Source organism: Desulfoluna sp. HI9BLuna (genome assembly GCF_056829775.1).
The window spans coordinates 3,420,729-3,477,433 of record NZ_CP186555.1; the positions used below are offsets into that span (position 1 = coordinate 3,420,729).

Below are 56,705 nucleotides of genomic sequence, written 5' to 3' on the forward strand. Positions count from 1 at the left end.
CTGTTCGGGCCGGATGATCCGTATGTCGTCTTTTGTCTTTTTTGCCATGGCCTTTATGTCAGCACCACTGGGCCGTAATCGCAAGGGAAATTGTGCCTACCGGTTACGTCAGGATAAAGGTCACCAGAATGGGCACGGCAATGGTCAGAACCACGCCGCTGAACAGGGCGAGAATGGCGAAGTCCTTGCCGGAATTCAGGGTGATGATGGGAAGGGTGGTGTCCATGGCCGTGGCCCCTGCCGAGGCAATGGGGGCGGTTTTGCCGAACCACGCCACGAGAAGGGGGGCAGCCAGCAGGGTGAAGATCTCCCGCAGGATGTTGGAGAGCAGGGCAATGGTGCCCAGGGTCTCCCCGCGCATCTCGGTGATGTAAATGGAGGAGAGGCTGTAGTAGCCCAGGCCCGATCCGATGGCCATGGCGTCTTTGACGGAGACGTCTGTCAGAAAGACGGAGGCCCCGGCAGCCCCGGCCAGGGAGCCGACGATGATGGCGCTAGGGATCAGAAAGATGCGGACGTTGCTCTTTTTCAGCACGGAGAAGGTGGTGGCGTCGCCCCCGATGCCGATGCCCACAAAAAAGATGAGGGCATAAAGGACCCAGAGGGTGAGGTCCGATTGGGTGACCCAGGCGGGAAGCTCGGCAAAGAGCCCGGCCAGGACCCCGGCGATAAAGCAGCAGAGGATGGTGAGGCTACCCTTCATGGGGCACCTCCTTGTCGGCTGATTCGGATGCGGCATGTGCAAAGGTGTCTGCAAAGAAAAAGCGGTAGGCCAGGGCGCAGCACAGGACGCTGCCGAAAACCGCCCCTGAGGTGAGGACCACGGCTTTCACGCCGATCATGTGGATGCTGCTTACCACGGTCTCGTTCAATCCCACGGAGATCCCCAGGACAAAGAGAAGGAGAAAGATGACCGCCATGACGATGCGGTCCAGGATGGGAAAAAGAGCTTTTTTCCGGCGCAGCAGGTAGCCGATGAGCATGCCTGCTGCCATGATGACGAGAATTTCAACCATAACCCACTCCAAAAATCATGCGAGGAACCACACTACCTGTCGGTGGCCTTCTCTGCGACTATTACACCGGGCGGCGCCTGCTGAAATCACGCCGTCACCGCATCTGCGGATATAGAAGAAGCTCCGGGGAATGTCAATCAAATAGCTTGATTTCAAGGTGGATCCTGCCCGAACCGGTTCGGAGCGTTTCTCTGACATGTATCACATTGCTAAGTTCTGTTTTTTTATGTCGTGTCATTTATTGGCCTGAAATTCCTTACTCGATGGTGTACGCTGTTTTTTCATAAACACATGGGATTGACAAAACTCCGTTGGGGACAGGGCCGCTTTATGCGGTCCCGGCCAGTCTTCTCTGGGTGATATTAAGTGTATGAAAAGAAGGAGGCTTTGACCGTGGGAGAGCCGTCGCAAACCAGCCAGATACCCCTGAACCATATTCTCGATACCATCTCAAATGCTGTTTTTTTGATGAATAAGAAAAAGGAGTTTTTTTGCCTGAATACGAGTGCGTATTACTTGATTTCAGGCTCTGCCGGTTACAATTCCCATGAAAAAGCCGGTGATTTTCTCTCAAAGCTTGGTGTGGATGATGCCATTGCAGAAGGGGAAGATAAAAACGCCACAGCCATGCTGGGTGACTTGACGTATGAGGTCTCCGTAATCCCCATGGCGTCCAAGGGCCATCCCGACAGGGTGGTGGTCCTGGTTGAGGATGTCAGCCAGGCGGGTGAATTATCCCGGCAGTTTGAAGCGTGTCAGCGGGAGACATCCCTGCTCAAGCAAATTCTTGAAACCGCTTATGACGGGCTGGTGGTCACCGATGCCCATGGGCACATCACCATGATGTCCAATGCCTACAAAGGCTTTCTGGGAGTCAGAGACCAGGAGGTTGTGGGCAAACACGTCACCGAGGTGGTGGAGAACACGCGTCTTCATATTGTCGCCAGGACAGGGGTGGCAGAACTCAACGATATCCAGAGGATACAGGGCAACCATATGGTCGCCTCCCGCATTCCTTATACGGTGGACGGCAAGCTTGCCGGGGTTGTGGGCAAGGTGATCTTCCAGGATGTGGATGAGCTGGGCGAGATCAATAAGAAGCTCAAGACCATGGAAAAAGAGTTGAACCGGTATCGAAATGAGATCTCCAAGCTTCATAAGGCACGGTATTGCATGGATGTGATCTTCACGCGTAACGCACGCATGGAGTCATTGAAGAATCATGCCCGCGTCATCGCCCAATCAGACTCCAACGTTTTGATTCTCGGGGAGAGCGGAACGGGCAAAGAACTCTTCGCCCATGCCATCCATCAGGAGTCCCCCCGATCTTTTCAGCCCTTTATCAGGGTCAACTGCGCTGCCATTCCTGAAAACCTTCTGGAGTCGGAGCTCTTCGGTCATGAAAAGGGGGCCTTCACCGGAGCGGCAAGTACGAAACTGGGCAAGTTCGAGTTGGCCAACAACGGCACCATTTTTTTGGATGAGATCGGTGACATGCCGCTTCAGATGCAGGCCAAGATCCTGCGAGTGCTCCAGGAAGGGGAAGTGGAGCACATCGGTGCAAGTCGGCCCAAACAGGTGGACGTGCGCGTGATTGCCGCCACCAACAAAAATCTTTCCGAGATGGTGGAGAAGAAGACGTTTCGGGAAGATCTCCTCTACCGCCTCAACGTGTTCACCTTAACCATCCCTCCTTTGAAAAGGCGGCGGGAAGATATTGAGCTCATCGCGGGCCATGTCATCTGCGCCCTGAACCGAAAGATGAAACGGGGGGTTAAAGGGGTCTCCCCAAAGGCGAGCTGCCTTCTACAGGCCTATTCGTGGCCGGGGAATATCCGGGAGCTGAAGAATGTTGTGGAGCGAGCCTACCATATTATGGAGGGAGAAGAGTTGATTCAGCCGTGGCACCTGCCCCATTTTTTGAGGGGCGGTAACATCAACGCCAGCCAGGAGCCGCTCAAGTACATCCTGGAAAACATGGAACGGAAGGTCATCACCGAGCGCCTGATTCTCCACAGCGGCAATAAAACCAAGACCGCTGCCGATCTCGGCATCTCCAGAGTGGCTCTCCACAAAAAACTTGAGAAGTACAGCATGAAGTGAGCAGGGGGTGTAAACCTTGGTTTACACTCCGGGAGATCGGCTTGTATGTGTAAATGTAAGTTAACACGCATTTCAGAAATGGGATGATATCGTAAACTTATCTTTACGGTGATGTTCTCGGGTGTGAACGTCGATACTGGCACTGAATGTCTGTAAGGTCCTTGAATCGCACGATTTGTGTTTTTCTAAGGGGCTTTTTCAGGTGGCATGCTTCCTGCTTTATGGTTCGCAGGAGGTAACAATATGACGTCTTTCCGATCAACCACATGGGTTCCACGCTACTTTGCACACGAGGCTTCGTGGCTTCAGTTTCTTTTTAAGGGCGCTCTCGTTCTGATCTTTGCCCAGCAGATTTACTATCCTCAGCCTAACAAATACCTGCATCTCGCCCTGGTGTTTGTCTATATGGTCTTCAGAGATCTGCTCTCGCCCGTTGCAACGTCCGGAAAGAACGATTACCTGCTGCTGGCTTCGGCCATGGCATGCAGCCTGCTGACCGTTGCAGACCATCTGTTACCCTCCAATCTTGAAGCGGCCTACCTTGCAATGCTCATCGTGGAAGCCTTGCTCACGGTGGCCCTTCTTCATCGTTTGATCAGCGTATTCAGAGACCCTGACGGGTTGGATTCCATCGCGGAGCATCACAGGGCCCATGCCGGTAAACGCCCTGGCTTCATGAAGGGAATGTTATGGGGCATGGTCACCTGCCTGCTGTTCGCTGTCTTTTATATCCTATACCTGCTGCAACTCACCTGACCCGGGTAGTTCATGAGAAAAACGGTTTATTTGAAAAAATGAAAATCATTACGACCAGTTACTGTGAAAGAATCAGGTGTCTCAAAAGCACAACATGTCATTCACGGTTTTCTGCTCAATTTTCTCACCCTTCGGGCGAGCTGGGTACACCCCACTTCTGCGTTATCAGAGCCTTGAGCCAAGCCGCACCATCTGCAGCTCTGATGCCTTGACCTTGGGTTCATTCGACTCGTGACATATCCGGGCTAATTTCGAAGGAGGCATGAATATGCTGGGAGTTATCGCAATTATCCTAACGCTGTTCGCTTTAATGTACTTCGCTTATCGTGGTGTTACCGTCCTTGTTCTGGCACCGATCCTTGCCATGACCGCAGCACTGCTTTCGGGCGAAATCCCCGCTTTGTCTGCGCTGTCCAATGTCTTTATGCCTGCGGCCGCCAGTTACATCAGTAAGTATTTTCCGGTGTTCATCGCAGGGGCTGTCTTTGGCAAGCTCATGGGCGCCACCGGAGCCGCCCGTTCCATTGCCCACTTTATCTCTGAGAAGATTGGTCCCGATTACGCCATCTATGCTGTGGTGGTGGCCACCTCCCTTCTCACCTACGGCGGGGTCTCTCTCTTTGTGGTGGTTTTTGCCATGTACCCCATCGGCTCCATGCTGCTTAAGGAGGCGGATGTTCCCAAACGCCTTCTCCCCGCATGTCTTGCCCTGGGAGCTTTTACGTTTACCATGACGGCCCTTCCCGGATCTCCCCAGTACATCAACACCATGCCCACGGTCTATTTTGACACCGATATCTATGCCGCTCCCATTCTGGGGCTCCTGGGCTCCATGATCATCTTTTTTGGCGGCACCGGTTTTCTGAACTATCGTGCGAAAAAAGCCAAGCTGGCCGGAGAAGGGTATGGGGTCCATCTGAACGAAGGCCTCGAGGACCTTGAAGGGGACGCTCCGGGCTTTGGTCTGGCCATGGCACCCATCGCCATCGTCTTTATATTGAACTTTGCCCTGACCAAGTTTTACTTCGCCTCTGACGCGGTGAAGGCAAAGTATACCGCAGCCGGCTATGCCGTAAACGGCACCTGGCCTGTGGTGATCGGTCTTTCTGTGGCGGTTGTGTTCATCCTGATCTCCATGAATCGATACCTGAGAGAGTCCAACAAGACCATCTTCGATGGCGCGGTGGGATCCCTGCTGCCCATCTTCAACACCGCATCCGAGGTGGGGTACGGCGGTGTCATCAAGTCCCTGGCAGCATTTACCACCTTGAAGCTTGGGATTGTGGCCCTGGCCATCCCCTCACTGTTTAAAGTCGGTATCTCCACCACGCTTCTTGCGGGCATCGTTGGCTCAGCTTCCGGCGGTACCGCCATCGCCCTTGAGGTGCTCTCCAAGGATTTCCTCGCCATGGGCATTCACCCGGAGGTGCTGCACCGCGTGATGATTATGGCGGCAGGTGGCCTGGACTCCCTTCCCCATTGCGGTGCCGTCATCACCCTGTTGTCTGTCTGCAAACTCGATCACAAGCAGAGTTATATTGACCTGGCAGCCATGACCGTGGCCGCCCCCATTATCGCGGTGACATGCGTCATGGTGTTTCACCTGCTCACCGGTTTGGTTTAAAGCGCAAAGGAGATGGAGATGTCTAAGCAGGTAACTCTAAACGACGCCGTTGCTCTGATTAAATCCGGGGACACGGTGGCCACAGGCGGGTTTGTGGGAAACATGCACCCCGAGGCGCTGTCCCGGGGTGTGAAGGAGGCGTTTCTCAGCACCGGGTTGCCCACGGACTTAACGCTGATCTACGCAGCGGGGCAGGGCGACGGAAAGGAGCGCGGCCTGAACCACTTCGGCCACGAAGGGCTGGTCCGCCGGGTCATCGGCGGCCACTGGGGGCTTGCCCCCAAGCTGGGAACCCTGGCCCTTGAGAACAAGATCGAGGCCTATAACTTTCCCCAAGGGGCCATCTCCCATCTCTACCGGGAGATTGCCGCCGGAAAGCCAGGGGTGCTCACCAAGGTGGGCATGCACACCTTTGTGGACCCTCGCATGGATGGCGGCAAGCTCAACGAGGTGACCCGAGAGGACCTCGTGGAGGTGGTGAGTATCCATGGCGAAGAGTGGCTCCTCTACCACGCCCTGCCCATCGATGTGGCCCTGATCCGCGGGACCTATGCGGACAGTGAGGGCAACTGCACCTTTGAGAAGGAGGCCCTGACCCTTGAGATGCTGGCCATTGCCCAGGCCGCCAAAAACTCCGGAGGAAAGGTGATCCTTCAGGTGGAGCGGGTTGTGGAAAACGGGACCTTGGATCACAGCCGGGTGGGCATTCCGGGCATATATGTGGATGCCATTGTGGAGGCAGAACCCCGCGAGCACATGCAGACCTTTGCCGAGCAGTACAACCCCGCCTACTCTCGCGAGATCCGCATTCCCAGCAAGAGCATTCCTCCCCTGCCCCTGGGAGAACGCAAGATCATCGCCCGCCGTGCGGCCATGGAGCTGGTCCCCGATGCCATCGTGAACCTGGGCATCGGCATGCCCGAAGGGGTCTCCATGGTGGCCAATGAAGAGGGGGTCACCAACCTGGTGCTCACCACCGAGGCCGGGGCCATCGGCGGGGTGCCCGCAGGCGGCCTGAGCTTTGGGGCCGCCATCAACCCATCGGCCATTATTGATCAACCGGCGCAGTTTGATTTTTACGACGGCGGTGGCCTGGATGTGGCCTTTCTCGGCTTGGCCCAGTGCGATGGCAAAGGGGATGTAAATGTCTCGCGGTTCGGGACGAAAGTAGCCGGCTGCGGAGGCTTTATCAACATCTCCCAGAATGCCGGCAAAGTGGTCTATTGCGGCACCTTCACCGTGGGCGGCTTGAAGACCTCTGTGGCCGATGGAAAGCTGATCATTGAGGAGGAGGGGCGTGGAAGCAAGTTTCTGGAGGCGGTGGAACAGGTCACCTTCTCGGGTGAGTATGCCCACCGCATGGGCCAGAAGGTGGTCTACGTCACCGAACGGGCCGTGTTTGAACTGACGGCAGAGGGGCTCACCTTAACGGAGATCGCCCCGGGCATGGACCTTGAAAAAGACATTCTGCGGCACATGGGGTTCAAACCCGCCATTGCCGAGCCCCTGAAAACCATGAACCCGGCCATTTTTCAGCCGGGACTCATGGGATTGACCCTGGACACACCATCCAAGTAACCCACGTGGAGGTTGATATGAGATTGAGTGGAAAAACAGCCATCGTCACCGGTGGCGCACAAGGCATCGGCCGCGTCATTGCAGAAACCTTTGCAAGAGAAGGCGCCACCGTCATCGCGGTGGACATGACCAAGCCCGACTACGACTGCGAAGGCGTCTTCGGATACACCTGCAACGTCACCGACCGGGAAGGCCTCAAAGCCTTTGTGGAGGACATCGTGGGGACATTCGGCAAGGTCGATGTGCTCATCAACAACGCCGGTATCACACGGGACGCCCTGCTTCAGAAGATGACGGAAGAGATGTGGGACCTGGTGTGTGACGTGAACCTGAAAGGGGTCTTTAACCTCACCCAGCTGGTGGGGCCCCTGATGATCGACCAGGGCACAGGCTCCATCGTGAACATTTCGTCGGTGGTGGGCGAGTACGGCAACGTCGGTCAGACGAATTACGCTGCCACAAAAGCGGGCGTCATCGCCATGGCCAAAAGCTGGGCCAAAGAGTTTGCCCGAAAAGGCGCCAACGTGCGGGTGAACTCCCTGGCGCCGGGATACATCAATACCGAGATGATGAAGACCGTCCCCGATAAAGTGCTGGACCCCATTCGCCGGAAGACCATGCTGGGCCGTCTTGGCGAGCCCGAAGAGATCGCCAGCGCCTGCCTCTTCCTGGCGTCGGATGAGGCCTCCTTTATCACGGGGCATTGTCTCTCTGTGAACGGTGGGTTGAGGCTGTAAGATACGCTCCCACATACAGTCTCCCCTATGAGAAATCCCCTCCGCCCTGTTTCCGGCGGAGGGGATTTTTTGTTTAACGAGAGCTTGTGCCTCCGGCGGCCAGGTGGGGGCACCTGGGAACCTTGTGGCGAATGCGTGGAGGTCGTCATGATCCAATCACCCTTGAGGCATTCGCGAGGAAGGTAAGGGCTTGCGACCGTTTTTGAGAAGAGACCAGTTTTATTTTTTTGTTTAATGATAGTCAGTGCCTCCGGTGGTCCTGTCGGTGGCAAAGCTTTAAAAAAAATAAACAGAATCAGACTAGTCAGAATCAATAGCGAATGTGATTTTCCCTGAGGAACGAAGGGGAAAGCGCATCCGCAACCTGCTTTCGAGGTGTTTTGCCTAAGAGGCTTCGCCACCCTCGCCGCCGGAGGCATCGCTTTTGTTTTTTTTGAGCCCTCTTGGCCCTGTGATTTATCTGATTTTAACCATAGAAGGCTGAGGCTTGCCGTGAGCGTTAAATAAAAGGTCTTACGATGAAATAGCACCCCAGGCCCCCCACGATGACCCCTGCTCCTTTTTTGAACCACAGGCTTCCGCTCTGGAAGCTTTGGCTTGTGAGGAGGCGACGGATCAGGGCGGTGCTGGAGCCCGCCACGGCAATGGGGACGCAGTGGCCGATGCCGAAGGCGACCACGAGGAGGATCCCTGCGGCGATTTTTTCCTGGATGGTGATGACGGCCAGGATGGGCGCCATGAACCCGAAGGTGCAGGAACCGGAGAGAACACCGTAGGCAAGGCCGAGGACAAAGGCCCCGAAGAGCCCCCGGACCTGAAGTTTTGAGAGGGCTCCGCCGGACATGGCGCAGGCTTCCACCCCGAGCATGTCCAGGGCCACCCAGATGAGGATGCCGCCCATGAGCAGGGTCCAGTAGGGGCTGACGTCCCCCAGCATGCGGCCCAGAAGGGTGCAGGCGATGCCCAGAAGGGCGATGGTGATGAAGAGTCCCAGGGTAAAGACCACGGCGTATCGGGCTGCGCTCCGGGCCTGGAGTGCTTTCTCCTGGCCTGCCACGTACCCCATGATCAGGGGAATGGAGGCCATGTGGCAGGGGGAGAGGATGACGCTGATCATGCCCCAGAGAAAGCAGCCGAAAAGGGCCAGCCCGAAGGTGCCGGCCATCCAGGTGTTGACGGTGGTGAGAAGGTCGTAGAGCATGGGGGCCTTTACCTTTCATGGTTAAACTGCGTTGAACATCCTTGCCTGCGGCGTGCAGACGGTGGCTCGCGGTTTACTGAACACCGAGGCTCTTCAACTCCGCCTCAATGCTCTTCTTGTCCATGAACCCCACGTGTCGTTTCACTTCGCTGCCGCTTTTGTCGTAGAAAATCTGGGTGGGAATGGCCCGGATGCCGTACTTTTTTGCCACATCTTTGTGTTTCCACACATCAATGAAGACGATGGCGGCCCTTCCTTCATACTCCTTTTGAAGTTCATCGAGGATGGGCGCCATCATTTTGCAGGGGACGCACTTGTGGGCACCCAGGTCAAGCATGGTGACCATGCCTTTGGCCGGTACTTCGGTGGCGGGCGTGGTGTCGGCAAGGGCCGGGGTTGCGGCAAGGCACAGCAGGGCGGTCAATACGAGAATCAGTCGTTTCATGGTTTTCCCCCATGGGTGAGTGGTTCAGAGCGGGTGCGGACAGGGCTCTTGCTTGTCACCTGTTGCCAGAACGCCGGACAGGCGATGCGGCCGCAGGTGACGAGGTATGCAGCAAGACCACGGAATCAGGCCGTGAGCCATTTGATGACATCCTTTTTCTTGGGCACCTTGCCCACGCTTTTCACCTCTTCGTTCACCACCACCGCCGGGGTGCCGAACACGCCGTAGGACCCGATGGCCAGAAGGTCGGTGACTTTTTCCACAGTGGCGTCAACGCCTGCTTCGGCAACGGCTTCCTTGACGATGGCTTCTGTTTTGTTGCACTTGGTGCATCCGGGACCGAGGACTTTGATGATCATGGTTTTTTCCTTTTATTGATTTGCACGTGTCAGATGGCTCCGTAGATCATGCCGGCGAGGGTGGACATCACCACCACGATGGCTACGAAGACGGATGTTTTCTTTACGCCCATGACGCCGCTGATGACGATCATGTTGGGCAGGGAGAGGGCCGGTCCCGCAAGCAGGAGGGCCAGGGCCGGGCCCTTGCCCATGCCGGCTCCCATGAGCCCCTGGAGGATGGGGATCTCCGTCAGGGTGGCAAAATACATGAGGGCGCCGGAGAGGGAGGCGAACAGGTTCGCGGAAAAGGAGTTCCCGCCCACCAGGGCCGAAATCCACGCCTCGGGGATGAGGGCCGGGTGGCCGGGGCGCCCCAGGAGGAATCCGGCGGCCAGGACCCCGATGGCCAGCATGGGAAAGATCTGCTTCATGAACCCCCAGGAGGATTCCACCCAGTCGGTGCGTTCCTCGGCGTCGAACCAGGCTTTCAGCAGCCAGGCCAGGAGAAGCAGAAGGCCTCCTGTCAGGTACCATTTGACCCCGAAAAGGGTCTGCCACACAACCCCTTCGTCGGGGCCGGGTTTGGCAAAGGCTGCAAAGACGAGGATGAGTACCATGACAGCCATGACAATTCCGTTCTGGGCAAGGCTTCGGTTCTCCTCTTCATCGGGAAGGTGCATGGGGCCGGTGGCGCGGGCCGCGTCGTCTTTGCGGAAGAAGAAGGCCATGAGGAGCCCCACCACCAGGGCAAAGCAGATGGCCCCGATGGCCCGGGCAAGGCCCATCTGCCATCCGAGGATCCGGCCCGTGAGGATGATGGCCAGCACGTTGATGGCTGGCCCGGAGTAGAGAAAGGCCGTGGCCGGACCGATGCCCGCTCCCCGGGCGTAGATTCCGGCGAACAGGGGCAGGACCGTGCAGGAGCAGACCGCCAGGATGGCCCCGGAGACAGAGGCCACGGAATAAGCGAGAACCTTTCTGGCCTGGGCGCCGAAGTATTTCAGGACCGAGGCCTGGGAGACAAAGACGCTGATGGCCCCGGCAATGAAAAAGGCCGGGACCAGGCAGGTGAGGACGTGCTGCCGGGCGTACTCCTGAAGCATCATGAAGGCCTCCAGGCCTGCCTGGCGAATGGTGGGGGAGCCCCAGGGCATGAGGTAGGCGGCGAGGTAGAGGCCGGCGATCCAGATGAATTTGGTGCGTTCTTTCATAACAGACATCCATGGTGGCGGGGACGCTAAGCTCGGGTGATCCGTGAATTCATGGACGCGAAGCGTGTGTGACCGCCGGGTTTGTAATTCTATGTATTGCCATTTGGCGATGTAATTGGTGCCATTCCGCCCCGCGGGAAACCGCAGAGCCGGTATAAAAACCCGGGCTTTGGGACGAATGAACCTGTCATGCCCCAAGGGGTAAAACAGGTCCTTTCAGCATAACGAAGCGGTGTGCTGCCATCATCGTCGGGAGGGCCGGTGCCCTCCCCACTCACTCATGGGAATTTGGCAGACTCCTCAGCCCCGGGTGATGAACTCCCGATCAATGTCCGGGAGCCTGTCCAGCATCTCCCGGATGTCCGCATCGGCTTCGAGCCAGTCGCTCACCTGGTCCAGCATGGCCACGGCATAGGTGTTTCCCGGCTGGCGGTTCAGCTGGAAATTGACCCAGAGCCCATCCTTTTCAAAGCTCACCAATTCGGCCTCTTCCAGGACCTTGAGGTGCTTGCTCACCGTGGACTGGGCCAGGCCCAGGGCCTCTTTCAGTTCGCAAACGCAAAGAGACCGATGTTGCAGAGCCTTGACGATCTTCACCCGGCTGGGGTCGGACAGGGCTTTCATCACTTTGATAAACGGTTTCATCGGGTTCTCCCTGATGGCTGATATATCGTTATATGGCAATATATGGTTTGGGTGACTCTATGTCAACACACAATGGAAAAAAACGGACGCCGAATGCCCTGTTCCCCAGCGGACTTATCGTCTGTGGCCCAGAGGCGTCATGTGTCAGGGGGACCCACCTCATCGAAAAACGTACCGCGTAACCATGTCGGCAAGGGCGTCGAGTAGCCGATCCTGTTCGATGCCTGGCGCGCCGGTCCCGGAGGTGTGCATCACCTCTTCACAGGCGCTCAGGATCACAAAGGCGGCGGCCTCCAGGTCGGTGACCCGCAGGTCTTTTTGCCTGCGGCTCAGGGTGTCGACCAGCTGGGCCCTCATGGCGTCGTGCTGTCGGGCGTGGATCGCCTCCACATCCTTGTCGCTGGCCCTCATGGTCGCCACTTCGCGCCGGAATCCGGGGGAGAGGGTATGCTCTTTGGCCAGGCGTTGCAACAAGATCAGGATGGCTTCCCGGTTGGTTTTTCCCGAAACATCAATCTCCCGGCAGGCCCTCTCCAAAAAGGAGGCATGGGAGGCGGTCCCGTAAATTTCAAGGAAGACGCTCTTTTTGTCCTTGAAGTACGCATAGACACTTCCGGTGGCCACACCGGCTTCGGCGGCGATGGCTTTGGTGTTGGTCTTGTGGAAGCCTTTATCCGAAAAAAGGCGCTCAGCGGCCTTGAGGATCTTGTCCTTCGTCTGTATCCCCCGCTGCTGGACAGGCTTTCTTGCTTGCTGCGTCCCCTGTTTCATGTGCGCTCTTTTTCCTTTGCGAGTAGTGAATGGACCTGCCGATTATTCCCACACCCGGGGGGATGCTGTCAAACAGGGGTGAACATGGGGTCATGTTTTTAAATTGACAATATGAACCAGAAAAGGAGAGCGGGTATGGGGTCACACAACGGAGTCCGGTGTCCGGGCGCGCAGGAAAAACACGACCCCCATGCAAGATGGCGGGTCCTGGGGGGGGGGCTCCATGGGGGCGTTTTCCGTACCGGGGTGCTTCAAAGGCCTTGTCCGGTCAGAGTCCCCTACGGTGAGCATGCTTTGTGCTACCAGGCTCAGGGTTAACGCATGTAGATTTTTGCCTCCGGCGGCCCTGCCGGGGGCCAAACTTTTGAAACGTTTGATAAACAGGTTTTATTTATTACCGGAACGTTTTTGCGGAGCTTTTTTCAAAAAGCGACCCGCCGGAGGCAACTGAATGTGTAAATGCGTTGACCCTGCTGCCTGGCTTTTGTCCCATTGACAACGGGTGTTCCGGGGGGTACCTTTTTTCTTCCAATGAACTTGAAATGTCGGTGTGATAGCACCGGGACGTGTTGATGTATGGAAGGAGATGTAGATGCAAGACGAGATGATCAGCCTGGCCAGTGACAACCATGCAGGGGCTCACCCAGAGATTGTATCAGCGGTGGCGGCCGCTGCCGCAGGCACGGCCGGTGCCTATGGCACAGACCCCTGGACGGCCGTGGCCGCGGAACGCTTCAAAAAGGTTTTTGGCAAAGAGGCCTCCGCCTTTTTGGTGATGACCGGCACCGCTGCCAATATCCTTTCCATCGACGCCGTGACCCGGCCTTTTGAGGCGGTGCTTATCTCAGACTGCGCCCATCTCCACATGGACGAATGCGGCGCGCCGGAGCGGTTCACCGGCAGCAAGTTCATCACGGTGCCCTCGGAGCAGGGCAAGCTCACCGTGGAAGGGCTACGGCCCTGGGTGGAGCGGGAACCGGACTACCACAGGGTTCAACCTAAGGTGGTCTCCATCACCCAGACCACTGAGTACGGCACGGTCTACTCCGTGGATGAGATTAAAACCATCTGCGAGTACGCCCATGACAACGGGCTCCTGGTCCACATGGACGGCTCCCGCATCTCCAATGCCGCCGCATCCCTGGGCCTCGATTTCCCAGCCTTTACCAAAGACGCCGGGGTGGACTTCCTCTCCTTCGGCGGCACCAAAAACGGCATGATGTTCGGTGAAGCCGTTGTCTTTTTTACCCCGGAGTTTGACGAGGCCTTTCAGTACAGCCGCATGCAGGGCATGCAGCTTGTGTCCAAGATGCGCTTTGTGGGGGCCCAGTTCGAGGCGTTTTTAAAGGACGGCCTCTGGAGACGCAACGCTCTCCACGCCAATGCCATGGCACGAAAGATCGCCGACGCCCTAAAGGGAGCCCCCGGGGTGACCATTACCCAGCCCGTGGACGCCAATGCCGTCTTTGCCGTTTTGCCGGCTGACATGATCGAGACACTCCAGCAGCGGTTTCATTTCCATGTCTGGAACAACCAGACAAACGAGGTCCGCCTCATGGCCTCCTTTGCCACCACGGAGAAGGAGATTCAGGCCTTTGCCGAGGCTGTGAAAGCCATTGCGTAATATTTAAGGCTACGGCTCCGTGCCGCTAAAAAGCTGCCTCCGGCGGCCAGGTGTGCCACCTTGAGAGCAGGTTGCGGATGCGTTTTGCCCCTCGCTTCCCGGGTCAAATCACATCCGCATTTAAACCGGAGTTCACTCAAGGCGAGTGTTTAAGTCTGTGTGTGAAACTTTTTAAACATTCAGCCCCCCGCAGGACCGCCGGAGGCATAAGTAAAACAAACGTCGGTTTTCGTGTTAGCGTTCCGTTGTTTGAGTTGACACCTGAATGCATTCGGCTATTTTAGCCCTTAGCCCTTAGCCCTTAGCCCTTAGCCCTTAGCCCTTAGCCCTTAGCCCTTAGCCCTTAGCCCTCTTAGCCCGGAGACCGTTATGACATCCCGCCTCAAGACCACCATTTCCACCTACGATGACTCCGCGGCTGCCTACGCGGATAAGTTCATGGATTACGCTCCGTACCGGGAGATGATGATCCGTTTTCGCGACAGCTATGTGCCGGAAGGGGCCGCGGTGCTGGACATCGGCTGCGGCCCGGGGAACAATGCCGTGCTGATGACCGGGAAAAAGGCGTCCGTCACCGGCATCGACCTCTCTGCCGAGATGGTGAGCCTGGCCAAAGCCCATATGCCGTCGGGGGATTTTTGCTTTCGGGTGGGGGACATCCGGGACCTCTCAGGGCTCGGCACCTTTGATGTGGTCATCGCCTCGTTTTGCATCGTGCATATCTCGCCTGAAGAGGCCCGGGGCGTCATCAAGGAGGTTGCCTCTTGCCTGGCCCCAGGGGGCGCTCTCTACCTGAGTTTCATGGTGGGGAAAAAAGACGGGTACGAGACCGCCGGTTTTTCCGGGGGCCGCAAGCTTCATTTTACCTACCACGACCCCGAGGTGGTGAAGGGCTGGCTTGCCGAGAATCACCTTGCCGTGGTGGAGACCCACCTGAGCGATTACCCGGAGCCGGACGGGAGCATCACCACAGACATGTTTCTGTTTGTTCGCAAATAGCCCGGGTCGGTTCGGCAGGGCCGCTTTTATGACTGGTTGTAACGATTCAGCTTGCCTTCTATGGCTAAAGTCGGTTCAAAAAGCGTGCCTCCGGCGGCCAGGGGATGATCCCCTGGACCCCAGGTTGCGAATGTCCTCGCCCTTCGTTCCTCAGGGCGAGGACATTCGCGAAGGCTTTGAGAAAATTGGATAAAATCTGTTTGTCAAACTTTTCAAAAGTTTGGCCCCCGGCAGGGCCGCCGGAGGCAGTTTTTTGGTGCTGAATCGTTACGACTGGGTTACGCTTACGTGTCGTATTGCCATCCCTACCCCATACCAGGAGGTTTCCCATGACCATCAAGGCCCTTGTGTTTGGCGCCGTTGCCCTTTGTCTCTTTTCAGGGTGCTCGCTTTTTGCCGGGAAAAAGCCCGATAACCTGGGCGTCATGGAGGGTAGGCTGTCCCCCTGCCCGGATTCGCCCAACTGCGTCTCCTCCCAGGCCGACGACGAAACCCATGGGATCGCTCCCCTGCCACTAACGGTTTCCCCTGCCGAGGCCATGGCGCGCATTGTTTCGGTCCTTGAGAAGACCCCCCGCGTCACCCTGGTGACCCGCACCGACACCTACCTCCATGCCGAGGTCCGCTCCGCCCTTTTCCGGTTTGTGGATGACCTGGAGGTGCATATCGACGAGGCCAGCCGCACCATCCATTTCCGATCGGCCTCCCGCACGGGGTACAGCGACTTCGGCGTCAACCGGAAGCGCGTGGAACGCTTGAAAAACAGCGTGTCCCGTTGAGGTGCCCATGGCCGTCATCGACCCCCCTTCGGAGTTCGCATCTTTTATTTCTTCGTATCGCCACCTGAAAGGCGAGACCTCCCTTGAGCTCTTCGGCGGGGTGGCCCTGGTGTTCAACCTGGGAGATCCCGTTTCCGTATGCGTTCAGGGGCGCGCCCCCTTTACGGTGTCCTCTTCTTTTCTTCTGGGGGGCATGTCGCGTCGGGTGGGGCTTGGGTCAGACGGCGACCTGAGGCTTTTTTGCGTTCGGTTTTGTCCCTGCGGGGTCTTCCCCTTTCTCTCCATGCCCCAGATGGAGTTTGCCGGGCAGTGCGTGGTTCTTGACGAACTCTGGGAACTCAAGGGCCTGGGCGTGGAGGCGGTGGCCCGGAACAGGGGCGATGCGCCGGAGGTCTACGCGCATGGGTTCAATGCCTTTTTTGAGGCACGCAGGGACGCCTTTTTATCCTATGCCCGGGTGGTGGCAACGGCCGTGGCCCTTATCCGCCAGGCGGGGGGCCATGTGGGCATGGAGGACCTATCCGCCCGATGCGGGGTGAGCCAGCGCCATCTGGAGCGGCTCTTTGATGAGCGCATCGGGGTGCCCCCGAAGCACCTTGCCCGCATGTTCCGGCTTTCCCGTGCCCTGGGGCACCTCTCCACCTCCCACGCCGCCGACGTGGCCGTTCGTTGCGGCTTCTTTGACCAGTCCCACCTGATCCGCGAGTGCCTCAGCCTGGCCGATTATTCCCCTTCACAGTGCGTGGCCTGACCTCCCTGGAAAAAGTCGCATTTGTCCAATACAGGTTCACCCGTCGTGGTGCAGGGTTGAGGGCATGGTCCGGGGCCCGTTTCGGGGGCCAGGCCGTCTGTGCATAAGAATTGACATACCATAAGGGGGAAACATGACGACATCAACGCGCGTGGCCGTTGCCACGGATTATCTGCAGGCCGGGTACTCTTGTTCCGAGGCCCTTTTGCTCACCTATGCAAAAGAGCTTGGGCTGGGGCACGCCTGTGCCCTGAAGTTGGCATCGGGCCTTGCCGGGGGCATGGGGGCCGGAGGCGGGACCTGCGGAGTCATGACCGCGGCCTGCCTGGTGATAGGACTTGCAGCAGGTCCCGACACCATCGCGGAACCCGGGGCTCGGGACCAGGTCCGGGGACTGGTGGACGCCTTTCGAAACGGGTTTGTGGCCGACCACGGGGCCCTGGCCTGCAAGGCCCTCAACGGCGGGGTTGACCCCTCCACCCCCGAGGGCAAGGCGGCCATCCGGGCCGCAGGGCGGGTGCAGGAGCTCGTGGCCCGTGCGGTCCTCCGCCTGGACGCGATACTGGCGCGGGGGTGACCGGTGTTCGGCAGCTTGCCTTCTGTGGGCAGCGTGGGTGAAAAAAAGCAGGTCCCCTGCGGCCCTGCCGAGGCTAAATTTTTGCCGGATTTCATAACGACGGGCTCAATAAACAGATTCAGTTTCATCTGAAACAACAGCGAATGTGATTTTCCCTGAGGAACGAAGGGGAAAGCGCATTCGCAACCTGCTTTCGAGGTGTTTTGCCTAAGTGGCTTCGCCACCCTCGCCGCCGGAGGCATCGTTATTGCTTTTGCTGAGCTCTCTTGGTCCTGTGGTTCATTCGACTTTAACCATGGAAGGCAGGCTTGTTCTGGTTACGTTTCCGCTTCTTTTTCCAAGGCGGCCAGGAGGCAGCGGGCCTCCTCCATGACCCTGGCCGTCTCCCCGGCAAGGGGGGCCAGCTCATCGATCCCGATGGCTTCCCCGGCCTCGAGCCTGTGCTCCAGGGATTCCGCTATGGCCGCCGTCTTCGGGGCGCCGATGTTCAGGAGGGCACCCTTGAAGCGATGGACCCTGACCTCGAGATCGGAGAATCGTTCCTCCCTGACCATGGTCTCCATGATCCGTATGCCCTCCCGATGATCCTCCAAAAAAACGTGCAGCAGTTTCACATAGAGTCCGGTGCCGTATTTTTCCCGGCATGTCTCCCCGGCAAGAAGGGGGGCAGGTGCCTTGGGCCGGGGGGCCCCGGTGACGACGCGTTCACGGGGGAGCCATGCCAGCAGCGTCTTACGAAAGGTGATGATGTCGATGGGTTTTCGGATAAAGGCATCGAAGGGACTTTGCTTCAGGTTCTCTTCTGTGTCCACGGCGCTGAAGGCGATGACAGGGGGCAGGGCAAGGGACGGGACATGGGACCTCAAACGTCTCACGACGGTGCGGCCGTTGAGGTCCGGGAGCTTCATGTCGGTGATGACAAGGTCGAAGGTGCGGCCCGAGGTCATGGTGTCCAGGAAGGCCCTGCCGGTCTCGGCGGTGTGGACCTCCATGCGGTGCCCTTTCAGGAGCTCGGAGACCATGGTGCGGCTCAGGGGATCGTCTTCCACCAGGAGGACCGATACCCCGGGGGCCGTAAACTCATGGACAGAGTTCTGGGGAAGGGGGGCAACGGCAGGGACGTCCGGGCGGTTGTCCGGGTGCACCCCGGACCTTTTGTGCACGGCCTTTTGAACCACGAAAAAGGTGAAGCGCGTCCCTTTGCCCGGCTTGCTGGTGCAGGAGATGCTTCCCCCCATGCGTTCCACCAGTTTGCGGGTGAGGGTGAGCCCCAGGCCGGTTCCCTGGACGTTGGTTTCGGCAAACTGGGTGAACTCATCGAAAATATGGGGCAGGTTCTCCGGGGCGATGCCCGATCCGGTATCGGTGATGGTGAACTCCAGGCAGATCCGGTCTTCCTCTGCCTTGCATCCGATACGCAGGGAGATGATGCCGCTGTCCGTGAATTTGACGGCGTTCTGCAGGATATTGAAGAGCACCTGTTTCAGGCGCATGCTGTCCCCCTTCATGGCGTGGGGGATCTCCGATGAGGCGGAAACGTGGAGACGAACGTCTTTTCCCCTTAAGGTCTGTTCCACCAGGGCCACGATATGGCCGATTAGGTCGTGGAAGAGATAAGGCTGATCCACGATGCGGTATTTTCCCGCCTGGATGCTGGAGATATCCAGGACATCGTTGACAATGCCCGCCAGGTGCTTGGAAGCCGTACGCGTGTGGTTTACGTAGGTTTTCTGTTTCCGGTCCAGGGGCGTTTCACTGAGGAGATCGATGAACCCCACCACCGCGTTCAAGGGCGTTCGGATCTCGTGGTTCATGTTTTTGAAAAAGTCCTGCTTGGCCCGGATGGATGCCTGCTCCACGGCCAGGGTGTTCCGCGCCAGGCGGGACCCGGTGATGCCCACGATGAGAAGGATCACCCCGGCGGTGAGGGTGTACAGGAGGATGTAGCTTTTTCGGATATCCTGGAGGGTGGCTTCCGAGACAAAGGTGAGGATCTTCAGGTCGTACCGGTCCATCTTCCGTGTGTAGGCGGTGTACCGTCTGCCGTGGATGATGACGGTCTCCCCGTTCACGGCGGTGTTGGCCCGGGCAAGGTCCCTGTTCTCCGGTGTGGAGAGGCTGGTATAGCCTGCGGCAGGGTCCTGGGAGTGGGCGATGAGGGAGGCGTTGTTGTGGGTGATGACGATAAACCCGGATTCAAAGGCCAGGTTCTGCATGATGGTATGGTATCGGGAGAACAGGAAGTCCACCCCCACCACCCCTGCGATTTCTCCGGATGGGCCTTTGACGGCCAGGGAGATGGAGGTGATCTCCAGCCCGTCGGGTACGCTGTTGTACAGGTCGTTGATGAAGGGGGTTCCCGGTTTTTCCAGGGCCCCGGTGTACCAAGGCCGGACAATGGGGGTGTAGCCTTGGGGCAGGGAAATTTCCCTGTCCACGATGAGGCTCCCGTCCCGGGTGCCGAGGTAAACATACTTGAAGCGTGAATTGAATTGCCGGTAGTGGTGGCACAGGTCTCGGACCTCCTGGAGCAGTGCCTCGCTCCTGTGGGCCTTCGGAGTGGTGAGCAGGGCAGCCACGGTTGGGTGTTCGGCGATCTCTTTTACATGGGAAAACCCCGTGCCGATGTCTTCGGAAAGGGTGGTGGCAATGGAGGTCAGGGCGATGTTGGCCGCCTCTTTGAGGTTACGGGTGGACTGCCTGATGGAGATGTTGATGCCGATGACCGCCATGACCATCAGGGCGGAGAGCACGCTGATAAAAAAGATGCTGATGACTTTCAGGGAGAGTTTCATGGGGCCGTCCCGGGGGCGCCTTGCCCGGTGGGGGTCATGCGTCGGAGCCGTCGGTATGGGAGAGCCTGTACCCCCGCCCCCACTTGCTCACAATGGCAAGGGGGATGCCTGCCTGGGTGAGTTTCTTCCGGATGTGGGAGATGTAGGTCCTCAGAGCCCCTTTGGATGTCTCCAGGCCTGCGGTTCCCCAGACCGCTTCGATGAGTTCGTCCGAGGGGACATAGGTGTCGAACCGCAGGCGGAGGCGGTGAAGGAGCCGGTGCTCAATGGGGGTGAAGTCGATGTCGAGGGCGGCGGCACCGGGGAGCGCCTCATCGTCCGTGGTGGCGGTGGGCTCCGGGGTGCGTCTCAGGACACACTCCAGGCGTGCCGCCAGCTCCGCGATGTCAAAGGGTTTACGGATGTAGTCTTCGGCCCCTGATTTCAGGGAGCGCACCACGGATTCGGGCAGGGACTTGCTGCTGACCATGACAAAGGGGATGTTGTGGCTCTGCAGGTGAGTCGTGATCTTGTGGCCGTCTCCGTCCGGCAGGAGGATATCCACCAGGGCCAGGGAAACAGGGGTTTCGTGGATGGTTTGGACAGCCTCCCTGCACCCTTCGGCGTGCAGGACGGTGTACGATGTGCCCAGTTGCTCAATGGCGTGTTTGATGAGGATAAAATCCGTCTGTTCGTCTTCGACAACAAGTATATTCATGAAAACCGCTTTGTCCGATTCTTACTTCAGATCATTCACCACCATGATCCTCCTGTGTCGAGGAGACGGTGTGAATTGGAGTAATGCATTGTTCCTTCATGACTCATGTTTTGGGACGGCGCACAGTGTACCTGCCTGAAATGATTCTTTGCGTCATCTTTTTAGCAAAATAATCATAGCTTATATGACAAAAAGAAGTGCCGAGTCAATCGTCAATCAAGGGGCTTTGCCGTGTCTATAAGTACTTTTTTTGGCCTTCTTTTAACTTTTTTTACTGAAGAACCGCATGTATATATCCGGCGGGGTGATGTTACCCCCGGCAGAAGATTGGCCTGTGGCCATACCTCGGCTTACCCAGGAGAAACGGGGAGCCAGGCGGCCGGGGAACGTTTTTTCGTGAAGGGCCCTCGGGTGGGAAAGGGCCGTAGATGAATGCCTTATTTATGGAATTTCGGAGGTTTGTTGTGAGAAACGGCTGTAGAAGATGGAAGGCCATGGCCACGGTACTGGTGGCCCTGGTGGCAGGCACGATGCTGACAGGCTGCGCATCCACCTGGGTCCAGAAGGACGCGGACTGGATGGATAAAAAACATGTTCCCGTTCTTGTGGGGCACTACAAGGTGACCAGCGACGGCGGTGCCGATGTCATCGATCTGGCCAAGCAGGTAGCCGGGGGAGACTCCTTTGGCACCCTGGGGATGGATACGTACAAGGAGATGAGAAAGGCCCTGGAGCCTTTCGGTTTTGACCTCAGAACCGACAAGCGCAGGGCAAAAAAACTCGATCGCATCAAGGATTACAAGACCGGAAACAGCCAGGTAGACGCCCTGCTTTCGAGCCTCACCTGCGAGTGGGTCCACCCGGCCACCTCCAACCGTGAGTTCCACCACATCATGGCCGGGACCTCCCTGCGCAAAAAGGTGGTCAACGAGCTCAAGGGCAAAAACAGGAAGGAGGCGTTCCTGTCTGCCAACCTCAAGATCGAGGATCAGGACCAGTACCTTCTCTTCAAACGTTATCGGGTCGTTCTGGGGATTCAGATCCTGGACCAGAAGGGGGATGCCGTGTTCCAGGCCAAGGCCGAAGGGTTTACCACCCTCTCGTTCCTGCGAAACCCCTGGAGCGAGAAGCGGATCCAGAAGGCCCTGGCCGACGGGCTGGCCAAAATGCAGACCGTGGAAGTCAAGCCCAAGGTGTCCATGTTCACGACCCTGTAAGGGGGGAGGAAACAGCCCGGATCGGGCCGCGTGAATTGACGGGGGGGATGCGCGTAAACGTGCGTTCCCCCCTTTTTTTTATATCTGCTTTCGGCCGCCGAAGACCAGCTTGCCGCCCAGGGAACCCGCACGGATGGTGGGGATCAGCAGAAGGAGGTAGGCTGCGACGAGGGCTTTTGCCGAACCGGTGAGCCGGTGCACGTTCACCGGGTACAGGGCCTGGAGGAGAAGGATCAGGACAGCACCTGTAAGGACCAGGGCGCTGCAGACAAGCTTGGTGCGGAACAGGGCGGTGGTGGCTCCCTTGTACCGGTGCTGCCACGAAGCGATGCCGGTGAGGATGACCCCCGGCATGGACAGGGCAATGACAACCAGGTTCACGTAGGCCGCAAAGACAAGGGCCTGGATATGAAGGAGGCAGCCTGCGGCCATGAATATTCCGGCCACCGGCACCATGCCGTTGGGGATATGCACGGCAATGGGATGGAGCTGATAGCGGTCGTTTTGCCTGTAGAGGGCAAGGAGCCACGCTGGCTTGGGACGGCGACGGGGGTGTGGTTTCATGGGCGCACCGGTGTGGGGTGAAAGGATGGATGGCAAGTGGTTGATTTTTCACTCTACCATGGAAACCCGTGGGGCCGCAATGTGTTGCCGGTGTTGACGCCGGGTGACGGCCGGTGGGTACAATGTACGGCGCCACTGTTCAGTTGCCTCCGGCGGCCCTGCCGGGGGCAACTTACCCTTTTATTCTAAAAATAACGATGCCAGGAGAGGCTGGTCTCCCAGGCGTGCTGGCTCTCGACGTCGGTGCGGGAGACCGAGAGCCCGATGCGGTTGTTGCGGTTTACCGTGAAGTTGGTTTCAAAGGCCGCGTGGGTTTCGGTGGTGTCGTCGGGCATGCGCCGGGTGATGTTGCCGGAAAGAAGCATGCGCCATCGGTCCGTGGGGGAGAAGAGGAGCCCCGTCCGGAGCCCGGGCCCCACGGAGGCCCCTTTGTCCAGGCCTTTGGAGGCGAGGAGTTCGGCTTCGGGCAGGATGAAAAAGAGGCTCTCGTCCGAGAGGTTCCAGCTCATTCCCGTTGCGGCACGCAGGGAGTAGGCGCCTTTCATGTCTCCGGTTTCGGTCATCCGTTTTTCGTACCCGGCGTGGAACGTCCAGGAGAGGGGCCGGATAAAGGCATTTCGGGGGGACAGGGAGAGGATGTCCAGGACGGTGAAGGCCTCCAGATCCAGCTCCTTGTCATCGTTGTCGTAGCGGACCCGGGTGTGCAAAAATTCGATCTGAACGCCTTCGCGCCGGGTGTAGTCGGTGGTGAGCAGGTTGGTGAAGGCCGGGGTAAAGGCGAGCTCTTCGAAGCTGTCCCCGTCGCGGACCCCGAAGGTGGCGGAGACACGTGACGCATCATGGCCCGTGGTGGGCTCGGGAGGGGCGGGCACGGCCTTTTCTTCGGGGCTTCCTTTGCCCAGGGTCTTGCGTGCCTTAAGGGTCCCCAGGAACCGGGGCCTGAACTCCTCCTGGGAGAGCTTTTTCTTGGCGCGCCTGTAGCGCGTGACGTCGGTGACCAGGTCCAGGGTGACACGTTTGGTGCGATCGGGAAGCTCCATGGCGAGAAAGTCCGCCGGGGGCAGGGTGCCGTCGCTGAGGTCTTGTGCGAGGCCTACCTCGTCTTTGGAGAGGCGCCGTACACCGGCCTGGATGCGGCTTCCCAGGGAAGGGCGGTACCTGGCTTCGGAGATGAGGCCCGCTTTCTGCATGGCCTTGATGGTGTCGATGGGGATGACGGTGAGCCCTTTTTCATGGGTGAGGGAGAGGCCGGGCCGGGCCGTCTCCAGCAGGAACTGGAGCATGTAGGAGCAGTTTTTGTCAAAGAAATAGTAGTAGCTGTAGCTCTCCTTCAGCTCGAGGATATGAAGGACCATGCGCCGGGTCTCTTCCGGGGTGAGGGTCAGGGGGTACTCCCAGATGTCCCGCTGCGCCATGTCCCCGTACTCCTGGATTTTTTTGTAATAGGGGAGGATGGCATAATACCCCTTGAAGGAGCCGACGATGCCCTTGAACATGTAGGTGATGGGGTTCTGGCTGTCGGGCAGGGCCGCGTAGTTCACGGCGTCGGCCAGCACCGGTGCCTGGTAGTCGGTCTCAATGGTCAGAAAGGTGTGACCGAACATGGAGGCCGGGTTGTTGAGATGATAGGTGGGAAAAATCAGGGTGGCCGATGAGGGCCGGAGCCTTGCGGCCTCCTCGCATACCAGGGGCGGGGTGTCCAGGACATCGGACAGCTGGTCGTATACCCAGGTGTATCGGGCGATGAAGCGGCACAGGGGGACGTCGTCGGGGGCCTCGCCCGTGAAAAACGTGCGGATCAGGGCGGTGAGCTCTGCGTCGGCATCGGTCTTGCCCGTCTTTGCCAGGAAGAAGGCGGGGTCGTCTATATAGCTCCGGTAAGGGGTCAGGCCCACGGGGCAGTGGAGCAGGGTCCGCCAGTACGGGTTCTCGGAGAGCTTGCGTTCGCGGGCGATGCGCACGAGCTCCTCCGTGCCCGCGTCCGATGACTCGGCGAAAAGCGGGGCCGGGGCCAGGGCGATAAAAAGCAGCAAAAAAGCCCCCGCCAGGCAGCAATACCATGCCGAAAGGCGGGGGCAATTCCATGCGGATGTTGTGCTAGATCTGAGCAAGAACGCCTCGGATGGACTGAGACACAGCAGCGTGCTCAACGTCGACGGTGGGGTAGATGGTGTCGAAATTTGCCTGGAGGGCCTGGCATGCAGCGGCCTTTTCAGAACCGGATACCTGGGCAATTTCCATCAGGGCATCGAGGCTCTCGCCGTTGCCGGAGGCGATGTCAACAGCCAGGCTGTCCATGTTGTCGGCCACAAAAGCGTCCATGCGCTCGTTGCTGACGAAGCTCTCGGGCTTGTCACAACCCAGGGTACCGGAGGAGATGCCGAAGGTCTGGTTCCCGCTGGTTCCGTTGAGGGAGCTGCCGAGGATGTTCCAGGCAAGACCGGTTTTTTCGCCGATGAGTTCTTTGCCGAGGCCGCAACCGCAGTTTTCGCTGACGGTGGACGCATAAGAGGTGCCGGCAACCAGCAGAAGGGCACCCAGTGCTACAATACATTTCTTCATGATGTTTCCTTTCAACTAATCATTACATTATCATACCTTCACCGATGATTATCTCTCCGGTTAAGACCCAGTCCACCCAGTAAGATAGGGGCTCAGGTTTGAAGAGGAATCCTTGATCATCAATGAAGTGTACATTCATAGTAAATTATTCATCGGGATTCTATGAAATAAATCACATCCGTGAAAAAATGTTAATTGATGCGCCATGGCGCGATTCGCTGTTGATATCGAGTATCGCGCCATGCCTTGTGTGTGCTGTCGGCTCCCGGTGTCAATCCCAGGATGACGGAAGAAGGGAGGTGTCCATGAGAATTCTGGTGGCGGAGAGTACTTCCCCGGTTTCCACGCGAAGGAGGCGAACGATGACATCGGCCCTGGAACCGGAGATGACGACGCGACCGGCCATGAGAAGTTCGGCACCGGTGAGGCGCCCCGCCTTTGCTGCGGTCTCTTCGTCCACGAACCCGGAGAGTCCCAGGGTGATCTCATCTACCATGGCCGAGGTGTTGTCCCTCTCCACCACGGTGAAAAGGGGGTGGCGGGTGGTGGCGATGAGAAGGGCCGAGGTGAGGTAGGAGGCGTCCGGGCCGGAGAGTTCCGAGGCCAGGGGGAGGACGGCGGTGGCCGGTTTCCCCGACAGGGAGATGGCCGCGTAATCCGCCAGCTGCCCCACGGCTTTATCAAAGAGCTCTGCCGTGACCTCGTCGGGCTTCTGGCCGCCGGAGACCCCTTCGAAGTACTCTCCGTGTGTCTCGTCCGGCTGGGTCACAAGGTGGTTCAGCTCGTTTCGGGCGATGTTGATGATAACGGCTTCAAGTTTGTCCGATGTGAAGTTGGCGCCGGTGTGGTGGCTGACGCTCCCAGGTGCGCCACCGTCGCTTTCCCCCCTCTCCCCGTACGTGAGGAAAATGTAAGCCCCGCCCGTGAGCTGGGAGAGCTGCCTCAGCACATACTCCCCGGCAAGGGAGAGCCCGCCGGTGCCCACGGAGAAAATTTTGATGCCCTTTTCCCGGGCAGTGCGGGCCGCATCCATGTAAGTGAAGGCGTGGTCGTAGTCCAGGTGGGGCGGCGCGTCGGTGACGGCAAAGGCCAGGCGGATGCCCGCCTCGTTCCAGTCCATCTCGTCGATGCCTTTTTGCAGGGCGCTCTCCAGGTCTTCGGGGGTGTCTCCCCCCCCTCCGGCCCGCACGCGGGACAACCGCTGCCTGAACGCTTCCAAGTCGGTGGTAAAGGGGATCGTTCTGGTGACGTACTCATCGCCCGCGTCCCGGTACATCACCATGCCGTATCGGATCAGCGGGCGCACGGAGAGCTGAGAAAGGTTGAGGTTGATGAGGTCGATGCTGGTTTTCAGCTGCTCAATCTCCTCGCCCATGCTGCCCGTGGTGTCCAGAATAAAAAGGAGATCCAAAGGCACGGCCGCGGGAAGGGACCTGTGGGTGTCCAGGGTGACGGTTATCTCGCGCCGTCCGTTGCGATCAAGGGACACTTTTTTCTCCAGGCCGGCGTAGCGGAAGGTGGCCGCCAAGGTTTGTGCCGTGCCCGCGTACAGGGCGGGGTATGTGCGGAAGATGCCGTCGGCGGTGGTCGTCCCGGTTTCCACCGTCTTGCCTTCCAAGGCGATGCGGACGGTGCAGTCCGGCAAGGTGCGCCCTTTCTGGTCCAGGACGGTGAGGGTGATGCGTTCGCTGACGTCGGCGGGGATGTGGGGGACCTCTTTGTAGGTCTCCAGAAAATCGAGGAAGTGGTTGAACTGCCGGTTGTCATCGGCGTAGGCGGCCTTGAGCCCCGAGGCCGAGGGTGCGTCAAGGCCCCGTTTCCGAACCGGGGCGCTTTTTACCTCCCGGGACATGGAGCCCCCGTCTGCGTGCATTCTGAAGGTGGGGAGGGGGGGCATGGCTTTTTCTGCTTCGACAGCGTCCGGGGGAGCCGATCTATGGTTCAGGGTTTCCGCGCATCCCCAGAAAAGGAGCATGAGACAAAGAAGGGGGACGAGTCGTTTCATGGGTGACCTCCTGATGTGAGCCGTAAGGTGTTCTCGTGAATTATCCGGGACAGGGCTTCGAGGGAGCCCCTCCTTGTCGGTGGTGAAGATGCAGCTTATACGGCTGGTTTTCAATCCGTCTATGTGCTGGATCACACCGGGGTCACCTGGTCGGAGTGTCCGGCCCCCGCAGCCAGGCCAGAAGGCTGCCCAGAGCTGCCGTGGCCGCGCCGCAGAAGAGGGCGTAGCGGAAGGCCGTGAGAAAGGGGCCCTGCAGGGCCTGGGTGTAGGTGGAGAGCCCGTTGGCCCCGGACAGGGCCGTGTAGGTGTGGTTAAAAACCGCCCCTGCCAGGGCCACGCCCGTGACCATGCCCAGGTTTCGCGCGGCGCCCACCACGCTGCTGGCTACCCCCCGGCGGGGAGCGGGCACCGAGCTCATGATGGTGGTGTTGTTCGGAGGAAGGAAAAGGGCCACGCCAAAACCCGCCAGGGCCAGCTTGAAGGCAATGGGGGGAAAGGCGGTGACCTCCGTGGGCCAGGCCAGCAGGGCCAGGGCCAGGCTGAGGGTTCCCATGCCCAGGACACAGAGGATCCGTGAGCCCATGCGGTCGGCCAGGGCGCCGGAAAAGGGGGGCACCACAAAGAGCAGGGCAAAGGGGATCGTCATGACGGTGCCCACCTGGGCTTCGGAGTAGCCCATGGGAAAGAGCAGGTAAAAGGGCATGAGAAAGACCATGGTGAACAGGGCCGTATAAAGGGCGACGGCCGAGAGAACCGGCAGCCGGAAGATGCGCTCCTTAAAGAGGCTGGGATCCATGACCGGGTGAACGGTCCGGTTTTCGTGGGCCACGAAGATCAGGGCCAGGGCGATGGCTGTACCGGTGAGCCCAAGGACGCGGAAGGATGCGTAGCCCCAGGCATGGGCGTGGGTGAGGCCGGTGAAGAGCGCTCCGCAGGACAGGGCGATGAGCAGGCCGCCGGGCAGGTCAAAGGGCTCGTCGCGCCGGGTGTCGGCCTCGGACCCTTTGAGAATCCGCGCGGCCAGAACCGCCACGGTGAGCCCCACGGGGATGTTGACGGCAAAGATCATCCGCCACGAAAAATGGGTGAGGATGAACCCGCCCACGGCAGGGCCCGAGGTGAGCCCCGCGGCCACCACCGTGGCGATGCTGCCCAGGGCCTTGCCCCGCTCGTTTTCCGGAAAGGCGTCCACGATGAGGGCCTGGCTGCAGGACATGATCATGGCCGCCCCCGTGCCCTGGAGAGCCCGGGCGGCGATGAGGGCGCCCACGGACGGGGAGAGGGCGCAGAGCAGGGAGGAGAGGGTAAAAAGGCCGTGCCCTCCCACCAGGACCAGGCGGCGCCCCACAATGTCGCTCAGCCGCCCGAAACTCAGGATCAGGGAGGTAAAGGCGATGAGGTAGATGAGCACCACCCACTCAATGGTCACCATGGTGGTGTTCAGCCTGCCCATGAGGGTGGGCAGGGCCACGTTGACAATGCTGGAATCCAGGGTGGACATGAAGCTGCCCGTGGTGACCAGCGCGAAGACCGTCCATTTTCCGGGGGAATGCTCTTTCATTGCGGCTCATTTATCCATTGCGTACAGGTGGCGACGGGGCGTCCGCCCCTGGGAGGGCGTTACGCGGCGGCATAAGAACAAAACACACAAGACCAATGCCTCCGGCGGCTCTGCCGGAGGCTTGTTTGGGCCTTTACGCGGCAAAGGGGGCCAGCATCTCGCGGATGTCCCCTTCCACGGGCAGGGCGCGGCCTTCGGGACCGGCAATGACAAAGGTGACGTCGGCCTCCACCACCGGGGTGCCCGAGCCTTTTTTGGTCATGGTCTGCTTGAGGGTGCAGCTCTTGCCCCCGAACCGGGTGATGCGGCTTTCGATGGCCAGGGTGTCCCCCAGGGTGGCAGGGCTCTGGTAGCTGATGTTGATGTTCACGACAAAAAAGGAGTACCCCTTTGCCGCCAGGTTGCCCAGGTGTTCCTCAAAAAGGGCCCAGCGGGCTTCTTCGATGAATTCGAGGTAGCGTGCGTTGTTGACGTGTCCGTACAGGTCCAGGTGGTAGCCCCTGACTTTGATCTCGGTGTGGTTTTTCATGCGGCTCTCCGTTGGCGTGGCGGGGGGCTGGGCTGCCTGAGTCCGGGATTCGGCAAAGGGGGAATGGCCATGGCCGATACCTCTGCCTGGGTGGGCGTTCAAGGCCTCGTCACGATGGTGGATTGCATCGTCCGGAACGGCTGTGTACCGCGTGTTTTCCCTGTCATGGTCCCGATCCCCTTACCGTCAGTCATGGTTGTGTTGTCTCGGTAAACTCAGAACGATAGCAGCGGACCCAAACCATGTCAATGCCGCTATATGCTGCGTAAATTGGCCTTGACGCCACTATATCTTGTGCTAAAATGGCATTTAGAGCAGTTGAGCCCATCCAGAGACAGCCGGTGTTCCCGGAGGCGTTTTCCTGACAACACCCATCCAGTAAAAAAAAAGGCGGGTTGCGGCCCATGGGAGAGAAAAAAGAGAGGTGATTCTCTTTGAGTCTCCTGCCTGCTCTGGTGTCCGGTGTGTTGGTTCCCCCCATGGGGTTCCGACCCCTTTCAGGCGACACCGGCGGAAGCATACATGATAAAATTCGGTTGAGATGACCTGTGAATAACTGAGAGAAGATGACAGCGACAACGCGAGAGGGAATCATGAAAGAGAGCGGTATGTTGACAATATCGGACAATACACGAACGGTCCTTGAGAGACGGTACCTGAAAAAGGATCCTGAAGGGAATCTTGAGGAGACGCCTGAAGAGCTTTTCCAGCGCGTGGCAAGCAGTATTGCCGAGGCAGAAGGATACTACGAGGGCGGCCTTGAACCCTCGGAGGTGTCCGAGGCGTTTTATCGCCTGATGACGGAATTCAAATTTTTGCCCAACTCCCCCACCCTGATGAACGCGGGCAACGATCTGGGCCAGCTGGCGGCCTGCTTTGTGCTGCCCGTGGACGACAGCCTTGAGGGGATCTTCGATGCAGTGAAGAACGCGGCGTTGATTCACAAGTCCGGCGGAGGCACGGGCTTCTCTTTTTCCCGGCTCAGGGCCAAGAACTGCCGGGTGGGCTCCACCGGGGGCGTGGCCTCGGGGCCGGTCTCTTTTATGAAAATTTTCAATACCGCCACCGAACAGGTGAAGCAGGGGGGCACCCGGCGGGGGGCCAACATGGCCATTTTGCGGGTGGACCATCCCGATATCCTGGAGTTCATCGGCTGCAAAGAGGACAACGAAGCCCTGAACAATTTCAACATCTCCGTGGGGGTCACCGATGCCTTTATGCAGGCGGTGCGCCAGGGGGAGGCCTACGACCTCATCGATCCCCGCAACGGAGAGCCCCGGGGCTCTTTGGACGCTCGCACCGTCTACGAAACCCTCATCCACCAGGCCTGGTTCAACGGAGACCCCGGCATCGTCTTTCTGGACCGCATCAACCGGGACAACCCCACCCCGGAGATCGGGGAGATCGAGTCCACCAACCCGTGCGGGGAGCAGCCCCTGCTGCCCATGGAGGCGTGCAACCTGGGGTCGGTGAACCTCTCCCGGTGCGTGGCGGTCCAGGGGGGCAAAACGCGGGTGGATTACGAGGCCCTCAAGGAGACCGTCTGGCTTGCCGTGCGATTTCTGGACGACACCATCGAGATGAGCCGCTACCCCCTTGCCGCCATCGACGAGATGGTCAAGGGCAATCGGAAGATCGGGCTGGGGGTCATGGGCTTTGCCGACCTCCTGTTCATGATGGGGATTCCCTACAACTCGGATGAGGCCGTGGCCCTTGCAGAAAAGGTCATGGGCTTTGTCCAGGCCGAAGCCCACGAGGCTTCCCGGCACCTGGCCGTCTCCCGGGGGGCATTCCCCAACATCGACAAGAGCGTCTTTAAAGGGGACGAGGCACGGGCCTACCGCAACGCCACCTGCACCACCATCGCCCCCACCGGGACCTTGAGCATCATCGCCGGGTGCTCCAGCGGCATCGAGCCGGTGTTTGCCCTCTCCTTTGTGCGCCGGGTGATGGATGGAGACGAGCTGGTGGAGGTGAACCCCCTGTTTGAAGCCACGGCGCGAGCCCGGGGATTTTACAGCGACGAGCTCATGGCCCGCATCGCCAAGGTCGGCACCATCGCCCACATGGAAGAGATCCCCGAGGATGTAAGGGCCGTGTTCGTCACCGCCCACGACGTCTCCCCGGAGTGGCACATCCGCATGCAGGCGGCCTTCCAGAACCACACGGACAACGCCGTTTCCAAAACCGTGAACCTGCCCAGGCAGGCCAGCGAAGACGAGGTGCGAGACATCTACGACATGGCCTTTGACCTCTGCTGCAAAGGGGTCACCATCTACCGGGACGGCAGCAAGGAAAACCAGGTCCTCTCCGTCTCCGACGCCAAAAAAGAGGCGGCCCCGGCCGAGCCCTCCCACAGGGTGCTGGAGCGCCCCGAGATCCTGGAAGGCTTTACCTCCAAGATCGGAACCGGCATGGGCCAGCTCTACGTCACCGTCACCGAGATGGACGGCCGCCCCTTTGAAGTGTTTGCCACCATCGGTAAGTCCGGCAAATCCACCACAGCCAAGACCGAAGCCATCGGTCGGCTCATCTCCCTGGCCCTTCGCTCCGGGGTGGACGTCTCCGAGATCGTCCACCAGGTGAAAGGCATCGGCGGCGAGCACGCCGTGTTCCAGAAAGGGGGGCGGGTCCTCTCCATCCCCGATGCCATCGGCCGGGTGCTGGAGAAACGCTACCTCAAAGGCAAAGGTCCGGCAAACGGCGTCAAGGTGGAGCCCTCCCTCATCGATGATCCCTGCCCCGACTGCGGCGGCGCCATGGCCCACGAAGAAGGGTGCGTCACCTGCCACCTCTGCGGGTACACCAAGTGCGGGTAATGAGTTGAAAGCCTGCCTTCTATGGGCAAAGCCTGCCTCCGGCGGCGAGGTGAGCCACCTCGAAAGCTTATTGCGATTGCGTATTTTCCTTCGTTCCTCAGGAAAATGCGCAATCGCCTTCGGCTCGGGCTTCGCCTGACATAAACGTTGATGATTTGTGCGGGCGGCATCACATGCTTCGACGTAAGAGGATACGATGTCGTTGCTTGTACGGGGGGCAGGCGGATTCCTCTGGGGAAAGCATACCCCTATGAGAATGTAACGCGCTGCCGACGGTGCAGGGGATGTGAGGTAGGGTGCGCTTGCGCACCGCCGAAGGATCGTAACGGATTATGAATCCCCATGCACGGGTGACCTTTACGCAGCATAGACATGGCAAAAGGCGTCGGTTTTCCGAACAGATGGTGCGCAAGCACACCCTGCAGAATGTCAGGCAACAGGCTGTTAAGTCATTTTTACGAATCAGACACAAAAGGGCCATGGAGGTGATCTCCATGACCCTTTTTATCTTTTGTCCAGCTTGCCGCCGGGGGCGCTTTTATAAAAAAAGCATCGTAAAAAACATTCCCAATGGAGCGAAAAAGTCGAACCTATTTCGGCGAAGCCTGGAAAGGCTTGCTTAAAACCTGTTTGTCAAACTTTTCAAATGTTTGGCCCCCGGCAGGGCCGCCGGAGGCTTGTTTGAGCTGAACAGTTACGTTGTTCCTGTCTTATATGTTGGTGAGGGTGCGTTTCAGCACCGTCTCCCGCAGCCATGCGGCGTCGTTTTTCTCAGGGCAGTTGATGGTGTAGTGGAGCCCTCGGGATTCGCGCCTTTTCATGGCGCTTCGGATGATGAGCTCGGCCACCACGGCGATGTTCCTCAGCTCGATGAGGTCGGCGGTGACGCGGAAGTTCCAGTAGTATTCCCGGATCTCGCTCTGGATGTTTTCGATGCGGTTCAGGGCCCGGGAGAGGCGCTTGTCCGAGCGCACCACGCCCACATAGTTCCACATGAAGCGGCGGATTTCGTCCCAGTTGGTGGTCAACAGGCTCACCTCGTCGCTGTCGGTGGCGCCCACGTCGTCCCAGCGGGGGAGTTGAACGTCCGATGCCTTCCAGGCCTTTGCGTCTTCGATGGCACTGGCCGCGGCGTTGTGGGCGTAGACCAGGGCTTCCAGAAGCGAGTTACTGGCCAGGCGGTTGGCGCCGTGGAGGCCCGTGCAGGCGGTCTCCCCGATGGCGTAGAGGTGCTTGATGTCGCTGCGCCCGTCCAGGTCGGTGGCCACCCCGCCGCACATGTAGTGGGCGGCGGGTACCACCGGGATGGGGTCTTTGGTCATGTCGAAGCCGAACTTCAGGCCCTGTCGCCAGAGGTTGGGGAAGCGTTTTTTGACAAAGGCGGGATCCTTGTGGGAGATGTCCAGAAACACCGAGTCGGCCCCGCTGGTTTTAAGCTCGGAGTCGATGGCCCGGGAGACCTTGTCCCGGCAGGCCAGATCTTTCAAGGGGTCGTACTTCTCCATGAAGCACTCGCCCTTTTCGTTTTTCAGCACGGCCCCTTCCCCGCGCACGGCCTCGGAGATGAGGAAGTTCTTGGCCTCCGGGTGGTAGAGGCAGGTGGGGTGAAACTGCATGAACTCCATGTTGGCCACGGAAGCCCCTGCCCGCCAGGCCATGGCAATGCCGTCCCCTGTGGCCACATCCGGGTTGCTGGTGTAGAGGTAGACCTTGCCCGAGCCCCCGCAGGCCAGGACAGTCACCTTGGCGGCGATGGTTTTGACGGTGTCGGCGTCCTTGTCCAGGACGTAGGCCCCGCAGCAGGTGGTGTCCCGGGTGGTGGTGATCATCCCGCTCTTGACCCGGGTGGAGACGGTGATGAGGTCGATGGCGATGTGCTCTTCCAGGAGGGTGATGGCGGGGGTGGCGCGGACCTGTTCCACCAGGGCGCGTTCGATCTCCCGGCCGGTCATGTCTTCGGCGTGGAGGACCCTTTTTTCCGAGTGACCGCCTTCGCGGCCCAGGTCGTAGTCGGTGCCGGGCGCCCTGTGGGCGTCGTCGTCGCAGAGGCTGAACTTGACTCCGAGGTCGATGAGCTCCTTGACCCGTTCGGGGCCCTGGGTGACCACCATGTCCACCACGTCCCGGTTGCAGAGGCCGTCTCCGGCGTCAAGGGTGTCTTTGATGTGAAGGTCAAAGGAGTCGATGTCGCTCTGGACGGCGGCCACGCCCCCTTGGGCGTAAGCGGTGTTGCTTTCGGAGACCGCCTTTTTGGTAACGATAGTGACGGTGCCGTGTTCGGCGACTTTCAGGGCGAAGGTGAGTCCGGCGACGCCGGACCCGATAACGAGAAAATCAGACGTGATGTTCATAAAGGCCTCGGTAACGATGAAAATCGTGACGCTGTGCGATGCGTGTTATCCGGGCACGGCCGGCAGAGGCCCCATGGACATCCTTGAAAAGGGGCGGTCCCGTGGCGGGCAGTCCCGGGCGGGACGCATCCCCTACATTAATAATATGAACTTCTCTTTTTTCGGGAGCTGGAGCCGATGATAAAGCCCACGAGCAGGACCCCGGCTCCGGCCAGGAACCAGATCATGTTCTTCTTGGCCAGGCGGTCGTTTAAGATGTCCGCCTTTTTGGAGAGGTTGGCCAGCTGGTTCTTGGTCTCCTTGTAGTCCTCTTCCAGCTGCAGGAAGTTGCCGGATTTCTTTTTGAGCTCCTGATACGCCTGGCCGGATTCGGCGGCGCGTTTTTCCGTATCGGTCAGGTTCTTTTTCAGCTCGTTGTTCTCTTTCTTCAGCTCTGCCAGCTGGCCCTTCAGCTCGGTGCGGGACTTAAGGACCCGGTCGTGCTTGGCCTGGAGCTTGTCAAGGAGCACCCCTTTGGTGGGGGTGGGGACCAGCCACTGGGTCAGGACCCAGCCTTCGGCCTCTCCGTCCACGGTGACACGGGTCCACTTTTCTCCGTCCTCGACGACCTCCACGGCCGTGCCCGAGGGCAGCCCCCTCAGGATGCTGTACTCGGTTCCCGGGCCGCCGCGAAAGGTCGCGTTGATACGGTCGGTGATGTACAGGGTTTGGGCTGCGGCCGGGGCCGCGGAAAAGAGCAGACAAGCTGTAATGAGAGCTTTGATTTTCATGGTTGACTCCTGCGCGTTGGGCCCCTGAATCAAGAGCACGTGAGGGGCATTGGAACGGGACCTTCGGAAAGTGACGTCGCAGCCCTTTCCGGGTTCATGGTTCGGATAGGCGTTCCGGTGTTGTCAATATTTAAGGGGCCCGGAAAGGTGCATGGGCGCAACCCGCCTTTTCCGTTCCCCTGGTGAACCGTTGAATCGGTCCAGATGGACATCCCAATTTAACTAAAACATTATCTCCCGTGGCGATGGCGTATCGTCACCTGGGCGGTGTGGTTCCCATCCCTCGGGATGGTTTACCATATACAAACTCACCGCCCCATTGGAAGGAAAAAATCACTGTTTACCCATGGTTCAAGTATGGTATGTATACCCGTTCCATGACGGCCGGATTCCGCGTAAACCCTATATTTTGATCATTAGCGATCCCATCGATACCGGTGATAGTATGATAGCCTTTGACCTGCAGTGTGCCAACGGACATACCTTTGAAGGGTGGTTCGACGACAAGACAGCCTTTGAAGACCAGCAGAAACAGGGGCTGGTTACCTGTCCCTTTTGCGACAACAGAAACGTGTTTATCGTTCCCAGCACCTTTGCCATCCCCAAGGCGGTGAACGCCCCGTCGGGTCCCCGGCAGAGCAGCGGCCTGGCCGTGGGAGACGTCAGCGCCAAGATCGTGGAGTTCATGGAGCAGAACTTCGACGACGTGGGGGCCAACTTTGCCAAGGAAGCCCTGAAGATCCACTACGGCGTCTCCGAGCCCCGGAACATCCGGGGGGTGAGCTCCCCGGAAGAGGAAAAGGTCCTCGAAAAAGAGGGCGTCCCCCTGTTCAAGGTCCCCCTTCCCGCCAAGAAAGGCACCGAAGACGCCTAACTTCCGGTGATGGCCCTTACGCCATCCCGGCCAGGCGTCGGTCCAGGTGGGAGCAGCGCATGTTGGGCCGGTTGTTGGACAGGGCGATCTCCACGGCGCGTCGGGTGCCGATGAGGATCACCAGCTCTTTGCCCCGGGTCATGGCCGTGTAGAGGAGGTTCCTCTGCAACAGCGGGTAGTGCTGGGTGGTGACGGGAACCACCACCGCCGGGTACTCCGAGCCCTGTGATTTATGGACGCTGATGGCGTAGGCCAGGGTCAGCTCGTCCAGCTCTTCGGTCTCATAGGCTACCTTCCTTCCCTCGTAATTCACCTTCAGGGTCTTCTCTTTTTTGTTCACCTCGCAGATGATCCCGATATCCCCGTTAAAGACCTCTTTTTCGTAGTTGTTTTTCAGGTGCATCACCTTGTCGCCTTCGCGGAAGGTGCGCCCGAGGGACTGGAGGGCATCTCCGGTTTCGTTCAGGGCCTCCTGCAGGGCCACGTTGAGGCTGATGGTCCCCACGTCCCCTTTGTGCATGGGGGTCAGCACCTGGATCTCCTCCAAGGGGGTGTAGCCGTAGGTGGCCGGGATCCGCTTGGCGCAGAGTTCCACCACCCGCTGCATCACCTTCACCGGGTCACCGGTTTCGATGAAGTAAAATTCCGAGGGCCCTTTGCCTTCTTCCGGGTGAGCATCCGGGAACTCCCCGGTGCGGACCTTGTGGGCATTCATGACGATGGGGCTCTCCTGGGCCTGGCGGAAGATGCGGGTGAGGGCATAGGTCTTGAGGCGGTCCGAGGCGATGAGGTCCGACAGGACGTTGCCCGGCCCCACCGAGGGGAGCTGGAAGATATCCCCCACAAAGACCACGGTGGCCTCAACGGGCACGGCGTCCAGGAAGCGGTGCATCAACAGGGTGTCCACCATGGAGACCTCGTCGATGATGAAGACGTCGCCGGAAAGGGGCTTGTCCCGGTTGTGCTCGAAGGCACCGGTGGCATAGTCGTATTTCAGGAGCTTGTGCAGGGTGGAGGCTTTTTTGTCGGTGACCTCGGTGATGCGCCGGGCGGCCCGGCCCGTGGGGGCGGCCATGACGGTCTCGTGGTTCAGGTGGTCGCACAGGGCCGCGATGGAGCGGACCAGGGTGGTCTTTCCCGTGCCCGGGCCCCCGGTGATGACGGCCACCCGGTGGCAGAGGATCTCCTCCAGGGTTTCGAGCTGCTCGTCGGAGAGTTTGATGGCCAGCCGTGACAGCACCGTCTCCAGGATCTCCTCCCGGGTGATGGCAGGGGCCTCTTCGGGCATGGAGAGCATCATGGCCAGGCGCCGGGCAATGCCCTCTTCGGCCCGGAAGAGTTCTTTGGGGTAGACGGCCTGGATGGCTTCGCCGTTTCGCTCCAGGGGCTCTGAAACAACGCGCCCCTTGGCCTTGAGCTCTTCCAGGGCCGCGGTGAGGGGCTCGTGTTCCATGTGGTGCTGCTCCATGCAGCGGGTGATGAGGCTCCCTGCCGGGGCAAAGACATGGCCGTCCGAGGTGAACTGCTCCAGCACGAAAAGGAGGCAGGCCCGGACCCTTCTGGGGTCGTCTTCGGCGATGCCCAGGGAGAGGGCTGCATGGTCCACGGTGTTAAAGTCCATGCCGTTTATGTCGAAGAGTAGAGTAAAGGGATTGTCTTTAATGCACTCGGTGGCCTTTGCTCCGTACCGTTTGTGGATGGGGGCGCATTGGGACACGGGGATGCCGTGTTCCTTTAAAAAGGCGATGAGGCGCTTGACCTCCATCTGGCGGGTGAGGGCCTCGCGCAGGCTCTCCATGGTCTTCTTGCCGAAGCCCTTGAGACCGGTGATCTTCTCCGGGCAGGTTTCGATGACGCTTAAGGTCTCGGCGCCGAATCGCTCCACCAGGGTTCGGATTTTGGGGGTGGAGAGGCCCTTGACCCCCAGGCGCTTGAGGTAGGTTTTTATCTCCTCCCCGGTCTCGGGAAAGATCAGCTCATACTCGCTGATGCGGAACTGATCGCCGAAACGCTGGTGTTTCTCCCAGGTGCCGGACAGGCGCAGCCGGTCTTCCAGGTCGATGCCCGCAAGGGTCCCCACCACCGTGATGGTGACCCCGGTGTCGTCGGTGACAAGGTCAGCAATGGTGTAGCTGTTGTCTTCATTTCGGTAGCGGATGCGCTTGATGCGTCCGGACAGGGTGATGGTGTTCATGGAACTGCCTTGCTACGAGCCCAAGGTGTCTAAGACCCAGCGGACCGCGTCGAAGAGGGTGTCTGCCACATGGTCGGGGCGCTGGCCTTCGGCGTCCAGTGCGGCCAGGGCTTTGTCGGGGTTTCCGGTTCGTACGAGCACGGTGGCCGCGCACCCGGCGGCTTTTCCGCAGAGGACGTCCTTGGCGCTGTCCCCGATCATCACCGAGGAGGCGGGGTCGATGCCGTGGATGTTGCAGGCGTCATGGATGAGGCCGGGCTTGGGTTTCCGGCAGGCGCAGCCGTCGTCCGGGGTGTGGGGGCAGAAAAAGATGCCGTCCACCGAGCCCCCGGCCGCTTCAATGCCCGCTGTCATCTTGTCAAAGATGGCTGAAAGGGTCTCTCGGGTCACCCAGCCCCGTCCGATGATCGACTGGTTGGTGATGACCATGGCCGAGAGGCCGTGGGCCTTCAAGAGGGCAAAGGCCTCGGGGCTTCGGGGAAGAAAGTGGAACTCGTCCACGGTTTTGATGTAGTCGGGGGAGTCCTGGTTGATGACCCCGTCGCGATCGATGAATACGGTGGTGATGGGCATGCGAATCTGTCCTATAGGGAGAGGATAAAGGCCTGGGTAAAGCCGTCTTCCATTAAGCGGAGTTTCAGGTCCACGGCGGCTTCCCGGTTGAGGAGGTGTCCCACCACCACCCGGTTGAGGCCGTCTGGTCCCTCCATGGCTTTGACGGGAAGGAGGCTGTACCGGTCGGTAAGGCGGGCTGCGTAAGCCTCTGCATTGCTCCGGCTGCTGAAGGCGCCGACCTGGACACCGAAATCACCCCGGGTAAGGGGCTTAGCCGCAGCGGTTTTTTTTGGCTTCAGCGCCGTGACGCGTACCTTGGCCGTGCCGGTGCCCACCATGCCGATGGCATGGGCCGCTTTGTTGGAAAGGTCGATGATCCGCTTGCCCACAAAGGGGCCGCGGTCGTTGATTTTCAAGGTGACTGTTTTGCCGTTGCCCAGGTGCTTTACCCGGACCATGGTTCCCAGGGGCAGGGTCTTGTGGGCGGCGGTCATGGCGTGCATGTCGTAGGTCTCGCCGCTTGCCGTGGGCTTGCCGTGGAACTTGGGGCCGTACCAGGAGGCGATGCCCACCTCGTCGTACCCATCGGCCGTTGCCAGGGGTTGGTACCATTTGCCCAGGACCTTGTAGGGACGGGGAGCACCGGCGGTCCGAGCGGGCTGTTTGGTGGCACATGCCGAGGTCAGCAGGAGGAGCGCTGCAAGGAACAGGGTGAGAAGAGCGTGTTCGGTGCGGTTCATATGGTGACTCCTTGGAGATTCGGAACGTGATGGAAACCGTGTGGTTGTGTCGGGCGCTGGGGCGTGCGGGGAATCCTTCTTTCCCATGGGAGGTGTGTCTGCCCGGGCTTTTATCTCAGAAGGGTCATATCACAGGTTTATACCCGGGGGAAGAAGACAGGGCCAGGCCCCGGCCGGAAAGGAAAACACGGCGACGCGGATAAAGCGGAAAAAATGAGGCGGAATCCGTGTGTGCGAATGCTGAATTTCCAGTGGCATGAAGGCATGCAAAGTCCCCTTGGTTTCGACTGGATTTTCTTGTGGCAGGTTTGATCCGGGGGACGTGTTATGGTAGGTTGATACGCAATTATACACTGTCGGCAAAGGCTGTGGGGCGGGCTGAAACATGGCGCGTCGGCAGTGATACTAACGTTTTATTTTTCTGGTGATTATGAACAGAAGAGATTTTTTGAGGCTTGCTGCCGCAGGTACCCTTGGGTCCATGGTCCCGTCACCGGCTTACGCTGCGTGGATGTCCGTGTTCAAAGACGAGGTGCAGCCCATCGATGACCGGTACATCAAGGATTACCTGAATAAGATTGAGAATTTTGACGAAAAGCACACCGAAGATATCTTTCTTCGTGCCGATCAGAAAGTGACCCTCAAAAGCGCCCTGAGTCGCCTGAAACGTATCCAACGCATCGTGGGGCACGGTCACTTTGCCCTGTTGAGTTTCGATGGTGCCGTGAAAACAGCCAAAGCCTACACAAGCGTGGGGCGGTTCACCAAGAAGGAGCTGGACTTCATGGAGATGATCTTCTATGAGGACAGCCTTCTCTACGGGTTCATGGGGGACAAGCCCCTGAAGAACCTCACCGACACCATTGACGAACCCAAAGCCGTCAAGATTCCTTACACGGGAAACTACCTGTACAAGGGGCTCCCCCTTGAGATGTACAAAAAAATCAAGAAAGACATCGGGGATGACGTTATTCTCACCTCGGGCCTGCGAAGCGTCACCAAGCAGTTCATGCTCTTTTTGAGCAAAGCCCACAGCAACGACGGCAACCTTTCCCTGGCCTCCCGCTCCCTGGCTCCCCCGGGATACTCCTTCCACGGCGTCGGCGATTTTGATGTCGGTCAGGTCGGGTTCGGGGTGCTCAATTTTACGGAAAAGTTCACGGACACCCCCATCTACAAAAAACTCGAAGATTTGGGCTACATCAAACTCCGGTACAGCAAAGGGAATTACCTCGGGGTCCGTTTTGAACCATGGCATATTAAGGTAAAGTTGCAATCATGCTGAGATTCATCGTACTAGTCGTTTGCGCCATCGTATCAACGTCGGCGGCCTTTGCATCATCCCTGGAATTTTCCGTCCACAAGATGGAGTCCGGGGTTCCCGGAAACACGATCCTCATTGTCGGGGGCATCCAGGGCGACGAGCCGGGGGGCTTCAACGCCGCGTCCATCATCACCACCCATTACACCATCACCTCCGGCAGCGTCTGGGTGGTTCCCAACCTAAATTTCCTCAGCATCATCAAGCGCTCCAGAGGCGTCTACGGGGACCTGAACCGCAAGTTCGCCGACATCAAGGAGAGCGACCCGGAATACGGCACCATCGAAAAGATCAAGAAACTCATCTTAAACGATGAGGTGGACCTGGTGCTGAACCTCCATGACGGAAGCGGGTTTTACCGCGACACGTACATCGACAGACTGCGCAACCCCAACCGCTGGGGGCAGTGCGTCATCGCGGACCAGGAGGCCCTGGAGGGGGTTCGGTTCGGTAACCTCTCGGAGATGGCGACCCGAACGGTTGAAAAGGTCAACAATGCCCTTCTCGATCCGTCCCACACCTATACCTTCATGAACACCAGAACCCGTGAAGGCAACCTGGAGATGGCCAAGACCCTCACCTACTTTACCATCCGCAACAACAAGCCCGCCTTCGGCATCGAGGCCAGCAAGTCATTGCCCACCCATGAACGGGCGTATTACCACATCCGCGCCATCGAGTCCTTTTTCAAGGAGCTCGACATCACCTACCAGAGGCGCTTTGACCTGACCTCTGCCGGGGTGAAGCACGCCATCAACGACAACGTGAGCTTTGCCCTCAACGACAAGCGCATCGTGTTGGACGTCAAAAACGCACGGAACAACCTGCGGTACATCCCCTTGAAAAAAGAGAACCCCATGGAGTTCTCGCCGAGCAATCCCCTCATGGCCGCCGTGGACACCGGCCAGGGCGTTCGGATCTATTACGGAAACAGGCGCGTTACCTGGCTGCATCCGGAGTATTTCGAGTACGACACCTCGGTTGATTCCGTTCAGATGACGGTGGACGGGGTGAGCAGGCAGGTGGCCTTCGGGGAGATTGTCCCGGTGCGGGAGGAGTTCACCGTGGACCCCACCTCCGGGCTGAGGGTCAACGTCATCGGATTTACCCAGAAGAATATCCGTAACGAATCCGGGATTCCCATCTCCCAGCGCAACATCCAGCGCCGTTTTTCCGTGGACAAGGCGGGCATGCTCTACCGGGTGGAGTTCTACAACCAGGAGAAGTTCTCCGGCATGGTCCTGGTGGATTTCTCCAAGGAAGCCCTGGCCAGGCAGGAAAATACCCGGGATCAGGGGCCTTCCGGAAAGCTCGTGGGAGAACTCGACGACGGGACCGCTCCCCATGATGCCCATGGCGTGTAATCACAGGTGAGCCTGCGGGGCCCTGCCTGGGGTGCTCGCAGGCTTTCTTCTCTTGTGCCAATTCGGCTTGCCCCGGGCGGGCCGCTTTTCGATACATGCCCGTACATTTATAACAGTCGGCTCGCTGATAACGTTCAGTGGAGCCGAGACGTTCCGTTCATAAGACCTGTTTATCAAACTTTTTAAAAGTTTGGCCCCCGGCAGGGCCGCCGGAGGCTGTTTTTCATAGCTGACACTCAGCTGCTTAACCCTGCCTTGTTTCTCTTCTCTCGTCATCACTCCCATAACCGTATCTTTCCCGTGTTATCATGTTGGCCGATCGGGTCCAGTCATTCATCACGGCACTCATTCAATACAGGAGGCAGCGATGTCAATCAGTGTGTACATAGGAATCAGCCTGGACGGCTACATTGCGGACAGGGACGGCGGGCTGGACTGGCTGCAGTCCGTGCCCAACCCGGACAATCTGGACTTCGGGTGGGCGGATTTCATGGAGGGCATCGACGCCATCGTCATGGGGCGGCGGACCTTTGAGGTGGTCTGCGGCTTTGACTGCAACTGGCCGTACAGCAAACCGGTGTATGTCCTGAGCCGTACCCTTACGTCGTTGCCGAAGGGGCACGAGGGGAAGGCCGAGCTGGTCGGAGGCGCCCTTGCAGAGGTTGTGGAGACCCTTCACGGCAGGGGGCATGACCACCTCTATATCGACGGAGGCAAGACCGTGCAGGGTTTCCTGAACGAGGACCTCGTCGACGAGATGACCCTGACCACGGTGCCCGTATTGCTTGGGGGTGGAACCACGCTGTTCGGTGACCTTACCGAGGCCATGGCCTTTGAGCATGTGCGCACCGATGTCCATCTGGGGGCCTTGGTGCAGACCCGTTACCGGCGCAAGCGATAATATTTTTACGTCAGCCTTACAGGATGCGTTTGCCGAAGAGGGAGACGGCCAGTTTAACGGCCAGGGTGGCGGTCTGGTTGGAGGTGTCCATGATGGGGTTGATCTCCACGATGTCCATGGAGCTCAGGAGGTGGGAGTCGGCCAGGATCTCCATGAGCAGGTGGGCCTCCCGGTAGGTGAGGCCTCCGGGCACCGGGGTGCCGACCCCCGGGGCACCGGCGGGCTCCAGGCTGTCCATGTCCAGGCTCACGTGGAGGCGTCCCAGGTGGGAGAGGCGGGAGATGGTTTCCCGGGCCACGCGGCTCATGCCCATCTCATCGATGTCCCGCATGGTGAAGGTGGTGATGCCCGAGCGGGCAAGGACCTCTTTTTCCAGGGGGTCGAGATCGCGGATGCCCACCAGGACCACCTGGTCGGCCCTTATCTTGGCCCCGCTGCGCCCGCAACAGACCAGGGCCTCGTGGCCGTTGCCAAGGAGGATGGAGAGGCTCATGCCGTGGACGTTGCCCGAGGGTGAGATGGCCGGTGTGTTGAAGTCGGCGTGGGCGTCGATCCACACCACCCCGCAGGGGGCATCGTGGGTGACGCCCCCCACGGATCCCACGGCAATGGTGTGGTCCCCGCCCAGGAAGATGGGGATCGTGTCGTCTTCAATGGCTTTGCGGGCCTGGTCGTAGCAGGCCGACGAGGTCCGGGCGATTTCGGCCACGGTCTGTACCTCGGGCACGGTGTCCCGCACGGGCACGTGGATGTTGCCCCGGTCTTCCACGTGGTAGCCCAGGCGGGCGAGGTGCTCGGCAAGGCCGGCGTACCTGATGGCGTCCGGGCCCATGTTGACCCCGCGCCGGGGCTGGCCGAGGTCGATGGGGACGCCGATGATGCGGATGGTCTGGTTCATGGGATCAGGTTGTTGGCAAGGTTGATCATAAAATCCTGCACATTGGTGAGGATGGCCGTGGACTGGGCCGATCCCCGGTTGGCCAGTTTGTCTGCGGAGAACTCGCTGATGTCCACCACGTAGAAAAAGACGGGGCGCACCGTGCCGTCGTCCAGGACCCGGTAGGACGGGGTCATGTTGCCGAAGGCGATGGTGTGGAGCTGGGTGGCCAGGGTGATGACGCAGGTGGCCTGGGCGGCAAAGACCCGCATGCGGTCCTGGGCTTTGCCTGTGTGGGTCTCCACCTCGGGCAGGGGGCCGTCGTCCCGGATGGATCCGGCCAGGACGTAGGGCACCCCGCAGGTTTCGCAGGCGTGCATGATGCCGTCGGTGATGCCGAGCCCTTCAAGGGCTGCGGGGATGGAGCCTGTTCTCCGTACCTTGTTGAGCAGGTCCAGGTGGTGGTAGTGGCCCAGGGGCTTGAGCTCCCGGGTGTAGATGTCCTGGCCCAGGCCCGTGCCGTAGACACCGGCCTCCATGTCGTGGGTGGCCAGGGCGTTTCCGGCCATGAGGGCGTGGCAGTACCCCTCCCGGATGATCCCTGCCATGGCGTCTCTGCTGTCCTTGTCAAAGGCCACGGCCGGGCCCAGCACCCAGGTGATGAACCCCTCTTTTTTTTCGTGCCGGAGGATGTCGTAGAGGTGATCGTAGCTTCGCGAGAAGGGGGTCTCCCGGCTGCCTCTGGTCATGAAGGCGAATTTTTTGGACGGCCCCTGCCTTTGTTCAAAGCCGTCGGTGTGAATATAAACCCCTTTTTCCCCCTCCTCTCCCCGGCCCACCACCACCATGTCCCCTTTTTTCAGTCGCCTTGCCTCCACGGCCTCGGGTGTTTCCCCGTCCATTCGAATTACCGTGTCCATGCGGTTTTTGTGCAAAAGGACCCAGGTCCCCGGGGCGACGTGCACGTATTCAGGGTGGTTGCTGGTGGCGTGAAATTCATCCGGGGCCACGCCGTCGGCGGGTGCCTTTTCCGTGGTGATCACCGGGGCGGAGGCCAGGGGCTCTGCGGAAAAGTCCGGGGGGGTGTAAGGGGGGATAAGGTCCATGGCTGCCTCGCTCGTTGGGATGGCGGTTGACATGCTCAGGTGATCGGAAGGGGTGGCGTCGCGTGACACCGGTGGTGATGATCCCTCACTATACCACCGGTTATCGGCACGGAAAACGAAAAAGGGGGCGCAAGGCCCCATGCCATCTGTTGACATTTCGACGCGTTGAGTCATAATAAATGGACTTCTTGTCTTCTTTTTTTACGCATTGCTTGCCTGGTTGTTGTCTTACGGTGTACGGGGCACTGCCCCTTTCCGGCCGGGGTTTCCCGGTTGCGACGTATCTGTTCGGATTCTCAGTTTTCCCCCCACTTGATCGGGGCGCAAGTCGCCCTTCATTTACTTCTCAGTCATCTTATATCGGATTCATGACATGTTTCGTGCCGGGAGGGTGCGATGACGATGGTCCGTTTGGTTCCCTTTTGGGTTTTTCTGGCCTTTGCTTCCCAGGCCCTGGGGCAGGGGCTTGTGGTGTTTCCCTTTGACGCCCCGGGCAGGCCTGAGGCAGAGGTTTCCTATTTCCAGGAGACGCTGGTGACCCATCTGGCCCGTGGGTTTCGGCTCTTTGAAGGGGACGGGGTGACTGCTGCCCTGGGGCTCTGTGGCGAGGGCGAGGCCTCGGTTGCCGATTGCCTGGCCCTTGTGGGGGAGGTGTTTGAGGCCGAACTCGGGGCCCGGGGACGTTGGACAGGCACCGGCAGCCGTGGCGATTTTTTCCTGGAGGTGGTGGACCTGGGCACCGGCAGGGTCCTTTTCTCCCAGCGGGATGCAGACCGGCAGCGATCCGCCCAAGAGCGTCTTGCCGCACTTGCCTCAGGCGCCAGGGTCCGGGTGGCCGGGGAGCCGGAGGCAACGGTTGCCGTGATGCCGGGCATGGTGTTTGTGAGGATTCCCGGGGAGGATACCCCTCCGCTTTACCTCCAGGCCAGTGAGGTCACCCAGGCCCAGTGGCGCATGGTGATGGGGTACAACCCCTCGTGGTTCATCGCATGCGGAGACAATTGCCCGGTGGAGAGCGTTACCCGTCGTGAGGTCGATACCTTTGTGGCCCGCATGAACATCATGGGTCTGGGGCGTTTCCGCCTGCCCACCTCCCGAGAGTGGCAACGGGCTCTAACCCTTTCGGGGCCGGAAACACCCTGCCTTTCGGGGAACAACTGCGTGGGGTACGAGGGATATCCCTGCGGGGCATGGATCCAGGGCGGTGCCCGGTGCGATCGGTGCGGCCCCAGGCCCGCCGGATCCGGGGCCGTGGCCCTGGTGAACATGGTGGGCAATGTCTGGGAGTGGCTGGGTGATCCCGGCAACGGGGGTTCCCCCGGCCTCATTGTGGGGGGAGGATGGGCCGACGCACCCGGGGACGCCGGTATGGTTCTCCGTCCCGTTGCCTCAGCGCAGTTTTCAGCCGATGACGTGGGCTTTCGGCTTCTCCTGGAAAGGGAGGCGATGCATGCAGGGGATACACATTGATTTGCCTTACCAACTCCTTTATAATATAGCCCATCCTCGATACCTCACCAACGATGCCGGCTCACGCCGAATCCCTTCGGCCCGCCGTGCCGACATAAAGGAGGGACCATGACCTTCCAGACCATTGCCTGCTGCACCGATTTTTCCAAAAACGCCGATGTGGCGGTTCGCACCGCTGCAACCCTTGCAAAGAAATTTGATGCGGTCCTGGAAGTGCTTCACGTGGTACCGCCCCCGGTGAACCCCGTGGTGACGGATTTCGACAACCCCGTGTTCACCTCGGTGACCTTTGACGACAGCGTGGACAGCAACCTGGTCCTCCAGGTGGAGGAGAAACTCCAGAAACATTATGCCGCAACCATCCCCGGGGGGGTGAAGGTCCGGTACGTGGTTTTGGACGGCCATGTCTCCACGGAGATCCTCAACCACCTGGACGAGTCGGGCTGCGACCTCGTCGTCCTGGGCTCCTATGGCCTTTCCGGCATGGGGCTGGTGATTTTCGGCAGCATCGCCAAGCGCGTGGCCCACAAGGCCAGCTGTTCGGTGATGATTGCCCGGCCCTCGGAAAAAGACGCCTGAAGCCCCCTGCGGCTCTTTGCAGGCCGACCCCGCGACCCCGTTGAGTCATACCTGAGACGCCCCTTTGGCGCTCGCCCCATGCCCTTGTCTTCCCATCGGCCTCAGCAGCCGGAGAGTTTTTTTGCCCATCCACGCCCTCGGTGTCACTGAGACATGAGTCACCCCAACACACAACCCACTTGTTTTTTCAGGGGAGGTACCCATGGAAAACCCCTTTACCGCTTATATGCCCATGTTTTCGGAAGGGGCCGCCCTGATGCAGGAGGCCCTTGCCTACCAGATCGATTTCGGGCAGCGCATGACCCTTTTCCTCGACACCAAAAGGGAGCAGGGCGACAATTTTATAGAGGAGAACCGCAAAGGACTGCCCCCGGTGCTGCATTTTGACTACGAGGTGATCTTCAACGGACGCGACCTGGACAATCCCGTGAATTACTCCCTGGCTCGCATCACCCCTGAAGAGGGGCAGGAGATTGCCCCCGACGCCCGGCCCGTGGTGATCATCGACCCCAGGGCCGGCCACGGCCCCGGCATCGGAGGGTTTCGCAAAGAGTCCGAGGTGGGCATGGTGATGCGCAAGAATCATCCCGTCTATTTTCTTATTTTCACCCAGGAGCCGGTGCGGGGCCAGACCCTGGCCCACGTGTTCAAGGCCCATATTGAGTTTCTTAAGGTGATCCGCATGTTTCACCCCGAGGCGGAGCGTCCGGCCATCATCGGCAATTGCCAGGGGGGATGGGCCGCCGCCCTCATCGCCGCAGATCGTCCCGACATCACAGGGCCCCTGATTCTTAACGGGTCACCCCTTTCCTACTGGGCGGGGCGCGACACCCAGAATCCCATGCGTTACCGCGGGGGACTTTTCGGCGGGGTCTGGCTGGCCTCCCTCTCCGCGGACCTGGGCAACGGCCTGTTTGACGGGGCCCAGCTGGTCTGGGGCTTTGAAGACCTCAACCCCTCCAACAGCCTCTGGAAAAAGGATTACAACCTCTGGCAGTCGGTGGACACCGAAAGGGACCGGTACATCTTCTTCGAACGGTGGTGGAACGGGTTTGTCTTCATGACCAAGGAGGAGATCCAGTTCGTGGTCCGGGACCTTTTTGTGGGCAATCGCCTGGAAGAGGGGCAGGTGGAAGGGGGCAGCGGCGAGATCGTGGATTTGAGGAAGCTCAAGGACCCGGTGATCCTGTTTGCCTCCAGGGGAGACAACATCACCCCACCCGAGCAGGCCCTGGGGTGGATCGAGCGGGTCTGGGGCTCGGTGGAGGAGATCAAGGCACGCAACCAGATCATTGTGTATCTCCTCCATGAGGAGGTCGGGCACCTGGGCATCTTTGTCTCGCGGAAGGTGGTGGAGCGGGAGCACAAGGAGCTCATCGACTGCGTCGATCTTGCCAAGCGCCTTGCCCCCGGCCTCTATGAGATGGTGATCAAGGAGGACGGCGAGGCACGCTTCGAGGTGCGGGACCTCTCCCATCTGCATGGGGGGGGCGGCGACTACAACGCACGGCCCTTCGAGCACGTGCGCAAGACCTCGGAGATGATCGCCGAACTTTACGAATCCGCTGTGAGTCCCTTGATGAAGCCCTGGGGCACGGAACTCACCGCCACCCTGATCCGGGAGAGCTCCCCGTTGAGACAACGGCTCTATGCCGTCTCCAGCATGAACCCCGCGGCCCGCGCCGCAAGCGCCTGGACCCCTTATGTGCGGGAGCACCGCATGGAGGCCCCGGCGGACAACACCTTCCGCAAGGTGGAGCGAGCGTATTCCGACGCCCTGGTGGCCCTCCTCGACGGATACCGGGACCTTCGGGACAGCACCTGCGAACTCCTCTTCTACAGCATGTACGACAACCCCATGGCCCACTTTTTCTTCCAGGAAGCCGTGGATATGCCGGACACCCCCCTGGATGTGGGGGTCGGGGCCCTGGATGAGAACGGCGGGGACCACTGGATCTCCCGCATGGTGGAGGGGGGCTTTTTCCAGGGACTGATGCGCGGGCTGGTGGCCCTGGGCCGCGTGAAGCAGGTGGTGGACAAGCAGGAGCTGGTGACCCTCAAAGCCTTGATGAAGGGGCGCAAACACCTTCAGGACATGACCAAGCGGGAGGCCAAAAAGGTGGTGGGTGAACAGGTTCAGTTGCTGAACTTCAACCGGGAGCTGGCCATCAGCACCTTGCCGGAGTTGCTCCGCACCCCGGAAGACCGCCTCACCGCCCTGACCATATTCCGGGCGAGCCTTCAGGGCCCGGGCGGTGAGGATCCGGCCGCAAAGCATCTGCTAAGTCATCTGGAAGAGTTGCTCAAGGACCGGCAAACCCTGTGAGAGCCTATGGAACATATCCTGTACAAAGTATCGGATGACCTTTTTATGGTGAGCCTCAATCCCCCCATCGCCGGGTACGAGAGCTTTCTCTCCGCCTGGATCTATGTGGGGGACGTCACCTTTCTGGTGGACACCGGCCCGTCGGTGACGGCAGGGGCCCTGGTCAAGGCCCTGGAATCCCTTGGGGTGAGCCGTCTGGATTATATCCTGCTGACCCATGTGCACATCGACCACGCCGGGGCCGCAGGGGATCTGGCCGTCTTTTTCCCGGAGACCCAGGTGGTGTGCCACAGCCGGGGGATCCCCCATCTGCTGAATCCCCATCAACTGGAACTCAGCACGGCCAAGGTCCTGGGGGAGACCGCCGTGCAGTACGGACCGGTGCGCCCCGTATCCGAAAGCAGGCTTGTGCCCGCCGAGAGCTTTATGTCCAATTCGGTGATGCCCGTGCCCACCCCGGGGCATGCCTCCCACCACGTGAGCTACCAGACGGATCGCTACCTGTTCACCGGAGAGGCTGCCGGGGCTTGCTTCCCGGGCGTTCTGGGGATCTCCTACATGCGGCCCTCCACCCCGCCTCCCTTTTATTACGATATCTCCCTGCAAAGCCTGGAGACCCTTATGGAGCTTAAACCCGAGCGCCTCTGCTACGGCCACTACGGCAGCTTTGAGTTCGGAGAACGGGTGCTCTGGCAGCACAGGGAGCAGCTTCGACTGTGGGACTCCATCGTCACCTCGGAGATCAGCCGCGGGCAGGTGGGCGCGGACCTGGAGCTGAGCGTCCTCAAATCCATCCTGGAGACCGACCCTCTGGTGCTGCCCTTCCTCGACATGGAAGGGCCCCTGAGGCTTCGGGAGCTTTTCTACCTCCAAAACAGCATCAAAGGGTTTGTCGGCAATGCCAGCCGGCACACAGGCCCTCTCTCCTGATGCCGTCATGATCCATTAAAAAACAAAAAGCGTGCCTCCGGCGGCGAGGGTGGCGAAGCCACTATAGCGAAAACACCTCGAAAGCTTACTGCCCTTGCGTTTTGTCCCTCGTTCCTCGGGCCAAAGCGCAAGGGCCTTCGACTCGGGCTTCGCCCGATATAAACGCTGATGGTATGTGCGGGCTGGTTCACTGGCTTCGAAGTAACAGGCTACGATGTTTCTGAATGCACATGTCGAAATTGGTTTTTGCAGAGCAGAGATAGAATTTCCTGAAAACCTGTTTGTCAAACCCAACGCATAAAATTGGCAAAAGTTTGGCCTCCGACAGGGCCGCCGGAGGCTTTTTCTGTACCGCTTACATCCGCCTCTCGGGCATGTTCATTTTCATGACCTCCATCCTGAGCGTTCTGTCGGAGGTGTGGCTTTTCCAGTTGCCGGAGAGGCGGCCTGCCCCTGCGGTGAGGAAAAAGAGCAGCACCATGAGAAGGGCAACTGCCTTTGGGGACCAGGGCGTGCCTGATGGGGAGGTGGAGAGGCGAAGGGCCTCTTTTTCCGGGCAGCTCGTCACGCAGGTAAGACAGCCGGTGCATTCGTCGGAGAGCATCACCTTTTTTTGATCCACGGCAAGGGAAGAGGGGCAGGCCTTTGCACATCGTCCGCAATGGGTGCAGGCGCTTTCGCTGCGGTGGATCTTCAGGATGCTGAAGACGCTGAGGAGGCCAAGGAGGGCCCCGTAAGGGCAGAGGTAGCGGCACCAGCCGTTTTTGATCAGGGCGGGTAGCACAAGGAACAGGCCCAGGGTGACCAGCGAGCCCGTGGATGGGTGGGCGAAAAACCGGAACATGCGAATATCGGCGGTGAGGTTGGTGCTGCCCGAGAGAAAGCCGCGGATGGCGGGCACGGGCATTTTGACGAGGATGGTCCAGAGGAAAAAACCGAGGAGGAGGTACTTGATGCCCCGCAAGGGGATGTCAAGGAACCTGGGCAGGGGCCGGGCAAGTCCTGTCCTTTGGCCGAGCTTGCTTGCCATCTCCCCTGCAAAGCCCACGGGGCAGACAAAGCTGCAGAAGCCTTTTTTTACGAGCAGTGCCGAGGCACATACGGCAAGGAAGAGGAGCAGGGCCGCCGGATGGGCCCCGTGGATGGTGCCCGTGGCCAGGGTGTACTTGAGGTTCAGCAGGCCGCTGATGGGAAGAAAGGCGTCCACCGCCGGAGGCCGGGTGACGGACGGGATCTTGCCCTGGGCAAGGGATGATGCCCAGAGGGCAAAGCGCCATCCGATAAAAAGGGTAAGGGACAGAAAAAAAAGCTGGGACATACGACGGGGGGAAATGCGGCTGAACATGGACCTGGTTACCTCGGGTTGATCGGTTCTTTTGTGAATCGGCCCCGGCCGGGTGCAGATGGTGCCGGGGGATCCCGGGACAATCAAGCACCCTTTGAAGGCGGTGGCACGTAGAGGGTGTATAGCACATCTCAGGCAAAAGGGGCTGTCGGGATGGCGACATCTCGGGGCAACCCATGGACCTGTTACATCCGCGTTTATCCCTCCTTGCCCGGGGATACAGGGTGGATGGAACAGGTGGCCGAATGTGGCGTCATGTTGTTGATGTCGTTTTTTAACACAGTGGGGGCTTCTGTCATTGACTTAGGTCAGGAAAGGAGGGGGGCTGGAGAGGCACCGGCGATTTGCCCTTGGGAACCAGGGGCAAATCGTCGCCGGAGGCCTGCTTTTTTAAAAAGCCCAGGAGAGAAGGAGGTTGCCTGCCAGGCCGTTGTCGCCGGAGTCGGTGATGTCCTCCCACTTGTTGAAGACGTAGCAGCCGAAAAGGCCAATGGAAGCGTGCGTGCCCAGGGAGATTTCGATGCCCGCGATGGCCTGCCAGTACACGTCGGTCCAGTCGGTCTCTCCGTCTTCATCCACGTAACTTGTCAAGGCCCCCAGCCCCAGCCGGTAGATGCTCTCTTTGAAGATCAGGTTCACCTGGGGGGTGAAGACCTCGGCGTCCCTGTCCGTGTTGCTCTCCGGGGTGTAGCCCAGGGCGAGCTGCCAGTAGGCGACGTTGGAGTGATACTCATAGGCGAGGAGCCAGCTCAGGTCCCCCTGGTCATGGGGAAGCTCCGGGATGGCTTTGATCTCGTCGTGTACCCGCATCCCGATGGCCAGCTTGTGGGTGCGGTCGGTGTCGTCGCTTCCCAGCAGATAGTCCGCGCCGTCAAATGCGTGGGCGGGCAGGGTGAACACGAGCAGGGCGGCAAGGGATAGGAAAACGCGTCCGAGTGAGGTCATGTGTGGGCTCCGTTTGTGCTGTTAGCGGGACAAAAGGGCTTCGTCACTTGTGAATGTTTTGTTTCGGACTTCAGAGAACATGGCCACCAGCTTGTCCACGGTGAGGTCTTTTTTCTCCTCACCGCGAATGTCCAGAACAACGTCCCCTGCGTCCATCATGAGGAGTCGGTTGCCCAGGTTGATGGCCTGCTGCATGTTGTGGGTCACCATCATGGTGGTGAGACCGTATTCTTTCACAAAATGGGTGGTGAGTGAAAGGACGATGTCGGCATTGCGGGGATCCAGGGCTGCGGTGTGTTCGTCTAAAAGGACCAGTTCGGGACGCGAAAGGACCATCATGAGAAGGGTCAGGGCCTGGCGCTGGCCGCCGGAGAGGAGCCCCACGTTATCTTTCAAACGGTCCTCAAGGCCCATGTCGAGGAAGCGGAGCTGCTCCCTGAAGAACTCTCGTCGCCCCCGGTTGAGGCTGATGCGGAGTCCCTTGAACCCTTTTTTGAGGCAGACCATCATGTTGTCTTCCAAGGTCATGTTGGAGGCGGTGCCGGCCAGGGGATCCTGGAAAATGCGGCCGATGGTCCTGGCGCGGACGTATTCCGGTGCCTTGGTGACATCTTTGCCGCTTAAGACGATGCGACCGGCGTCCGGGGTCACGGTTCCGGCCAGGAGGTTGAACAGGGTGCTTTTTCCCGCCCCGTTGCTGCCGATGACGGTGACAAAGTCCCCCTTGTCCACCGAGAGGTTGAGGGCGTCAAAGACCCGGTTTTCGTTGGGCGTTCCGGCGTTGAAGGTGAGGGTGGCGTTTTCTACGGAGATCATCTGGCCCCCTTTGCCGGTTTTTTCATCTGGGTAATCACAAGGGCGCCGATAATGAGGACGCCGGAGACAAGCTTCAGGTCGTTGGGGGTGAGGTGGATGGTGTAACCGTAATAGCGCCCCAGGAACATGATGGCCTTGTAAAAGATGGCGCCGATGACCACCCGCAGGGTGAGCATGGAGATGCGGTTGGAGCGGATGAGAAATTCCCCGAGCATCACCGAGGCCAGGCCCGAGACCACGATCCCCTGGCCCAGGTTGACGTCGGCAAATCCCTGGTACTGGGCGGCAAAGGCACCGGACAGGGCCACAAGGCCGTTGGAGAGCCCCACGCCGATGACCTTGTAGGTGGCGGGGTTGACCCCCTGGGAGATGACCATCTGCGGATTGCCCCCCATGGCCCCGAAGGTGAGGCCCATGTCCGTGAGGAAGAAGAGGTCCAAAAGCACCTTGATGATCAGGACCACCAGCACGAAAAAGAGGAGCAGGGTCCACGCCTCGGAGAGGGTACCCTGGGTAAGGGCCGTGGCTTTGGTGAGGAGGGTCTCCTTGCGCATGAGGGGCAGGTTGGCCCGGTTGCCCAGGATGCGGATGTTCACCGAGTAGAGCATGGTCATGGTGAGGATCCCCGCCAGAAGGTGGGGCACCTTGAGCTTGTTGTGGATGAGGGCCGTTACGGCCCCTGCGGCCACCCCGCCGGAAAAGGCCAGGAGGATCCCCGCCGACAGGCAGATTCCCTTTTGGATGGACATGGCCATGATCACAGCGCCCAGGGGAAAGGAGCCGTCCACCGTAAGATCCGGAAAATCCAGGATCCGGAACGTAAAAAAAACACCGAGGGCCATGATCCCGTAGATCAGGCCCTCAACAAAAATACCTTCAATCATCTCGTCTATCCAGTTGCGTGTGGTTTGGTGTAACGATTCAGCTCATCTTTGCCTCCGGCGGCCCTGCCGGGGGCTAAACGTTTGCCTGATTTTATAAAGGCGAGTTTAACAAACAGGTTTTAAAAAATCTTTTTGGGTGAGTTTTATTTCAAAGGCGGATGTGATTTGACCCGAGGAACGAGGGGCAAAACGCATCCGCAACCTGCTTTCAAGGTGGCACACCTTGCCGCCGGAGGCTGTTTTATGAGCTGAATAGTTACCAAAAATGTTGCCTTGTTTATTGTTTGATGACCTTGCCGTCCTTGATGAGGGTGGCCGCGTTTTTCACGGCTTCTTCTGGGAAGGAGAGGCCCAGGGCTTCGGCCACGTCGAGGTTCAGGAGCAGGTCGATGTCCGAGGGGTCGGTCATGAAAATGGTGGGGACGGTTTCGGGCTTGGTGCCTGAGAGGATGTCAGCCGTGAGGCGGCCGGTGCGGCGACCCATTTTGTAGTAATCAAAGCCCCAGGCGGCCAGGACCGGGATGGTCTCGGCGGAGCTGGGGTCGGCACTCATGACCGGCTTGTTGTGCTTTGCCGCCACATCGGTGATGGCGGACAGGGCCGAGACCACGGTGTTGTCGTTGCTGATGTAGATGCCGTCCACGCGCCGGATGATGGTCTGGATGGCCTGTTTTACTTCAGCGGAGTTGCTCACCGTGGCCGGGACAAAGGCGATGCCCAGTTCCCTGCAGGCCTCTTCGGCCAGCTCGGCCAGGCGCACGGCGTTGGCCTCGCTGCTGGAATAGATGTGGCCCAGGGTTTTTATTTTTTTCACCTTTGCCAGAAAGGCGATCTGCTCTTTCACCGGGGTGAGGTCCGAGACACCGGCGATGTTCTTTTCACCCTGGTCGAAGGAGCGGATGAGCCCCGCGTCCACGGGGTCGGTGACGGCGCAGTAGATCACCGGGTGGTTTTTGATGGTGTTCACCAGGGCCTGGGCCGTGGGGGTGGCGATGCCCACGGAGATGTCCACTTTTTCTGCCTTGAATTTCTGGGCGATGGAGGCGGCGGTGGAGAGCTCGCCATTGGCGTTCTGCAGGTCGAAGACGGCCCTCGGGAACCGCTCGGTGATGCCGTCCATGACCCCTTTTTCAAGGGCGTCCAGGGCCGGGTGGGCCACGATTTTCGAGATTCCGATAACCACGGGTTTTTTTGCCAGGGCCGGGGCGGTGGTGAGGAAGAGGCACGCCAGGGCTGCCGTCAATATAGTAAGGCGTTTCATTTTTTTATGTCTCCTTGGATACAGGGGGTGAGCAGGGACGGACCCGCGTGAAACCGGCAGGTTTTTCGGTGGCGGCGTTTCATCTTCGGGGTCGGTGTCGCCAGACTATAATCAGAAAAAGGCGTGCCCCGCAATGAAAATGTTTCTATGGATAAGAACAGGTAGCTATTTGCCTGTATTTTTTCATGTGCCTCTGTGCTAAGGAGGGGGGCATGCAAGGATTTACGGGGGGGAGATAAAGGCTCCGGCAAAAACGGAAATGTGCGCCTTAAGGTGTGCCGGGCCGTGAGGTTTTTAAGTTGGTATGAGGTGTTTGATGCGTTGCCGATGGATGTTGTTTTGTGTGGTACCTGTGTTGTTTGTTTGTCAGATGTTGTCCCCTTCCATTGCCTCAGCCGGTCTGGGGCCTTTCCGCGTCCCCGCCTTGGGGGCCGGTGAATTTTTCCGGACAGTTCCTGCCTTTGCCAGCCCTTTTACCGATTCCATGCCCGGGCGCGTTGAGGTGGGAATGGACGTGCGCTGGCTCAATACCTGGGTGTATCATGTGGAGTCGGACCGATCCGTTGACTGGGTCGATTTCAAGGACACCGACGAGCTCAAACACGGGAGTTTTCTCTTTGACGTGGAGACCCTGGCCTTTGTGCCATCGGTCCTTTACCGGGTCGGAGACCGCATGACCCTGGGCTTTGAAATTCCCGTGGCCATTCAAGGGGGCGGGGTGCTGGACGGGTTTATCGAGGGGTTCCATTCCATGATCGGGGTGGGACAGCACAATCGGGATGACTGGCCCCGGGACTCCAGCCACTACATCACGGTGGACAAAAACAACGTGGCCCACGACAAAAGCGATGAGTTGAACCGGGTCATCACCGGTGACGTGCAGCTCTCCGCTTCCATGCTGGTCTCCCAGTGGCCCATGCTGACGGCCCGGGCCATTGTGAAGCTGCCCACCTCACGGATCTACGACAGCCAGGAGAACAGCGGCACGGACGTGACCCTGCAGGGGATCTGGAGCTGGCGTCGGGGTTCCTTTGCCGGTTATCACGGGATCGGCGGAACCGTCTACACCCGGGACGGGGACGAGAACCTCGACCTGGAGCGCTTCAGGTACTCCACCATGAACAGCTTCGAGTACATGCCCAGCGATACCTTCTCCTGGGTCCTCAGCCTCAACCACGCCTCGGCAGTG

The 56,705-nt window shown here is 59.4% G+C and carries 50 protein-coding genes (2 of these 50 cut by a window edge); 21 read left to right on the plus strand and 29 right to left on the minus strand.

Annotated elements, in window-relative coordinates; genetic code table 11:
- The 3 genes in view from ACOYW0_RS13855 to ACOYW0_RS13865 are tightly spaced (at most 55 nt apart) and all read right to left on the minus strand, a layout consistent with a single transcriptional unit that may run on beyond the window.
- Positions 1-48 carry the 5' end (the start) of an AraC family ligand binding domain-containing protein gene (locus tag ACOYW0_RS13855; protein WP_482414456.1) on the minus strand. It extends 780 nt beyond the left edge of the window, so the window shows 48 of its 828 coding nt (coding positions 1-48); it begins with the start codon at positions 46-48; its stop codon lies beyond the left edge, outside the window.
- A gap of 55 nt (positions 49-103) precedes the next feature.
- Positions 104-703, minus strand: a complete 600-nt coding sequence (locus ACOYW0_RS13860; RefSeq protein WP_482414457.1) for a LysO family transporter — start codon at positions 701-703, stop codon at positions 104-106.
- Positions 693-1,016, minus strand: coding sequence for a LysO family transporter (locus ACOYW0_RS13865; protein ID WP_482414458.1), 324 nt, complete (start codon positions 1,014-1,016; stop codon positions 693-695). Before ACOYW0_RS13865 ends, ACOYW0_RS13860 begins: the two co-directional genes overlap by 11 nt.
- A 516-nt stretch (positions 1,017-1,532) precedes the next feature.
- On the opposite strand from ACOYW0_RS13865, the gene ACOYW0_RS13870 reads away from it, so the two are divergent.
- The 5 genes from ACOYW0_RS13870 (at position 1,533) to fabG (ending at position 7,814) form a co-directional block, all read left to right on the plus strand.
- Entirely contained in the window at positions 1,533-3,119 is a 1,587-nt protein-coding gene (locus ACOYW0_RS13870) for a sigma-54 interaction domain-containing protein (protein ID WP_482414459.1), read from the plus strand.
- Between the two features lie 243 nt (positions 3,120-3,362).
- Positions 3,363-3,875 carry a hypothetical protein gene (locus ACOYW0_RS13875; protein ID WP_482414460.1) on the plus strand — a complete coding sequence of 171 codons (513 nt, stop codon included), beginning with the start codon at positions 3,363-3,365 and terminating at the stop codon, positions 3,873-3,875.
- Between the two features lie 268 nt (positions 3,876-4,143).
- The gene (locus ACOYW0_RS13880; RefSeq protein WP_482414461.1) at positions 4,144-5,499 is read left to right on the plus strand and encodes a GntP family permease; all 1,356 of its coding nucleotides are present in this window, start codon (positions 4,144-4,146) and stop codon (positions 5,497-5,499) included.
- Positions 5,500-5,517: 18 nt separating this feature from the next.
- Positions 5,518-7,077, plus strand: coding sequence for an acyl CoA:acetate/3-ketoacid CoA transferase (locus ACOYW0_RS13885; protein ID WP_482414462.1), 1,560 nt, complete (start codon positions 5,518-5,520; stop codon positions 7,075-7,077).
- A gap of 17 nt (positions 7,078-7,094) precedes the next feature.
- On the plus strand, positions 7,095-7,814 hold the full coding sequence (gene fabG, locus ACOYW0_RS13890) for a 3-oxoacyl-ACP reductase FabG (protein ID WP_482414463.1): 720 nt from the start codon (positions 7,095-7,097) through the stop codon (positions 7,812-7,814).
- A 499-nt stretch (positions 7,815-8,313) separates the two neighbouring features.
- On the opposite strand, the gene ACOYW0_RS13895 is transcribed toward fabG, so the two are convergent.
- The 6 genes from ACOYW0_RS13895 to ACOYW0_RS13920 all read right to left on the minus strand — a co-directional run bounded on the left by ACOYW0_RS13895 (position 8,314) and on the right by ACOYW0_RS13920 (position 12,428).
- A complete protein-coding gene (locus tag ACOYW0_RS13895; RefSeq protein WP_482414464.1) occupies positions 8,314-9,015 on the minus strand; it encodes a cytochrome c biogenesis CcdA family protein in 702 nt (233 codons plus the stop codon).
- Between the two features lie 73 nt (positions 9,016-9,088).
- Positions 9,089-9,460 carry a thioredoxin family protein gene (locus ACOYW0_RS13900; protein ID WP_482414465.1) on the minus strand — a complete coding sequence of 124 codons (372 nt, stop codon included), beginning with the start codon at positions 9,458-9,460 and terminating at the stop codon, positions 9,089-9,091.
- A gap of 125 nt (positions 9,461-9,585) precedes the next feature.
- Positions 9,586-9,819 carry a thioredoxin family protein gene (locus ACOYW0_RS13905; RefSeq protein ID WP_482414466.1) on the minus strand — a complete coding sequence of 78 codons (234 nt, stop codon included), beginning with the start codon at positions 9,817-9,819 and terminating at the stop codon, positions 9,586-9,588.
- A 29-nt stretch (positions 9,820-9,848) separates the two neighbouring features.
- Positions 9,849-11,012 carry a permease gene (locus tag ACOYW0_RS13910; RefSeq protein ID WP_482414467.1) on the minus strand — a complete coding sequence of 388 codons (1,164 nt, stop codon included), beginning with the start codon at positions 11,010-11,012 and terminating at the stop codon, positions 9,849-9,851.
- A gap of 300 nt (positions 11,013-11,312) precedes the next feature.
- The gene (locus tag ACOYW0_RS13915) at positions 11,313-11,657 is read right to left on the minus strand and encodes an ArsR/SmtB family transcription factor (RefSeq protein WP_180137443.1); all 345 of its coding nucleotides are present in this window, start codon (positions 11,655-11,657) and stop codon (positions 11,313-11,315) included.
- A 159-nt stretch (positions 11,658-11,816) separates the two neighbouring features.
- Entirely contained in the window at positions 11,817-12,428 is a 612-nt protein-coding gene (locus tag ACOYW0_RS13920; RefSeq protein WP_482414468.1) for a TetR/AcrR family transcriptional regulator, read from the minus strand.
- Positions 12,429-13,020: 592 nt separating this feature from the next.
- On the opposite strand from ACOYW0_RS13920, the gene ACOYW0_RS13925 reads away from it, so the two are divergent.
- From ACOYW0_RS13925 to ACOYW0_RS13945, 5 genes are all read left to right on the plus strand, one after another.
- Positions 13,021-14,052: a threonine aldolase family protein gene (locus tag ACOYW0_RS13925; protein ID WP_482414469.1), complete on the plus strand. Its 1,032-nt coding sequence runs from the start codon at positions 13,021-13,023 to the stop codon at positions 14,050-14,052.
- Positions 14,053-14,421: 369 nt separating this feature from the next.
- The gene (locus ACOYW0_RS13930; RefSeq protein ID WP_482414470.1) at positions 14,422-15,051 is read left to right on the plus strand and encodes a class I SAM-dependent methyltransferase; all 630 of its coding nucleotides are present in this window, start codon (positions 14,422-14,424) and stop codon (positions 15,049-15,051) included.
- Between the two features lie 329 nt (positions 15,052-15,380).
- Positions 15,381-15,830, plus strand: coding sequence for a DUF1499 domain-containing protein (locus ACOYW0_RS13935; protein WP_482414471.1), 450 nt, complete (start codon positions 15,381-15,383; stop codon positions 15,828-15,830).
- Positions 15,831-15,837: 7 nt separating this feature from the next.
- Complete coding sequence (locus ACOYW0_RS13940; RefSeq protein ID WP_482414472.1) at positions 15,838-16,581, plus strand: helix-turn-helix domain-containing protein; 744 nt, start codon at positions 15,838-15,840, stop codon at positions 16,579-16,581.
- 133 nt (positions 16,582-16,714) lie between these two features.
- Positions 16,715-17,158: a C-GCAxxG-C-C family (seleno)protein gene (locus tag ACOYW0_RS13945; protein WP_482414473.1), complete on the plus strand. Its 444-nt coding sequence runs from the start codon at positions 16,715-16,717 to the stop codon at positions 17,156-17,158.
- 317 nt (positions 17,159-17,475) lie between these two features.
- Here ACOYW0_RS13945 and ACOYW0_RS13950 read toward each other — a convergent pair whose 3' ends face one another.
- Together ACOYW0_RS13950 and ACOYW0_RS13955 are read right to left on the minus strand one after the other, a co-directional pair.
- Entirely contained in the window at positions 17,476-19,953 is a 2,478-nt protein-coding gene (locus ACOYW0_RS13950) for an ATP-binding protein (RefSeq protein ID WP_482414474.1), read from the minus strand.
- A 34-nt stretch (positions 19,954-19,987) separates the two neighbouring features.
- A complete protein-coding gene (locus tag ACOYW0_RS13955; protein ID WP_482414475.1) occupies positions 19,988-20,650 on the minus strand; it encodes a response regulator transcription factor in 663 nt (220 codons plus the stop codon).
- A gap of 494 nt (positions 20,651-21,144) precedes the next feature.
- On the opposite strand from ACOYW0_RS13955, the gene ACOYW0_RS13960 reads away from it, so the two are divergent.
- On the plus strand, positions 21,145-21,867 hold the full coding sequence (locus tag ACOYW0_RS13960) for a hypothetical protein (protein ID WP_482414476.1): 723 nt from the start codon (positions 21,145-21,147) through the stop codon (positions 21,865-21,867).
- 78 nt (positions 21,868-21,945) lie between these two features.
- Here ACOYW0_RS13960 and ACOYW0_RS13965 read toward each other — a convergent pair whose 3' ends face one another.
- The 6 genes from ACOYW0_RS13965 to ACOYW0_RS13990 all read right to left on the minus strand — a co-directional run bounded on the left by ACOYW0_RS13965 (position 21,946) and on the right by ACOYW0_RS13990 (position 29,088).
- A complete protein-coding gene (locus ACOYW0_RS13965) occupies positions 21,946-22,431 on the minus strand; it encodes a hypothetical protein (protein WP_482414477.1) in 486 nt (161 codons plus the stop codon).
- Between the two features lie 185 nt (positions 22,432-22,616).
- Positions 22,617-24,464 carry an Lnb N-terminal periplasmic domain-containing protein gene (locus ACOYW0_RS13970; protein WP_482414478.1) on the minus strand — a complete coding sequence of 616 codons (1,848 nt, stop codon included), beginning with the start codon at positions 24,462-24,464 and terminating at the stop codon, positions 22,617-22,619.
- Positions 24,465-24,528: 64 nt separating this feature from the next.
- Positions 24,529-24,993: a DUF3015 family protein gene (locus ACOYW0_RS13975; RefSeq protein WP_482414479.1), complete on the minus strand. Its 465-nt coding sequence runs from the start codon at positions 24,991-24,993 to the stop codon at positions 24,529-24,531.
- A 271-nt stretch (positions 24,994-25,264) separates the two neighbouring features.
- Positions 25,265-26,998: a VWA domain-containing protein gene (locus ACOYW0_RS13980; RefSeq protein ID WP_482414480.1), complete on the minus strand. Its 1,734-nt coding sequence runs from the start codon at positions 26,996-26,998 to the stop codon at positions 25,265-25,267.
- A gap of 142 nt (positions 26,999-27,140) precedes the next feature.
- A complete protein-coding gene (locus tag ACOYW0_RS13985) occupies positions 27,141-28,559 on the minus strand; it encodes an MFS transporter (RefSeq protein ID WP_482414481.1) in 1,419 nt (472 codons plus the stop codon).
- 133 nt (positions 28,560-28,692) lie between these two features.
- Positions 28,693-29,088: an acyl-CoA thioesterase gene (locus tag ACOYW0_RS13990; RefSeq protein ID WP_482414482.1), complete on the minus strand. Its 396-nt coding sequence runs from the start codon at positions 29,086-29,088 to the stop codon at positions 28,693-28,695.
- 608 nt (positions 29,089-29,696) lie between these two features.
- Here ACOYW0_RS13990 and ACOYW0_RS13995 point away from each other — a divergent pair.
- Entirely contained in the window at positions 29,697-31,907 is a 2,211-nt protein-coding gene (locus ACOYW0_RS13995; protein WP_482414483.1) for a vitamin B12-dependent ribonucleotide reductase, read from the plus strand.
- Between the two features lie 710 nt (positions 31,908-32,617).
- Here the strand turns inward: ACOYW0_RS13995 and nadB are convergent.
- Together nadB and ACOYW0_RS14005 are read right to left on the minus strand one after the other, a co-directional pair.
- Entirely contained in the window at positions 32,618-34,258 is a 1,641-nt protein-coding gene (gene nadB, locus ACOYW0_RS14000; RefSeq protein ID WP_482414484.1) for an L-aspartate oxidase, read from the minus strand.
- Between the two features lie 137 nt (positions 34,259-34,395).
- Positions 34,396-35,028 carry a TIGR04211 family SH3 domain-containing protein gene (locus tag ACOYW0_RS14005; RefSeq protein ID WP_482414485.1) on the minus strand — a complete coding sequence of 211 codons (633 nt, stop codon included), beginning with the start codon at positions 35,026-35,028 and terminating at the stop codon, positions 34,396-34,398.
- A gap of 445 nt (positions 35,029-35,473) precedes the next feature.
- Here ACOYW0_RS14005 and ACOYW0_RS14010 point away from each other — a divergent pair, with 445 nt between their 5' ends.
- Positions 35,474-35,902 carry a DUF1178 family protein gene (locus ACOYW0_RS14010; RefSeq protein WP_180137424.1) on the plus strand — a complete coding sequence of 143 codons (429 nt, stop codon included), beginning with the start codon at positions 35,474-35,476 and terminating at the stop codon, positions 35,900-35,902.
- Positions 35,903-35,918: 16 nt separating this feature from the next.
- Here the strand turns inward: ACOYW0_RS14010 and recD2 are convergent, their stop codons facing one another.
- Genes recD2 through ACOYW0_RS14025 form a run of 3 tightly spaced genes read right to left on the minus strand, consistent with a single transcriptional unit; the run spans position 35,919 to position 39,391 of the window.
- Entirely contained in the window at positions 35,919-38,096 is a 2,178-nt protein-coding gene (recD2, locus tag ACOYW0_RS14015; protein ID WP_482414486.1) for an SF1B family DNA helicase RecD2, read from the minus strand.
- Between the two features lie 12 nt (positions 38,097-38,108).
- Positions 38,109-38,669 (minus strand): D-glycero-beta-D-manno-heptose 1,7-bisphosphate 7-phosphatase, encoded by a 561-nt coding sequence (gene gmhB / locus ACOYW0_RS14020; protein WP_482414487.1) that lies wholly within the window; start codon positions 38,667-38,669, stop codon positions 38,109-38,111.
- 11 nt (positions 38,670-38,680) lie between these two features.
- On the minus strand, positions 38,681-39,391 hold the full coding sequence (locus ACOYW0_RS14025) for a septal ring lytic transglycosylase RlpA family protein (protein WP_482414488.1): 711 nt from the start codon (positions 39,389-39,391) through the stop codon (positions 38,681-38,683).
- Between the two features lie 430 nt (positions 39,392-39,821).
- Here ACOYW0_RS14025 and ACOYW0_RS14030 point away from each other — a divergent pair, with 430 nt between their 5' ends.
- From ACOYW0_RS14030 to ACOYW0_RS14040, 3 genes are all read left to right on the plus strand, one after another.
- The gene (locus tag ACOYW0_RS14030) at positions 39,822-40,676 is read left to right on the plus strand and encodes a D-alanyl-D-alanine carboxypeptidase family protein (protein WP_482414489.1); all 855 of its coding nucleotides are present in this window, start codon (positions 39,822-39,824) and stop codon (positions 40,674-40,676) included.
- The gene (locus ACOYW0_RS14035; RefSeq protein ID WP_482414490.1) at positions 40,670-42,076 is read left to right on the plus strand and encodes a M14 family metallopeptidase; all 1,407 of its coding nucleotides are present in this window, start codon (positions 40,670-40,672) and stop codon (positions 42,074-42,076) included. The genes ACOYW0_RS14030 and ACOYW0_RS14035 overlap by 7 nt, the downstream gene beginning before the upstream one ends.
- 367 nt (positions 42,077-42,443) lie before the next feature.
- On the plus strand, positions 42,444-42,977 hold the full coding sequence (locus ACOYW0_RS14040; RefSeq protein ID WP_482414491.1) for a dihydrofolate reductase family protein: 534 nt from the start codon (positions 42,444-42,446) through the stop codon (positions 42,975-42,977).
- A 16-nt stretch (positions 42,978-42,993) separates the two neighbouring features.
- Here ACOYW0_RS14040 and rocF read toward each other — a convergent pair whose 3' ends face one another.
- On the minus strand, positions 42,994-43,875 hold the full coding sequence (gene rocF / locus ACOYW0_RS14045) for an arginase (RefSeq protein ID WP_482414492.1): 882 nt from the start codon (positions 43,873-43,875) through the stop codon (positions 42,994-42,996).
- Entirely contained in the window at positions 43,872-44,960 is a 1,089-nt protein-coding gene (locus ACOYW0_RS14050; RefSeq protein ID WP_482414493.1) for a putative NPN-dependent ornithine cyclodeaminase, read from the minus strand. The genes rocF and ACOYW0_RS14050 overlap by 4 nt, the downstream gene beginning before the upstream one ends.
- A 396-nt stretch (positions 44,961-45,356) precedes the next feature.
- On the opposite strand from ACOYW0_RS14050, the gene ACOYW0_RS14055 reads away from it, so the two are divergent.
- From ACOYW0_RS14055 to ACOYW0_RS14070, 4 genes are all read left to right on the plus strand, one after another.
- On the plus strand, positions 45,357-46,430 hold the full coding sequence (locus ACOYW0_RS14055) for a formylglycine-generating enzyme family protein (RefSeq protein ID WP_482414494.1): 1,074 nt from the start codon (positions 45,357-45,359) through the stop codon (positions 46,428-46,430).
- A gap of 108 nt (positions 46,431-46,538) precedes the next feature.
- Positions 46,539-47,009 (plus strand): universal stress protein, encoded by a 471-nt coding sequence (locus ACOYW0_RS14060; protein WP_482414495.1) that lies wholly within the window; start codon positions 46,539-46,541, stop codon positions 47,007-47,009.
- A 202-nt stretch (positions 47,010-47,211) separates the two neighbouring features.
- The gene (locus ACOYW0_RS14065; protein WP_482414496.1) at positions 47,212-49,335 is read left to right on the plus strand and encodes a DUF3141 domain-containing protein; all 2,124 of its coding nucleotides are present in this window, start codon (positions 47,212-47,214) and stop codon (positions 49,333-49,335) included.
- 6 nt (positions 49,336-49,341) lie between these two features.
- On the plus strand, positions 49,342-50,265 hold the full coding sequence (locus ACOYW0_RS14070; protein ID WP_482414497.1) for an MBL fold metallo-hydrolase: 924 nt from the start codon (positions 49,342-49,344) through the stop codon (positions 50,263-50,265).
- Positions 50,266-50,620: 355 nt separating this feature from the next.
- Here the strand turns inward: ACOYW0_RS14070 and ACOYW0_RS14075 are convergent, their stop codons facing one another.
- From ACOYW0_RS14075 to ACOYW0_RS14095, 5 genes are all read right to left on the minus strand, one after another.
- Positions 50,621-51,610 (minus strand): 4Fe-4S binding protein, encoded by a 990-nt coding sequence (locus ACOYW0_RS14075; protein WP_482414498.1) that lies wholly within the window; start codon positions 51,608-51,610, stop codon positions 50,621-50,623.
- Between the two features lie 390 nt (positions 51,611-52,000).
- Entirely contained in the window at positions 52,001-52,555 is a 555-nt protein-coding gene (locus ACOYW0_RS14080) for a hypothetical protein (RefSeq protein WP_482414499.1), read from the minus strand.
- 21 nt (positions 52,556-52,576) lie between these two features.
- Complete coding sequence (locus tag ACOYW0_RS14085) at positions 52,577-53,371, minus strand: ABC transporter ATP-binding protein (RefSeq protein WP_482414500.1); 795 nt, start codon at positions 53,369-53,371, stop codon at positions 52,577-52,579.
- Positions 53,368-54,255: an ABC transporter permease gene (locus tag ACOYW0_RS14090; protein ID WP_482414501.1), complete on the minus strand. Its 888-nt coding sequence runs from the start codon at positions 54,253-54,255 to the stop codon at positions 53,368-53,370. The genes ACOYW0_RS14085 and ACOYW0_RS14090 overlap by 4 nt, the downstream gene beginning before the upstream one ends.
- A gap of 277 nt (positions 54,256-54,532) precedes the next feature.
- Positions 54,533-55,516 (minus strand): ABC transporter substrate-binding protein, encoded by a 984-nt coding sequence (locus ACOYW0_RS14095; RefSeq protein WP_482414502.1) that lies wholly within the window; start codon positions 55,514-55,516, stop codon positions 54,533-54,535.
- Positions 55,517-55,847: 331 nt separating this feature from the next.
- Here ACOYW0_RS14095 and ACOYW0_RS14100 point away from each other — a divergent pair, with 331 nt between their 5' ends.
- Positions 55,848-56,705: the 5' portion of a DUF3187 family protein gene (locus ACOYW0_RS14100; RefSeq protein WP_482418835.1), read on the plus strand. The gene runs 165 nt beyond the window's last position; 858 of the gene's 1,023 nt are visible here — the first part of the coding sequence; it begins with the start codon at positions 55,848-55,850; its stop codon lies beyond the right edge, outside the window.

Bases quoted from the DNA above. Each gene is read 5' to 3' on its own strand.
- ACOYW0_RS14070 (WP_482414497.1), top strand. From the start codon at position 49,342: ATGGAACATATCCTGTACAAAGTATCGGATGACCTTTTTATGGTGAGC.
- ACOYW0_RS13920 (WP_482414468.1), bottom strand. From the start codon at position 12,428: ATGAAACAGGGGACGCAGCAAGCAAGAAAGCCTGTCCAGCAGCGGGGG.
- fabG (WP_482414463.1), top strand. From the start codon at position 7,095: ATGAGATTGAGTGGAAAAACAGCCATCGTCACCGGTGGCGCACAAGGC.
- ACOYW0_RS13915 (WP_180137443.1), bottom strand. From the start codon at position 11,657: ATGAAACCGTTTATCAAAGTGATGAAAGCCCTGTCCGACCCCAGCCGG.
- ACOYW0_RS13945 (WP_482414473.1), top strand. From the start codon at position 16,715: ATGACGACATCAACGCGCGTGGCCGTTGCCACGGATTATCTGCAGGCC.
- ACOYW0_RS14080 (WP_482414499.1), bottom strand. From the start codon at position 52,555: ATGACCTCACTCGGACGCGTTTTCCTATCCCTTGCCGCCCTGCTCGTG.
- ACOYW0_RS14050 (WP_482414493.1), bottom strand. From the start codon at position 44,960: ATGGACCTTATCCCCCCTTACACCCCCCCGGACTTTTCCGCAGAGCCC.
- ACOYW0_RS14085 (WP_482414500.1), bottom strand. From the start codon at position 53,371: ATGATCTCCGTAGAAAACGCCACCCTCACCTTCAACGCCGGAACGCCC.
- ACOYW0_RS13975 (WP_482414479.1), bottom strand. From the start codon at position 24,993: ATGAAGAAATGTATTGTAGCACTGGGTGCCCTTCTGCTGGTTGCCGGC.
- ACOYW0_RS14060 (WP_482414495.1), top strand. From the start codon at position 46,539: ATGACCTTCCAGACCATTGCCTGCTGCACCGATTTTTCCAAAAACGCC.
- ACOYW0_RS13990 (WP_482414482.1), bottom strand. From the start codon at position 29,088: ATGAAAAACCACACCGAGATCAAAGTCAGGGGCTACCACCTGGACCTG.
- ACOYW0_RS14055 (WP_482414494.1), top strand. From the start codon at position 45,357: ATGACGATGGTCCGTTTGGTTCCCTTTTGGGTTTTTCTGGCCTTTGCT.
- ACOYW0_RS14005 (WP_482414485.1), bottom strand. From the start codon at position 35,028: ATGAAAATCAAAGCTCTCATTACAGCTTGTCTGCTCTTTTCCGCGGCC.
- nadB (WP_482414484.1), bottom strand. From the start codon at position 34,258: ATGAACATCACGTCTGATTTTCTCGTTATCGGGTCCGGCGTCGCCGGA.
- ACOYW0_RS13880 (WP_482414461.1), top strand. From the start codon at position 4,144: ATGCTGGGAGTTATCGCAATTATCCTAACGCTGTTCGCTTTAATGTAC.
- ACOYW0_RS13905 (WP_482414466.1), bottom strand. From the start codon at position 9,819: ATGATCATCAAAGTCCTCGGTCCCGGATGCACCAAGTGCAACAAAACA.
- gmhB (WP_482414487.1), bottom strand. From the start codon at position 38,669: ATGCCCATCACCACCGTATTCATCGATCGCGACGGGGTCATCAACCAG.
- ACOYW0_RS13900 (WP_482414465.1), bottom strand. From the start codon at position 9,460: ATGAAACGACTGATTCTCGTATTGACCGCCCTGCTGTGCCTTGCCGCA.
- ACOYW0_RS13895 (WP_482414464.1), bottom strand. From the start codon at position 9,015: ATGCTCTACGACCTTCTCACCACCGTCAACACCTGGATGGCCGGCACC.
- ACOYW0_RS13860 (WP_482414457.1), bottom strand. From the start codon at position 703: ATGAAGGGTAGCCTCACCATCCTCTGCTGCTTTATCGCCGGGGTCCTG.
- ACOYW0_RS14030 (WP_482414489.1), top strand. From the start codon at position 39,822: ATGAACAGAAGAGATTTTTTGAGGCTTGCTGCCGCAGGTACCCTTGGG.
- ACOYW0_RS13985 (WP_482414481.1), bottom strand. From the start codon at position 28,559: ATGAAAGAGCATTCCCCCGGAAAATGGACGGTCTTCGCGCTGGTCACC.
- ACOYW0_RS14075 (WP_482414498.1), bottom strand. From the start codon at position 51,610: ATGTTCAGCCGCATTTCCCCCCGTCGTATGTCCCAGCTTTTTTTTCTG.
- ACOYW0_RS13995 (WP_482414483.1), top strand. From the start codon at position 29,697: ATGTTGACAATATCGGACAATACACGAACGGTCCTTGAGAGACGGTAC.
- ACOYW0_RS14065 (WP_482414496.1), top strand. From the start codon at position 47,212: ATGGAAAACCCCTTTACCGCTTATATGCCCATGTTTTCGGAAGGGGCC.
- ACOYW0_RS13875 (WP_482414460.1), top strand. From the start codon at position 3,363: ATGACGTCTTTCCGATCAACCACATGGGTTCCACGCTACTTTGCACAC.
- ACOYW0_RS13930 (WP_482414470.1), top strand. From the start codon at position 14,422: ATGACATCCCGCCTCAAGACCACCATTTCCACCTACGATGACTCCGCG.
- ACOYW0_RS13925 (WP_482414469.1), top strand. From the start codon at position 13,021: ATGCAAGACGAGATGATCAGCCTGGCCAGTGACAACCATGCAGGGGCT.
- ACOYW0_RS13965 (WP_482414477.1), bottom strand. From the start codon at position 22,431: ATGAAACCACACCCCCGTCGCCGTCCCAAGCCAGCGTGGCTCCTTGCC.
- ACOYW0_RS13865 (WP_482414458.1), bottom strand. From the start codon at position 1,016: ATGGTTGAAATTCTCGTCATCATGGCAGCAGGCATGCTCATCGGCTAC.
- recD2 (WP_482414486.1), bottom strand. From the start codon at position 38,096: ATGAACACCATCACCCTGTCCGGACGCATCAAGCGCATCCGCTACCGA.
- ACOYW0_RS14040 (WP_482414491.1), top strand. From the start codon at position 42,444: ATGTCAATCAGTGTGTACATAGGAATCAGCCTGGACGGCTACATTGCG.
- ACOYW0_RS14035 (WP_482414490.1), top strand. From the start codon at position 40,670: ATGCTGAGATTCATCGTACTAGTCGTTTGCGCCATCGTATCAACGTCG.
- ACOYW0_RS13910 (WP_482414467.1), bottom strand. From the start codon at position 11,012: ATGAAAGAACGCACCAAATTCATCTGGATCGCCGGCCTCTACCTCGCC.
- ACOYW0_RS13980 (WP_482414480.1), bottom strand. From the start codon at position 26,998: ATGAAACGACTCGTCCCCCTTCTTTGTCTCATGCTCCTTTTCTGGGGA.
- ACOYW0_RS14025 (WP_482414488.1), bottom strand. From the start codon at position 39,391: ATGAACCGCACCGAACACGCTCTTCTCACCCTGTTCCTTGCAGCGCTC.
- ACOYW0_RS13885 (WP_482414462.1), top strand. From the start codon at position 5,518: ATGTCTAAGCAGGTAACTCTAAACGACGCCGTTGCTCTGATTAAATCC.
- ACOYW0_RS14095 (WP_482414502.1), bottom strand. From the start codon at position 55,516: ATGAAACGCCTTACTATATTGACGGCAGCCCTGGCGTGCCTCTTCCTC.
- ACOYW0_RS14010 (WP_180137424.1), top strand. From the start codon at position 35,474: ATGATAGCCTTTGACCTGCAGTGTGCCAACGGACATACCTTTGAAGGG.
- ACOYW0_RS13940 (WP_482414472.1), top strand. From the start codon at position 15,838: ATGGCCGTCATCGACCCCCCTTCGGAGTTCGCATCTTTTATTTCTTCG.
- rocF (WP_482414492.1), bottom strand. From the start codon at position 43,875: ATGAACCAGACCATCCGCATCATCGGCGTCCCCATCGACCTCGGCCAG.
- ACOYW0_RS13960 (WP_482414476.1), top strand. From the start codon at position 21,145: ATGGCCACGGTACTGGTGGCCCTGGTGGCAGGCACGATGCTGACAGGC.
- ACOYW0_RS14090 (WP_482414501.1), bottom strand. From the start codon at position 54,255: ATGATTGAAGGTATTTTTGTTGAGGGCCTGATCTACGGGATCATGGCC.
- ACOYW0_RS13955 (WP_482414475.1), bottom strand. From the start codon at position 20,650: ATGAATATACTTGTTGTCGAAGACGAACAGACGGATTTTATCCTCATC.
- ACOYW0_RS13950 (WP_482414474.1), bottom strand. From the start codon at position 19,953: ATGAAACTCTCCCTGAAAGTCATCAGCATCTTTTTTATCAGCGTGCTC.
- ACOYW0_RS13935 (WP_482414471.1), top strand. From the start codon at position 15,381: ATGACCATCAAGGCCCTTGTGTTTGGCGCCGTTGCCCTTTGTCTCTTT.